The sequence below is a fragment of the Flavobacterium macrobrachii genome (assembly GCF_014486675.1).
Lineage (GTDB): Bacteria > Bacteroidota > Bacteroidia > Flavobacteriales > Flavobacteriaceae > Flavobacterium > Flavobacterium macrobrachii.
Window position 1 is genome coordinate 1 of sequence record NZ_JACTAC010000007.1, and the last position, 57,671, is coordinate 57,671.

50 protein-coding genes and 1 tRNA gene are annotated in these 57,671 nt (G+C 32.7%); 36 read left to right on the forward strand and 15 right to left on the reverse strand.

Features of this window, described 5'->3' with window-relative positions; genetic code table 11:
• Positions 1–36 precede the first annotated feature (36 nt).
• The 11 genes from IAI56_RS03005 to IAI56_RS03055 all read left to right on the forward strand — a co-directional run bounded on the left by IAI56_RS03005 (position 37) and on the right by IAI56_RS03055 (position 11,887).
• Positions 37–492, forward strand: coding sequence for a hypothetical protein (locus IAI56_RS03005; protein ID WP_187656462.1), 456 nt, complete (start codon positions 37–39; stop codon positions 490–492).
• A 266-nt stretch (positions 493–758) separates the two neighbouring features.
• Entirely contained in the window at positions 759–2,480 is a 1,722-nt protein-coding gene (locus IAI56_RS03010; RefSeq protein WP_187656463.1) for a SprT family zinc-dependent metalloprotease, read from the forward strand.
• Positions 2,458–2,931, forward strand: coding sequence for a hypothetical protein (locus IAI56_RS03015; RefSeq protein WP_187656464.1), 474 nt, complete (start codon positions 2,458–2,460; stop codon positions 2,929–2,931). Before IAI56_RS03010 ends, IAI56_RS03015 begins: the two co-directional genes overlap by 23 nt.
• 88 nt (positions 2,932–3,019) lie before the next feature.
• Positions 3,020–3,877, forward strand: a complete 858-nt coding sequence (locus tag IAI56_RS03020) for a hypothetical protein (protein WP_187656465.1) — start codon at positions 3,020–3,022, stop codon at positions 3,875–3,877.
• 217 nt (positions 3,878–4,094) lie between these two features.
• Positions 4,095–4,814 carry a hypothetical protein gene (locus IAI56_RS03025; protein WP_187656466.1) on the forward strand — a complete coding sequence of 240 codons (720 nt, stop codon included), beginning with the start codon at positions 4,095–4,097 and terminating at the stop codon, positions 4,812–4,814.
• A gap of 179 nt (positions 4,815–4,993) precedes the next feature.
• A complete protein-coding gene (locus IAI56_RS03030) occupies positions 4,994–5,305 on the forward strand; it encodes a hypothetical protein (RefSeq protein WP_187656467.1) in 312 nt (103 codons plus the stop codon).
• A 27-nt stretch (positions 5,306–5,332) separates the two neighbouring features.
• A complete protein-coding gene (locus tag IAI56_RS03035) occupies positions 5,333–6,874 on the forward strand; it encodes a glycine--tRNA ligase (RefSeq protein WP_187656468.1) in 1,542 nt (513 codons plus the stop codon).
• A 238-nt stretch (positions 6,875–7,112) separates the two neighbouring features.
• Positions 7,113–8,318, forward strand: a complete 1,206-nt coding sequence (locus IAI56_RS03040; protein ID WP_239106993.1) for a LytR/AlgR family response regulator transcription factor — start codon at positions 7,113–7,115, stop codon at positions 8,316–8,318.
• 521 nt (positions 8,319–8,839) lie between these two features.
• Positions 8,840–9,094, forward strand: a complete 255-nt coding sequence (locus IAI56_RS03045) for a hypothetical protein (RefSeq protein WP_187656469.1) — start codon at positions 8,840–8,842, stop codon at positions 9,092–9,094.
• Positions 9,095–9,187: 93 nt separating this feature from the next.
• Entirely contained in the window at positions 9,188–11,209 is a 2,022-nt protein-coding gene (locus tag IAI56_RS03050) for a tetratricopeptide repeat-containing sensor histidine kinase (protein ID WP_187656470.1), read from the forward strand.
• Positions 11,210–11,215: 6 nt separating this feature from the next.
• Positions 11,216–11,887 (forward strand): response regulator, encoded by a 672-nt coding sequence (locus IAI56_RS03055; RefSeq protein ID WP_187656471.1) that lies wholly within the window; start codon positions 11,216–11,218, stop codon positions 11,885–11,887.
• A gap of 12 nt (positions 11,888–11,899) precedes the next feature.
• Here IAI56_RS03055 and thiL read toward each other — a convergent pair whose 3' ends face one another.
• A complete protein-coding gene (thiL, locus tag IAI56_RS03060; protein WP_187656472.1) occupies positions 11,900–12,946 on the reverse strand; it encodes a thiamine-phosphate kinase in 1,047 nt (348 codons plus the stop codon).
• 159 nt (positions 12,947–13,105) lie between these two features.
• On the opposite strand from thiL, the gene IAI56_RS03065 reads away from it, so the two are divergent.
• Together IAI56_RS03065 and IAI56_RS03070 are read left to right on the forward strand one after the other, a co-directional pair.
• On the forward strand, positions 13,106–13,981 hold the full coding sequence (locus tag IAI56_RS03065) for an ABC transporter ATP-binding protein (protein WP_187656473.1): 876 nt from the start codon (positions 13,106–13,108) through the stop codon (positions 13,979–13,981).
• A 2-nt stretch (positions 13,982–13,983) separates the two neighbouring features.
• Complete coding sequence (locus IAI56_RS03070) at positions 13,984–17,634, forward strand: ABC transporter permease/M1 family aminopeptidase (RefSeq protein ID WP_187656474.1); 3,651 nt, start codon at positions 13,984–13,986, stop codon at positions 17,632–17,634.
• A gap of 109 nt (positions 17,635–17,743) precedes the next feature.
• Here IAI56_RS03070 and lepA read toward each other — a convergent pair whose 3' ends face one another.
• Positions 17,744–19,540, reverse strand: coding sequence for a translation elongation factor 4 (gene lepA / locus IAI56_RS03075; RefSeq protein WP_187656475.1), 1,797 nt, complete (start codon positions 19,538–19,540; stop codon positions 17,744–17,746).
• Positions 19,541–19,739: 199 nt separating this feature from the next.
• Here lepA and dusB point away from each other — a divergent pair, with 199 nt between their 5' ends.
• Positions 19,740–20,732, forward strand: coding sequence for a tRNA dihydrouridine synthase DusB (gene dusB, locus IAI56_RS03080; protein WP_187656476.1), 993 nt, complete (start codon positions 19,740–19,742; stop codon positions 20,730–20,732).
• On the opposite strand, the gene IAI56_RS03085 is transcribed toward dusB, so the two are convergent.
• Entirely contained in the window at positions 20,729–21,928 is a 1,200-nt protein-coding gene (locus tag IAI56_RS03085) for an ABC transporter permease (protein WP_187656477.1), read from the reverse strand. The two genes, dusB and IAI56_RS03085, sit on opposite strands and share 4 nt — an antisense overlap.
• 1 nt (position 21,929) lies before the next feature.
• Positions 21,930–22,322, reverse strand: a complete 393-nt coding sequence (gene rbfA, locus IAI56_RS03090) for a 30S ribosome-binding factor RbfA (RefSeq protein ID WP_169524600.1) — start codon at positions 22,320–22,322, stop codon at positions 21,930–21,932.
• A gap of 216 nt (positions 22,323–22,538) precedes the next feature.
• On the opposite strand from rbfA, the gene mce reads away from it, so the two are divergent.
• Together mce and IAI56_RS03100 are read left to right on the forward strand one after the other, a co-directional pair.
• Positions 22,539–22,940 carry a methylmalonyl-CoA epimerase gene (gene mce, locus IAI56_RS03095; RefSeq protein ID WP_187656478.1) on the forward strand — a complete coding sequence of 134 codons (402 nt, stop codon included), beginning with the start codon at positions 22,539–22,541 and terminating at the stop codon, positions 22,938–22,940.
• Positions 22,941–22,990: 50 nt separating this feature from the next.
• Positions 22,991–23,064, forward strand: a tRNA-Ile gene (locus IAI56_RS03100).
• Between the two features lie 450 nt (positions 23,065–23,514).
• Here the strand turns inward: IAI56_RS03100 and IAI56_RS03105 are convergent.
• Positions 23,515–24,105 (reverse strand): riboflavin synthase, encoded by a 591-nt coding sequence (locus IAI56_RS03105; protein WP_187656479.1) that lies wholly within the window; start codon positions 24,103–24,105, stop codon positions 23,515–23,517.
• A gap of 59 nt (positions 24,106–24,164) precedes the next feature.
• Between IAI56_RS03105 and pdxA the strand changes: the two genes are divergently transcribed.
• The 6 genes from pdxA (at position 24,165) to accC (ending at position 29,142) form a co-directional block, all read left to right on the forward strand.
• Positions 24,165–25,211, forward strand: coding sequence for a 4-hydroxythreonine-4-phosphate dehydrogenase PdxA (gene pdxA, locus IAI56_RS03110; protein WP_187656480.1), 1,047 nt, complete (start codon positions 24,165–24,167; stop codon positions 25,209–25,211).
• An 85-nt stretch (positions 25,212–25,296) separates the two neighbouring features.
• On the forward strand, positions 25,297–25,839 hold the full coding sequence (locus IAI56_RS03115; protein WP_187656481.1) for a YceD family protein: 543 nt from the start codon (positions 25,297–25,299) through the stop codon (positions 25,837–25,839).
• Positions 25,840–25,848: 9 nt separating this feature from the next.
• Complete coding sequence (rpmF, locus tag IAI56_RS03120) at positions 25,849–26,043, forward strand: 50S ribosomal protein L32 (protein WP_073308476.1); 195 nt, start codon at positions 25,849–25,851, stop codon at positions 26,041–26,043.
• Between the two features lie 157 nt (positions 26,044–26,200).
• The gene (locus tag IAI56_RS03125; RefSeq protein ID WP_187656482.1) at positions 26,201–27,199 is read left to right on the forward strand and encodes a beta-ketoacyl-ACP synthase III; all 999 of its coding nucleotides are present in this window, start codon (positions 26,201–26,203) and stop codon (positions 27,197–27,199) included.
• 22 nt (positions 27,200–27,221) lie between these two features.
• Entirely contained in the window at positions 27,222–27,704 is a 483-nt protein-coding gene (accB, locus tag IAI56_RS03130; RefSeq protein ID WP_187656483.1) for an acetyl-CoA carboxylase biotin carboxyl carrier protein, read from the forward strand.
• 91 nt (positions 27,705–27,795) lie between these two features.
• The gene (gene accC / locus IAI56_RS03135) at positions 27,796–29,142 is read left to right on the forward strand and encodes an acetyl-CoA carboxylase biotin carboxylase subunit (RefSeq protein ID WP_187656484.1); all 1,347 of its coding nucleotides are present in this window, start codon (positions 27,796–27,798) and stop codon (positions 29,140–29,142) included.
• A gap of 117 nt (positions 29,143–29,259) precedes the next feature.
• Here accC and IAI56_RS03140 read toward each other — a convergent pair whose 3' ends face one another.
• From IAI56_RS03140 to IAI56_RS03160, 5 genes are all read right to left on the reverse strand, one after another.
• Entirely contained in the window at positions 29,260–29,616 is a 357-nt protein-coding gene (locus IAI56_RS03140; protein WP_187656485.1) for a helix-turn-helix domain-containing protein, read from the reverse strand.
• Between the two features lie 399 nt (positions 29,617–30,015).
• Positions 30,016–31,917, reverse strand: coding sequence for a S9 family peptidase (locus IAI56_RS03145; RefSeq protein ID WP_187656486.1), 1,902 nt, complete (start codon positions 31,915–31,917; stop codon positions 30,016–30,018).
• An 80-nt stretch (positions 31,918–31,997) separates the two neighbouring features.
• Positions 31,998–32,441 carry a lipocalin family protein gene (locus IAI56_RS03150; protein WP_187656487.1) on the reverse strand — a complete coding sequence of 148 codons (444 nt, stop codon included), beginning with the start codon at positions 32,439–32,441 and terminating at the stop codon, positions 31,998–32,000.
• Between the two features lies 1 nt (position 32,442).
• Positions 32,443–33,822, reverse strand: coding sequence for a DUF5689 domain-containing protein (locus tag IAI56_RS03155; RefSeq protein ID WP_187656488.1), 1,380 nt, complete (start codon positions 33,820–33,822; stop codon positions 32,443–32,445).
• 19 nt (positions 33,823–33,841) lie between these two features.
• The gene (locus tag IAI56_RS03160; RefSeq protein ID WP_187656489.1) at positions 33,842–36,712 is read right to left on the reverse strand and encodes a carboxypeptidase-like regulatory domain-containing protein; all 2,871 of its coding nucleotides are present in this window, start codon (positions 36,710–36,712) and stop codon (positions 33,842–33,844) included.
• A 139-nt stretch (positions 36,713–36,851) separates the two neighbouring features.
• Between IAI56_RS03160 and IAI56_RS03165 the strand changes: the two genes are divergently transcribed.
• From IAI56_RS03165 to IAI56_RS03180, 4 genes are all read left to right on the forward strand, one after another.
• A complete protein-coding gene (locus IAI56_RS03165; RefSeq protein ID WP_187656490.1) occupies positions 36,852–37,955 on the forward strand; it encodes an endonuclease/exonuclease/phosphatase family protein in 1,104 nt (367 codons plus the stop codon).
• Between the two features lie 61 nt (positions 37,956–38,016).
• Positions 38,017–38,553 (forward strand): 3-hydroxyanthranilate 3,4-dioxygenase, encoded by a 537-nt coding sequence (locus tag IAI56_RS03170; RefSeq protein ID WP_187656491.1) that lies wholly within the window; start codon positions 38,017–38,019, stop codon positions 38,551–38,553.
• A 195-nt stretch (positions 38,554–38,748) separates the two neighbouring features.
• Complete coding sequence (gene amaB, locus IAI56_RS03175) at positions 38,749–40,302, forward strand: L-piperidine-6-carboxylate dehydrogenase (RefSeq protein WP_187656492.1); 1,554 nt, start codon at positions 38,749–38,751, stop codon at positions 40,300–40,302.
• Between the two features lie 133 nt (positions 40,303–40,435).
• Complete coding sequence (locus IAI56_RS03180; RefSeq protein WP_187656493.1) at positions 40,436–40,810, forward strand: hypothetical protein; 375 nt, start codon at positions 40,436–40,438, stop codon at positions 40,808–40,810.
• A 541-nt stretch (positions 40,811–41,351) separates the two neighbouring features.
• Here the strand turns inward: IAI56_RS03180 and IAI56_RS03185 are convergent.
• Genes IAI56_RS03185 through IAI56_RS03195 form a run of 3 tightly spaced genes read right to left on the reverse strand, consistent with a single transcriptional unit; the run spans position 41,352 to position 43,210 of the window.
• Positions 41,352–41,927, reverse strand: a complete 576-nt coding sequence (locus IAI56_RS03185; RefSeq protein ID WP_187656494.1) for a PhnA domain-containing protein — start codon at positions 41,925–41,927, stop codon at positions 41,352–41,354.
• A 15-nt stretch (positions 41,928–41,942) separates the two neighbouring features.
• Positions 41,943–42,437 carry a DUF6646 family protein gene (locus IAI56_RS03190; RefSeq protein WP_187656495.1) on the reverse strand — a complete coding sequence of 165 codons (495 nt, stop codon included), beginning with the start codon at positions 42,435–42,437 and terminating at the stop codon, positions 41,943–41,945.
• Between the two features lie 44 nt (positions 42,438–42,481).
• A complete protein-coding gene (locus IAI56_RS03195; protein ID WP_187656496.1) occupies positions 42,482–43,210 on the reverse strand; it encodes a metallophosphoesterase family protein in 729 nt (242 codons plus the stop codon).
• A gap of 289 nt (positions 43,211–43,499) precedes the next feature.
• Here IAI56_RS03195 and IAI56_RS03200 point away from each other — a divergent pair, with 289 nt between their 5' ends.
• On the forward strand, positions 43,500–45,119 hold the full coding sequence (locus IAI56_RS03200) for an SPOR domain-containing protein (protein ID WP_187656497.1): 1,620 nt from the start codon (positions 43,500–43,502) through the stop codon (positions 45,117–45,119).
• A gap of 7 nt (positions 45,120–45,126) precedes the next feature.
• Here the strand turns inward: IAI56_RS03200 and IAI56_RS03205 are convergent, their stop codons facing one another.
• Together IAI56_RS03205 and IAI56_RS03210 are read right to left on the reverse strand one after the other, a co-directional pair.
• Positions 45,127–46,269, reverse strand: a complete 1,143-nt coding sequence (locus IAI56_RS03205; RefSeq protein ID WP_187656498.1) for an ATP-binding protein — start codon at positions 46,267–46,269, stop codon at positions 45,127–45,129.
• Between the two features lie 75 nt (positions 46,270–46,344).
• The gene (locus IAI56_RS03210; protein WP_187656499.1) at positions 46,345–47,211 is read right to left on the reverse strand and encodes an aldo/keto reductase; all 867 of its coding nucleotides are present in this window, start codon (positions 47,209–47,211) and stop codon (positions 46,345–46,347) included.
• A gap of 248 nt (positions 47,212–47,459) precedes the next feature.
• Between IAI56_RS03210 and IAI56_RS03215 the strand changes: the two genes are divergently transcribed.
• The 9 genes from IAI56_RS03215 to IAI56_RS03255 all read left to right on the forward strand — a co-directional run bounded on the left by IAI56_RS03215 (position 47,460) and on the right by IAI56_RS03255 (position 57,276).
• Complete coding sequence (locus IAI56_RS03215; protein ID WP_187656500.1) at positions 47,460–48,464, forward strand: AAA family ATPase; 1,005 nt, start codon at positions 47,460–47,462, stop codon at positions 48,462–48,464.
• 85 nt (positions 48,465–48,549) lie between these two features.
• A complete protein-coding gene (locus IAI56_RS03220; protein ID WP_187656501.1) occupies positions 48,550–49,416 on the forward strand; it encodes a DUF58 domain-containing protein in 867 nt (288 codons plus the stop codon).
• 194 nt (positions 49,417–49,610) lie between these two features.
• Complete coding sequence (locus tag IAI56_RS03225) at positions 49,611–49,994, forward strand: four helix bundle protein (RefSeq protein ID WP_187656502.1); 384 nt, start codon at positions 49,611–49,613, stop codon at positions 49,992–49,994.
• 105 nt (positions 49,995–50,099) lie between these two features.
• On the forward strand, positions 50,100–51,731 hold the full coding sequence (locus tag IAI56_RS03230) for a hypothetical protein (RefSeq protein ID WP_187656503.1): 1,632 nt from the start codon (positions 50,100–50,102) through the stop codon (positions 51,729–51,731).
• Positions 51,731–52,729: a vWA domain-containing protein gene (locus tag IAI56_RS03235; protein WP_169524732.1), complete on the forward strand. Its 999-nt coding sequence runs from the start codon at positions 51,731–51,733 to the stop codon at positions 52,727–52,729. The genes IAI56_RS03230 and IAI56_RS03235 overlap by 1 nt, the downstream gene beginning before the upstream one ends.
• Positions 52,730–52,842: 113 nt before the next feature.
• Positions 52,843–53,880, forward strand: a complete 1,038-nt coding sequence (locus IAI56_RS03240) for a VWA domain-containing protein (RefSeq protein WP_187656504.1) — start codon at positions 52,843–52,845, stop codon at positions 53,878–53,880.
• 39 nt (positions 53,881–53,919) lie between these two features.
• Positions 53,920–54,684, forward strand: a complete 765-nt coding sequence (locus IAI56_RS03245; protein WP_187656505.1) for a tetratricopeptide repeat protein — start codon at positions 53,920–53,922, stop codon at positions 54,682–54,684.
• 80 nt (positions 54,685–54,764) lie between these two features.
• Positions 54,765–56,531 (forward strand): BatD family protein, encoded by a 1,767-nt coding sequence (locus IAI56_RS03250; RefSeq protein WP_187656506.1) that lies wholly within the window; start codon positions 54,765–54,767, stop codon positions 56,529–56,531.
• A gap of 1 nt (position 56,532) precedes the next feature.
• Positions 56,533–57,276: a tetratricopeptide repeat protein gene (locus tag IAI56_RS03255; RefSeq protein WP_187656507.1), complete on the forward strand. Its 744-nt coding sequence runs from the start codon at positions 56,533–56,535 to the stop codon at positions 57,274–57,276.
• The last annotated feature ends 395 nt before the right edge of the window (positions 57,277–57,671 follow it).

Below are 57,671 nucleotides of genomic sequence, written 5' to 3' on the forward strand. Positions count from 1 at the left end.
AATCTAATTCAAACAATTAGAACTTTCCATTACTAAATGGAGCAATTAAAAATACAACAGGAGGAACAGCTCCATCAAATAATTCAAATTGATATGAAGATAATATATTTAAAAATAGCTATGTTAATTATTTTTTTAGCAATTATGGTTCCTATTGGTAAAATAACTGCACCAAACGGAGGTATCTTATTAGTTATGATATTACAAATTTTCGAATATTTTCCTAAAGATGGACTAAAATTAAATATAGACTATAATACCATAATAGCTGTATTTGTTATAGTTAGTTTTGTGTTTGTGTTTATAGAAAAAAAAATGCAAATTCTCATTTGCATCATAATTCAGTATTTATATTTACTTTACATCTTTAAAATAATATTTTTAAGTTATTGGTATTTTACAATTCCCACAACAATTTACTTAATCTTAAGTTTAGTTTTGATATATTTCCTATTCTTTAAGAAAGAACTTAAAGATAAAACAGCTAAATAATTAATACTTTTATTTATATCAACCAAAGTTTTATAAAACTTTGGTTGATATCTTAAAATACAATGTTAGTGATGCTGACGAAGGAAGCATCTCATTTGGATTATTAGTATCTGTAGTGAAAACAAAACACAAGAAAAATATCGCTATTAAATTTTAATTTTTTAGCTTTGGATAACTTAGAAAATACTTATTTATACGCAGATACAATCAAATTGTTCTTATTACTTTTAAAAAAGTTTAGTGCCAACCAAAAACCAATTTATTTTATGAAGCAACACATTAAAAAAATCCAATTTCTAGTAATTGCCCTTTTCACAATTATGCTGAGTAGTTGTAGTGATGATTTGTATCATCAAGGTTCAAAACCAGTAACAAAAAACAAAACAGTTTCCATTGAAGAATTCAAAAGAAATACCGGATTACACAATTTTAGTAAAACCTTTAAAATTCCAAAAGATAATACTATTGCATATCGAAATGCAGATGGAAGTTATGAGTTGAGTGATTTTGACATCAATTTTGACTACATAAAACAAGTTGTAGTAGAAAACAAAATAAGTTATACTTTCAATATTGTACCTAAAATTGTAACCAGTAAAAGTATCTTCAACCTCGTTGTTTATAACCATGATGGCAATTGGGAAACATCGATTATTGAATTAATTCCCACTGATGAAAACTTTGACAAACTTCTAGCAGGTATTGATAATGAATTTGAAGGCAGTATTAGACAAGTTTATGCGTCAAGAGTGCAACAAGACTGCAATATTATTGCCTACAACGTAGTTAGATGTATCGATCCTAACTCAGTGAAATGTAGAATTGAGTGCGACAAATGCGCAGATTGCTTAAAATTAATTTTTTTTGCAGTCTGTAATGGAAATGATATTGTTCAACCACTTTACGTACTTCCCGGAAGTAGTGGCGGAGGTAGTATTGGCTCAGGAAGCGGATTAAGTGATCCTAGTGGTTACATTTTTGACCCAAATATGTATGAACTAGGAAGTAAAAAATACCAACAAGCAAAAAACGCAGCTGAATTTTGGCATGGATTGTCTGTAAGCCAGCAACAATGGGCAACTGAAAATGAGTCGAATAAAGAAACTTATAGAGATATTATTGCTTATATCAATAGACCTGAAAATATAAATAATACTGTTGTAAGGAATTTTGGTAGAGAAATACTAGTTCAAATGCTTTTAAACCCTGAATTAAAACTAGATATAAATGCTTCTGCAAAATCTCCAGCATTTGTTGATATGAGTTCAATAGATGCTTCTACGCCAGAAGGCGCAAAGTTTAATTTAGTATATGAAGAATTAATGAAATCACCTAAATTTAAAGAACTATTCATAGATTTATTTCAAAATAATGATAGATTTAACGTTAAATTTAAAATTGGAGCTGTGCCCAACGGTGCAAATGGAAATACAGATACTGACCTTGAAAACCCAACACTTAACCTAATAACTATTTCACCACAATATTTATTAAGCAAAAATAAAATGGAAATAGCAAAAACCATTATTCATGAATGTATTCATGCTTATTTGAATGTAAAGCTATGCGATGCAGGACAAGGAATGAGCATTTCTAATCTAAACAATATGGATTTTTACAATGTCGTAAACCAGCAATACAACGGATTTAATGGTGGACAAAACCAGCACAACTTTATTTATAACTACATGATACCAACTATGGTTACGATACTTTCAGAAGTTAAGGATTCGTTGGTTACGCCAGCAGATAATGCAACAATGTTAGGGTTGTCCATGCATATACCACATAATAATTCTCCGGCAACACCATTTGTTTGGAATGATTATTATCATAATCTGTCATTGAATGGTTTACAAAATTGTAATTTCTTTCAAAATGAAATAGGTATTTTTGACAATCAAGGAAATGTAATATCAATTATTAATCAAACTTTGATGCAAAGTTATAATCAATACAATTATTATGGACATTTATACTTACATTAAAAAAATCTTATTATCAATTATAATCATTGCTCCATCATTTTGTAATGCACAACAAGAAGAATTAAAAATATTAAATAAGAGTGATACAATATATATAGTAATTAACAAAAAAGATAAAATCACCAGAGCTTCTAATAATTTAATCAATAAAGATAATTTTAATTATATTTTATGGTTTGAATTAGAAACATTACCTGAACAAAGTATTTTTCTATCGAATCATTATTCATTTGCATCTAACAAAAAAGTTTGTAAAAGTTTTTTAGAAGAAAACAAAGAAAATATTGTTGAGTTCAAATTTTTAAATACACTTGGATACGAAGCTTCTTATAAACTACTAATAAGCAAAAAACAACTATATATTATAGATAAAGAAGAAACAGGGTGGTTTAAAATTAAATTAAGAGAAGTAAAAATAGCAGACAAAAAAACACTAATTAGTGTAGAATAATTAGATAAATCTATTATGGCAAAAATAAGAAGATTTTTTTCGTTATTATTATATATCAGTTTATAATACAATATTTAACCAATAAAATATGAAAATTATAACATCATTCTTTCTAGTCTTTTTTTGTACTTCCGTTTTGGCTCAATATGATGTCAATAGTTTTGTGATTTCTAAGTTTGAAAAAGAAAATGATAATGCGAAAGTTACCAATGAGCTCTTTGATTTAAATCAATCGGATACATTATTGAGTTTAAACAACTATAAATTCATCAAATTAAATAACAAAAGTGTAACATTATATAAAACAAAACAAAATCAAATAATCTTAAAAAAGGAGTACAACCGAAAAGAATTAAATAAAAAATTAAATTTTAATTTTTTATTTAATTTGAATCCAGTTGAATTAACTATCAACGAAGTAGATGGAAAAAAAATTGAAGTTAATGATGGTTCAGAATATAGCATAAAAGTTTTTAAAAAAAATAAATATTTAGAATTTCTAAATTATGCTCCAGATGTTTATATTGAAAATAAATATCCATTCTTTGAAAAAAGAAAGTTTTTTTTGGATTGCTATATTTCATTGGATTCTTTGTTTTTTGATGATTTATTTTTAAAAGTCCAAAATGCAGAAGAGGTTTTTATAAAATTTGAAGATACTGAGTATACTTCAAAAAAAGTCTTAAAAAATAAAAATATTCTTGACGGAAAAGAAATTTATTATATTAATGAAATGGTTTTTTCAACCATCAATGAAACTACTGAAAAAATCAATTCAAAAATGATTAATCAAAAGATAGTTATTGATTATGATTTTTTAAACCAATATTTTCCACAAGAATTAAAAAAATTACTTAAAGAAAATGGAAAAAAAATATTCATGATTGAAAAATGCAAAAAGTCAAAAAAGAGAGTCATTATTAGTCAAGTTAAACTCAATTATTAGTACCAACTAGTGCGAGCGTCACGCTCGTACCCACAAACAAATTAAACTTACTACAAAACAACTCCGCAAAATCGCTATTGACTTTGCGGAGTTTTTTTATAATAAAATAGTCGTCTTATAAAACCTATAAAAAATTAACATTTTTTTAGCTATTAAACCTACAATAAGCTAAATCTTTTTACGTTTTAAATACAATAACTTTAAAAAATAAAAAATTATGGAAACCGTAAAAAGAAATTACAACACCAAAGATGTTGACATGCTAGTAACCATCGAAACAATCATCGACTCTGCCATTGCAAACAAAGAATTCCTTCAATCAAAACGTTCCACTTGGGTAGATCCATTCTTCCAAGACCTAAAACAACAAATAAATCAAGTCGGACAAGATTACCTTGGACAAGACAACGCTAAACAACTTCGCCTTGCTACACAAACTGTTCTAGAAATAATGCAACCAGCACTCAAAGACCTAACCGAAGTAAAAATCCAAATCGAACAAGATTTCAAAAACACACCATCGCGTCGCAGCGAAATACTAAACCAACTTGGCTATACAAACCATTTCAAACAAGCACAGAAAAAAGACCAAGAAGCACTAATAAACCTACTCTATCAATTCAAAACCAACCTAACAGCAGAATTAAAAGAAGAAATCGCAGACAAAGGAACAAACCTAGAAACACTAGAAACCATAAAATCATATGCCGAAACACTCAAAAACGCCGATGTCTCTCAAGAAGGTTTCAAAAGCACAAGACCAGAACTAACCGCCGAAGCAATAACAGCACTTAATGAAGTCTATGACAAAGCAATAAGCATTTCAAAAATTGCCTCAAACTTTCTAAAAGACAACAAAGCAAAAAAAGAACAATTCAGTTTCAATAAAGTATCAAAAAAATTAAACCTAATAAAAAACACAAACCAAAATCCATAATCAAAACTGTGTTAATCTCTAGCTAAAAACAATTTGTGACCCGAGACCATAGGTCGAATTAACGAAGTAAAATTTGTGTAATTTGTGGCTATAAAAAACTTCGCGAAACTCTGTGAAACAAAACAGCAAAACTGCTATCTCAACCATCAGATAGCAGTTTTTTTATAGCAATTCATTTCATGCCTTTAGCAGAACATTTTGTGCCTTTAGCAACTCATTTATATCTTTTAGCAGAAGGTTTTCACGTTTTAGTAATGCATTTCCACCTTTTAGCAACTCATTTTGTGCCTTTAGCAGCTCATTTTATAACTTTAGCAAGACCTTTTATGCCTTTAGTAATTCATTTGTATCCTTTAGCAGAAGGTTTTCACGCTTTAGCAATTCATTTATATCTTTTAGCAGTTTATTTTGTGCCTCTAGCAACTCATTTTACACCTTTAGAAATTTTAAACACCTCATCCTCAAAAAAAACATACAAAACCTTTTTTTAACCCTACTTTTTATATTTTTGCACCATTATGGCAAAACAAGAAGATTTATTTAAGAATGTAGTTTCGCACGCAAAAGAATACGGATTTATTTTTCCGTCAAGCGAAATCTATGATGGTTTAAGCGCAGTTTACGACTACGCACAAAACGGTGTCGAACTAAAGAAAAACATCCGCGAATACTGGTGGAAAGCGATGGTGCAAATGCACGAAAACATAGTTGGGCTAGATGCTGCAATCTTGATGCATCCAACCACTTGGAAAGCTTCTGGTCACGTAGATGCGTTCAACGATCCGTTAATTGACAACAAAGACAGTAAAAAAAGATACAGAGCTGACGTTCTTGTTGAAGAACATCGCGAAAAAATCAATGTTAAAATCAACGCCGAAATAGAAAAAGCCCAAAAAAGATTTGGTGATGCTTTTGACGAAAAACAATTTAGAGAGACAAATCCTAATGTTGTTAGACGCCAAAATCAAATAGATGAGATATCAACTCGTTTAGCTCAAGTACAAGCCGATGGTGATTTGGAAGGATTTAGACAATTGATTGTTGACTTAGGAATTGTATGTCCTGTTTCTGGCACGACCAATTGGACAGAAGTAAAACAATTCAACCTAATGTTTGGTACAAAACTCGGAGCTTCTGCCGAAAATGCGATGGATTTATACCTTCGTCCAGAAACCGCACAAGGAATTTTTGTTAATTTCTTAAACGTACAAAAAACGGGTAGAATGAAAATTCCGTTTGGAATTGCACAAACCGGTAAAGCATTCCGTAACGAAATCGTAGCAAGACAATTCATTTTCCGTATGCGTGAATTTGAACAAATGGAAATGCAATTCTTTGTAAAACCAGGCGAAGAAATGAAATGGTACGAATACTGGAAAACAACTCGTTTAAACTGGCATTTGTCATTAGGTTTAGGCAAGCAAAACTATCGTTTCCACGACCACGAAAAATTAGCACATTATGCTAACGCAGCAGCTGATATTGAGTTTAATTTCCCTTTTGGTTTCAAAGAATTAGAAGGAATTCACTCAAGAACCGATTTCGATTTAAAAGCACACGAACAATATTCAGGCAAAAAACTACAGTATTTCGACAACGAAACCAATTCGAATTATGTTCCTTACGTAGTGGAAACTTCGGTTGGATTGGACAGAATGTTCTTGGCGGTTTTTGCGACATCATTAAAAGAAGAAACACTAGAAGATGGTTCAACAAGAACAGTTCTAGCTTTGCCATCGGTTTTAGCACCAACCAAAGCAGCCGTTTTACCATTAGTTAAAAAAGACGGTTTGCCAGAAGTGGCTCAAAGCATCATCGACGATTTAAAATGGGATTTCAATGTAGCTTATGATGAAAAAGATGCTGTTGGAAGACGTTACCGTCGTCAAGATGCATTAGGAACACCTTTCTGCATCACGGTTGATCACCAAACACTTGAAGATAAAACAGTAACTATTCGTCATAGAGATTCTATGAAGCAAGATAGAGTTGCTATTTCAGAATTAAGAAATATCATTAACAACGAAGTTTCGGTTAGAAACTGGTTAATGAAAATGTAATTCATGTATTAATTTCTTACGAAAAGGCTTCTCAATTTGGGAAGCTTTTTTTGTTATAACACGATTTAAAAAATGTTTTTTTTAACGTTTTTTAACAGTTAAATAACTTAAACGACAATTTAAGTTAATCATCGTTTTTATTTTTAACAAAGATATTTATAATTCATCTTTACATCCCGTTTGGAAATAAACTTCCAAACTTTGGTCCCCAAAACCTATCCAAAACCTAATACTATTAATGTTTTCTAAAATAAAGTTTGGAAAAACATTAATGAAGCATAAATACATAATTGTTGACGACAACCACGAAAGCATCTTGAAAACGCAAGCAAACGCTATGCGATTTGAGAATTTGACTTTTGTTGGCTATGCAAATAATTATGACGATGCGCTAAACTTAATTTTAGAACAACAACCAAGTTTAGTTTTCCTAGAAATCAATCCTGAGAAAAAAGAAAGCAATCTTTCCTTAGCATTAATCAACGAATTGTATCGCTATTTAACCGTAGTTCCAAAAATTATTGTGATAACCAGTTCACAAGAAATGATTTTTAAAGCAATGGAATTTGGCGTTGCCGATTATTTGATAAAACCACTAAACATCAATGATTTTAGAAAATCAATACTAAAATTTGAAAAGTCAATAACTGCTAATAGTGTAGTTATTCCAACTCAAAATGTAGTTTCAGTAGCACAAAATGTAGTAGAAACTGTTTTAACAAATGAAACTCAAATCGAAATTCCTTCAGAAGAAAAACCAGTAGAAGAATTAGAAACAACTATTGAAGAAGAAGAAGAAGAAATTGCAGAACATTTTGTATCCGATGATGAAAGTGTTTTTGAAGAAAATCTTGTAATTGATGAAGAAGAAATTCAAACGGAAACCGAAGAAACTTTAGAAGAAATCACAACCAATATTACTGAAGAAGTTCTGGAAGAAAATGCTGAAACTACTGAAATTGAAGAAAACAATCAAGAAACTGAAACTGTAGAAGAAGAGCAAGACGAAGAAGTTACAACAGAAGAACAAGAGCAACAAGACAAAGAAGTTCAGATTTTAGAAGCTAAAAAAATAATCGTTCAACATGAACAACCTTTAATTATTTGCGTTAAATCTTATGGTGATTATCGTTACATCGATTCGAGAGATGTTCTTTACCTTGAAGCTGATAATAATTCAACCGACATTCATTTAAAAGATGGTGAAATGGTTACGGCATTTAAAACGTTGAAACATTTTGAAAACGTTTTACCAACCAATCAATTTTTGAGAATTCACAACAGTTATATTATTAGTATAAATCACGTTTCTAGAATTCACACTGGTAATTCAGTTTGTTTTATAAAAAACTCTACTATCAAACTTCCTTTCTCTAAATCTTATAGAGATAATGTAGAATTAATAATTCACAATATTGCTTCTGGAAACTACTTAGAAATATAATTCTCCTGAAAAACATTTTGTTATTCAACAACATTTTTCAAAACCTTATTTAAAACTCTACCCAAAATAAATCAAAACTTAAACTTGATTTATTCTAATCATTCTATTCAACTATTTTCAACAACTTTATTTAGCAAGTTTCAATAGTAAAAAGGGCTTAAAATTTTAGTAAGCATTCTCAAACGATTCTCAAAAACCACTTTAGATTCGATTTAAGACCACTTTATTTTTTAAACTCCCGATACTCGACAACAAAAAAATCGAGTCAGAAACACACGAAAAAACACCTATACGAGTCAAATTTTGATACAAAAAAGAAAAAACTCAAAAACCATTCACTCGTATTTGGATATCATTCACTATCAAACGAGTGTATTCTACCATAAACACCTGATTTCATAAGGCTTAAGAAGCATATCCTTTTTAGTTTTACATCGTGAAAGTGTCCTACTTGCCTCAAATCGATTAACAAGGAACACACTGAAACAGAAAGTTAAACACAAACTATAAAGTCTCAAATTATGAAAAAATTAGTATCAACATTCGGATTATTAGCATTATTGTTAGTAGTTACGTCATTCACAACTCCAATTGAATCAGGTGGAAAAAAACCAGTTGTTCCTGAATTCGCTTCTGGTGGAAAAAAACCAGTTGTTCCTGAATTTACATCTGGTGGAAAAAAACCAGTTGTTCCTGAATTTACTTCTGGTGGAAAGAAACCAGTTGTTCCAGAATATACATCTGGCGGAAAGAAACCAGTTGTTCCTGAGTGGTAAAATACTATTCTATTTAACATATATATTCAAAGCCATCTTTTTAAGGTGGCTTTTTTAATTGTCTTTTACTATATTTGAGAAATATTTTTTGCTTTGAAAAACTATTTCTATTTTTTATTCTTTTTTCTTATACCTTTTGGTTGTGATAACACCAAAGGAAACAAACTAGTTGAAAAAAGTACAAATGATAGCTCGTCTATTTATTTAGACAAAGCACAAAAGAAAAACATAAAGCAATCTGAAAAATTAAAATACTACAAAAAATCTTTCTCTATTCTAAAAAACCAAACAAACGATTCTATCACTAGAAGTAAATTGTTTGAATTGACCAAAGAATTATATAAAAATAATTTTTCTGAAGATTTTTTGGAATCTGCTAATTTATTAACCACACTATCTACAAAAGCAAAAGACAGTTTTTATTTAGCACAGATACACAGAAGCAAAGGAAATTATTATAAAAATCTTCCAAATTATGACAGTTCGTTTATTCATTATACGGAAGCTGAAAAAATCTTAAAAAAAATAAAAAACAACGATGGCCTGTCGTTAGTCTTAATAAATAGAAGTTTAATACAATTTGACACTGGTGATTATACTGGCGCTGATAAAGCATTAAACAGTGCTTATTTAATTTCAAAAAAGAATAATGAAATTGCTAGCCTATATGCTATTTCTGTGATGATGGGTTTAACATCAATGGAAACCAAAGATTTTGACAAAGCAATAAAATACTTCAACAACGGATTAGAAATTATTAAAAACAACAACAATTTATTAGGTGAATTCAATAAAGAAACCTGTCTAAACAACATTGGTTTGTCTTATCAAAAAAAAGAAGATTATAAAAAATCAATAGATTTTTTTAAAACCGCATTAAAAAACAAATCTATTAAAAGTGAAGATCCTGAACTCTACAGTTTACTAATCGACAATCTAGGCTATTCGTATTTAAAAACAGGGAATTTAGATGAAGCGTTAAAGCTTTTCTTAGAATCCTTAAAAATTAGAGAAGAATTAAAATATTACAACTTAATTGTACTAAGTAAAGTACATCTTTCTGAATATTATCGACAAATAAAAGATACATCGAACGCAAAAAAAGAAATAACAGAAGCTTTATTTATAGCCAAAAAGAAAAAAACGCATAGAGATTATATCGCCGCACTTAAACAAGCATCAATTATTGACGTTCAAAACGCTTCCACTTATTCTAAAGAATATATTCGATTAAGCGATAGCATTCGAAATGTTGAAATTTTATCCCAGGAAAAATTTGCACGTATCCAGCTTGAAACCGACGAAATTATTAAAGAAAAAGATATTTTAGAAGACAAAAACAGAAGTCTTTTATATACTTTTATTGGCGTAGTTTTTTTATTATCGATGCTATTTGTTGTTAGAGCACAACGCGCGAGAACCAAAGAATTAATGTTCAAGCAAGCACAACAAAGAGCTAACGAAGAAATATACAATCTATTAATGGCGCAACAAGATGTCATTGATCAAAGTAGAGAAATTGAAAAAAAGAAAATTGCCCGCGATCTTCACGATGGAATTTTAAGCCGAATGTTTGGCGCAAGACTAAATCTAGATAGTATCAATCATTTGGACGATCCAGAATCTGTGAAGAAAAGATTAGAATATTTGAATGAGTTAAAAGAAATCGAACAAGACATTCGTGAAATTTCGCATGACCTTAGCCGTGAAAAACAAGATTTAATTAATAACTTTGTTTCCATTACAACCAATTTATTTGAAGAACAAACTGCAACTCACTCGGCAAAGCTGACTTATTTTATGGACAGTTCAATCAAATGGGATTTAGTTAAAAATAATATTAAAATAAACGTTTTCAGAATTTTACAAGAAGGTTTACAAAACATCAACAAGTATGCAAAAGCCAATACCATTACTGTAAACTTTAGAAAAGAAAACAACGAATTACACATTTCTATCGAAGATGATGGAATTGGATTTGACGTATCTAAGAAAAGTAAAGGAATTGGAATGCAAAATATGATTTCACGTGCCATTGATTGCAACGGAAAGCTAGACATCAATTCAAGTAAAGAAAACGGCACAAAAATCACTCTTAATATACCTTTAGAATAAAAAAATATGGACAGCAAAAATCCCGTTAACGTATTAATCGTAGATGATCATCCGTTTATTATTCAAGCATATAAAAACGCATTGAATAAATACAGCGAACAAGGTATAGAATTCATTGTAACCCAAGCAAATGATTGTAAAACAGGTTATGAGTTAATTACTGACGAAAACAACGACTTTCATTTAGCAATGTTCGATGTCAGTATGCCCGAATATGCCGAAAAAAACATTCATTCTGGTGAAGATTTAGCAAAGCTAATGACCGAAAGAATGCCTGAATGCCGAATTATTCTGCTAACGATGCACGTTGAATTTGACAAAATAAATTCCATCATCAAAAACGTAAATCCAAACGGATTGGTTATTAAAAACGACATTACTTTCAACGAATTGATTTTTGCTTTAGACAAAATTCTAAAAAACGAGAAATATTACAGCCAAACTGTTGTAACGATGTTTGGACAATCAGATTTTAATATTTTAGAACTTGATTCGCTCGACAAACAAATTTTAGTTCATCTTTCTAACGGATTTGAATCACAACAAATCACGCGACACGTTCCGCTAAAAGTTGACATTATCGAGTTTAGAATTGAGCGTTTAAAAGAACTTTTCAATATAAAAGGCGCGACTCACATCGAATTAGTAAAATTAGCCCGATTAAGAGGAATTATTTAGATTGCTGAAAATCTATTCTTCCAAAGCATTCCAACCACGAGCTTTCAGTGGAATTTTGGTATTTGCTCTCGTAATTAAATGCGAACTTTCCTCTTCTTTTACAATATGACCAACAACCGTAAAATTTGGATTGGCTTTTATTTTATCAAAATCATCCAAAGCAATGGTAAACAATAATTCGTAATCTTCGCCGCCATTAATTGCAATCGTAGTAGAATCGATATTAAATTCTTCGCAAACATTGATAAACTGCGGATCAACTGGAATTTTTTCTTCGTATAGATTACACCCAACTTTACTTTGCTTACAAATATGAAGTATTTCAGATGACAATCCGTCCGAAACATCAATCATCGACGTTGGTTTTACATTTAATTGCTCCAAAAGTTCTCTGATATCTGTTCGAGCTTCGGGTTTTAACTGACGTTCAATCAAATAAGTATACGCATCTAAATCAGGTTGATTATTTGGATTTACTTGAAAAACTTGCTTTTCACGTTCCAAAACCTGCAAACCCATATAAGCCGAACCTAAATCTCCAGTTACAATCAACAAATCGCCTTCTTTTGCACCATTTCTGTACACAATTTCATCTTCATTAGCTTCGCCAATTGCTGTAATCGAAATAATCAAACCTTTTTGAGACGAAGTTGTATCGCCACCAATAACATCGATATTATATACTTTTGCCGCCAAAGTTATTCCGTCAAAAAGTTCCTCTAAAGCTTCCAACGGAAAACGATTAGAAACCGCAACAGAAACGGTTATCTGAGTTGGTTTAGCATTCATTGCACAAATATCAGAAAGATTGACTACTACTGCTTTGTAACCCAAATGTCGCAACGGCATATACGCCAAATCAAAATGAACTCCTTCAATTAATAAATCCGTAGAAACGACTGCTTTTTTTGTTCCAAAATCCAAAACAGCAGCATCATCACCAATACTTTTTAGTGTTGAGGCGTTTTTTACATCAAAATTTTTAGTTAAATGATCAATCAATCCAAATTCGCCTAATTGTGACAATTGCGTTCGTTGCGGGGTTTTATCTTCTAGCATATTGTTTAATTTAAAAACAACAAAGGTACAAAGGATTTTTGGTACTAAAAATTTAATTAAAATTGGTCAATACTTGTTATATTTGGAAATAATGTAACTTTTTACACAAAACTGTAACCAATAGTGATAAATAATCTTTAAAAACATAAATACCAAAATATGAAACTTCAAATAGCCAACTTAACAAAAACGTATTCCAATGGCGTTAAAGCATTAGACAATCTCAATCTTGAAATAGGAACTGGAATGTTCGGACTCCTTGGTCCAAATGGTGCCGGAAAATCATCTTTAATGCGAACGATTGCTACCATACAAAAACCCGACTCAGGAAGTATTTCTTTTGATGAAATCAATGTTCTGGAAGATCAAAATGCATTGCGAAAAGTTCTAGGTTATTTGCCTCAAGAATTTGGTGTTTATCCTAATATGTCTGCGGAACGATTGTTGGACTATTTTGCGCAGTTAAAAGGAATTTCTTCTTCAAATGATAGAAAAGCTATTGTAAAACAAGTCCTTGAAGTAACCAATCTTTGGGAGGTTCGCAAAAAAAGCGTTAGCGGTTATTCTGGTGGAATGAAACAACGTTTTGGAATTGCACAATTGCTTTTAAACAATCCAAAACTGATTATTGTTGACGAACCAACCGCTGGTTTGGATCCAGCAGAAAGACACCGATTTTTGAATGTTTTACGTGAAATTGGTACCAATCACACTGTAATTTTTTCTACTCACATTGTGGATGACGTAAAAGAACTTTGTAATGATTTGGCAATTCTTAACGGTGGAAAAATATTGTATCGTGGAACTCCAACCGAAGCTACAAAAGAATTGGAAGGAAAAATTTGGATGCGAATTGTAGAACGCGACGAATTGGAAAAATTTGAGAAAGAATTCAATATTATTTCTTCAAATTACAACCAAGACAACACACTAAACATCAGAGTTTTTAGTGAAACTAAACCCGATGAAACTTTTGTTCAAGCAACGCCACATTTGGAAGATGTTTATTTTGTAACCTTAAAAAAAGATAACTAATTATGTTTTCTACCATATTTTCATTTGAATTTAAAAGATGGTTTAGAAACCTTTCTTTTTACATCTATTTTGCGGTTCTTTTCCTGTTTTCGTTTTTTATAATGGCCGGAGCTGTTGGTTATTTTGATAGTTTTACGGTTACAACCTCATCAAATACCATCGCAAATTCGCCATTAGCCATCAACGGAATGATTGCCGGAATGTCGCAATTGGTCTACTTTATTGTGCCAACAATCATTGGTGCAACGGTTTATCGGGATTTTAAATACAATATGCATACCGTATTATTTTCTTATCCGTTTAATAAGTTAAGCTATTTATTGAGCAAGTTTTTAAGCGGATTAACAATCACGATTATCATTACGTTTTCGGTAGGATTAGGATTTTTGTTTGCAACCGTTTTACCATTTGCCAATCAGGACATTTTAGGTCCAATCAATCTTTGGTCCTATTTTCAGGCTTATATCATTTTTGTTGTTCCGAACATCATTTTTGCTGGAGTAATCATTTTTGCATTGGTTACACTTACTCGAAATGTCTATATCGGATTTATATTTGTAATTGTTCTTTTTCTTATACAAGCGTTGATAAGCAATCTTACCAACAATATGGAAAATTTATATGCTGCAGCATTAATTGAACCTTTTGGTGGCGATGCTTTGAATTATGTTACCAAATATTGGACAAATGAAGAACAAAACACGCTCGATCTTCCTTTTGCGGATGTAATTGTTTACAACCGATTGATTTGGCTTGGTGTTTCGGCATTGATTTTTGTTGGCTTGTATTTTGCATTTTCATTTTCACATTCGCCAATAACTTTGGGAAAAAAGAAAAAAGCAGAACGCGTTGTAAAAAACAACTTTGGAAGTATTGTAAAAATCGATTTGCCAAAAGTAAAATACGATTATTCATTTTTACAAAACCTAAAAACTTCTTGGAATTTATCCGATTTTGAGTTTAAATCAATTACCAAAAACTGGGTTTTTATCTCGGTAATGGCAATTTTGATGCTTTTCATCATTATTTCTGGATTTACGCTAGGTCAAGAACTTTTTGGAACACTAACTTATCCTGTAACGTGGAAAGTAATTCAAGCGATTGGCGGAAATATTGACTTTTTTAGCAAAATATTGATTTATCTTTTTGCTGGAGTTTTATTGCAACAATCGGCAACCAGTAGAATGAATTTATTGGTAGATTCTACGCCAATTCCAAACTGGTCATTGCTTTTATCTAAGTTTTTAGCTTTGGTAAAAATGACGTTGTTGATTATGGTAATCGGAATAATTTCGTGTGTTTTGGTCCAAATTTATCATGGCTTTTATGATTTTGATTTCGCGCAATACATCAAAGAATTCTTTGGTTTTAGATTGATAATTTCTATTATATTAATCTTTTTTGCACTTTTTATTCAATCATTATTCAAAAATTACCTTGCTGGATTTTTTACCATATTAGTCATTCTAATTGCATGGAATTCTTTAGGTTTTATAGGAATTGAACAACCTTATTTCTTCTTTAACTCAGGTTCAGATTACAGTTATTCTGACATGAATGGCTTTGGAAACATCAACAATTTTATAGCGTATAAAATCTATTGGATGTTATTTGGATTTGTACTTTTTGGATTAACACTTTTGTTCTGGCGAAGAGGAATTTTATCAGGAATAAAAGAAAGAATGCGCAACGTATCTGCTCGATTTAAAGCACCAATCGCTATTCCAGTAATTGCATCTTTATTAGGATTTTTATTTTTAGGTTATAGCTTTTACAGAGAAAACACTAAGAAAGAAGTTTACTATTCTAGCCAAGAAAGAGAAGTTCAAAGTGCTGATTTTGAGAAAAAATATAAAAAATTCGAACATTATCCGCAACCTAGAATTGTTGACGTAAATGTAGCAATGGAAATTTTCCCAAAAGAACGAAACTACAAAGCAACGGTGAAATACATCATGGTCAACAAAACCAACAAACCGATTGATTCGTTGTTTATAAATTATGGCAAAAACCTAAAAGAAATCAAATTTGAAGCATCAAATAAATTGGTTTCCAATGATACTGTGATGGATTTTGACATTTATAAATTGGACAAACCATTGCAACCCAAAGACACTTTGAAAGTTTCGTTTATTGTTCAAAATGAAGAAAACTCATTCCTAAAAGATCGTTCACCGGTTATTGAAAATGGAACATTCTTGAACAATGGCATTTTCCCAAGTTTTGGTTATCCAGAATCGGTGGAACTTTTTGACAATGATGTACGAAAAAAATACAATCTGAAACCTAAAGAGCGAATGCCTTTACCAACAGACAGCATTGCAAGACAGAACACCTATATTTCCAACGAAGCCGATTGGATTACGTTTGAAACCATCGTTAGTACTTCGGATGATCAAACGGCAATTGCACCAGGATATTTACAAAAACAATGGAAAAAAGACGGTAGAAACTATTTTCATTACAAAATGGATCGACCAATGTTGAATTTCTATGCATTCAATTCAGGAAGATATGAAGTGAAAAGAGACAAATGGAACGATGTAAATCTTGAAATTTACTATCATAAAAACCATACATATAATTTAGACAGAATGATGGATGCGATGAAAAAATCGTTGGCTTATTATTCTGAAAATTTTAGTCCATATCAACACAAACAAGCTAGAATTATTGAGTTTCCAAACATGATGGGAACGTTTGCACAATCGTTTGCCAATACTATTCCTTTCTCTGAAGCCATTGGTTTTATTGCCAAAGTTGACGAAGAAAATCCTGATGCTGTAGATTATCCATTCTCGGTAGTTTCTCATGAAATTGCGCATCAATGGTGGGCACATCAAGTAATTGGTGCTAATGTTCAAGGTGCAACATTGCTTTCTGAAAGTTTATCCGAATACAGTTCGCTAAAAGTTTTAGAACATCAATATGGAAAACCTCAAATGAGACGATTCTTAAAAGATGCTTTGGATAACTATTTACAAGGTCGAACTTTTGAATGGAAAGAAGAAAAACCGCTGATGTATAACGAAAATCAACAATACATTCATTACAACAAAGGTTCGCTGGTTTTATATGCTTTAAGCGATTATATTGGCGAAAAAAACATGAACAATGCCTTGAAAAAATATGTTCAAAAAGTAGCGTTTCAAGAAGCACCATATACCAATTCTATCGAATTAGTAAACGAATTAAGAGCAGCAACGCCAGATAGCTTAAAATACATCATCAATGATATGTTTGAAACCATTACTTTATATGACAACAAAGTAACCAAAGCAACTTCTAAAAAATTACCTAACGGGAAATATGAAGTTACTATCGAATTTGATGTTAGCAAATACAAAGCCAATAAAGACGGAAAACGAATCTTTGCTGACCGAAACGGAAAAACATTGAAAGCAACCAAAAAAGGAAAAAAATATGCTACTGAATCATATCCGTTGAACGATTATATCGAAATTGGTGTCTTTACTGAAGAAACTATAAAAGGCAAAAAACGTGACAAAGAATTGCATTTGAAAAAAGTAAAAATCACCGGAATTGAAAATAAAGTCAAAGTTATTGTCAACGAAAAACCGCTCGAAGCCGGCGTTGATCCATATAATAAATTGATTGACACACAATCGGATGACAACCGAATGAAGATGTAAAAAACTAAAACAGCCGAGAAAATTCTCGGCTGTTTTTTTTTGCAAAAAACCCAACAACTTTCGTCATCGGGTTTTGTCTATATTCTTTTCTCTTTATTCTATTTTCCTCTTAATCATTCAACTTCAAAACAGCCATAAATGCTTCTTGCGGAATTTCTACGTTTCCAACTTGGCGCATTCTTTTTTTACCTTTTTTCTGTTTTTCAAGAAGCTTACGTTTACGAGAAATATCTCCACCATAACATTTTGCAGTAACGTCTTTACGCAATGCTTTGATGGTTTCACGTGCAATAATTTTAGCACCAATTGCCGCTTGAATAGGAATATCAAATTGCTGTCTTGGGATTAATTCACGTAGTTTTTCACACATTTTTTTACCAATGTTATACGCATTGTCTTCGTGTATCAAAGCCGAAAGCGCATCAACCGATTGTGCATTCAGTAAAACGTCTAATTTCACCAATTTGGAAGCTCTCATTCCAATTGGCGAGTAATCAAACGAGGCGTAACCTTTGGAAACCGTTTTTAATCGGTCGTAAAAATCGAATACAATTTCCGCCAAAGGCATATCAAAATTCAATTCTACTCTTTCGGTAGTCAAATAGGTTTGATTGGTTATGATTCCACGTTTTTCAATACACAAACTCATTACGTTACCCACAAAATCCGATTTGGTAATAATCGTTGCTTTGATATAAGGTTCTTCAACTCTATCTAATTTTGAAGGTTCAGGCAAATCCGATGGATTATTTACCACAATTGCGGTTTCTGGTTCTTTTTTAGTATAAGCCAAATAGGAAACGTTAGGAACAGTCGTGATAACGGTCATGTCAAATTCACGCTCCAATCGCTCTTGAATAATTTCCAAATGTAACATTCCAAGGAAACCACAACGGAAACCAAATCCAAGTGCGGCAGAACTTTCGGCCGCAAATACTAACGAAGCATCGTTCAACTGCAATTTTTCCATCGACGCACGCAAATCCTCAAAATCTTCGGTGTCAACCGGATAAATTCCGGCAAAAACCATTGGTTTTACGTTTTCAAAACCGGTAATCATATTGGTTGTTGGTGTTTTGGCATCAGTAATCGTATCACCTACTTTTACTTCTTTTGCTTCTTTAATTCCCGAAATCAAATAGCCAACATCACCTGTAGAAATTACATTTTTTGGTACTTGATTTAATTTTAAAGTTCCCACTTCATCGGCAAAATATTCGTTTCCGGTTGCCATGAATTTAATCTTTTGACCTTTTTTAATTTCACCGTTTTTCACACGGAAAATAACTTCAATGCCACGAAATGGATTATAATGCGAGTCAAAAATCAAAGCTTGTAAAGGTTCGTCAACATTTCCTTTTGGAGCCGGAACTTTTTCAATAATGGCTTCCAAAATTTTATCCACGCCAAAACCGGTTTTCCCCGAAGCGTGAATAATATCTTCCAATTTACATCCTAATAAATCAATGATATCATCGCTTACTTCTTCGGGATTCGCACTTGGTAAATCTACTTTGTTCAAAACCGGAATAATTTCCAAATCATTTTCTAAAGCCAAATACAAATTGGAAATCGTTTGAGCCTGAATACTTTGTGCGGCATCTACAATCAAAAGCGCACCTTCACAAGCCGCAATCGATCGTGAAACTTCATAACTAAAATCCACGTGTCCAGGTGTATCGATCAAATTCAGAATATATTTTTCACCTTTATAGGTATATTCCATTTGAATAGCATGACTTTTTATGGTAATTCCACGTTCACGTTCCAAATCCATGTTGTCAAGCAATTGTGCTTTTTCTTCACGAGCTGTAACGGTTTGTGTTGCACCAAGCAATCTATCGGCAAGCGTACTTTTTCCGTGATCAATATGTGCAATAATGCAAAAATTTCTAATGTGTTTCATGCTTCAAGTTCAATATCAAGTTCAATCCCGAAACTTCGGGGCAATAGCAATTAATTTGCAAATATAAGGTAAAAGTTTTGAAATTATTTTTTAAACCATTATGGAGTTAAGAAAAGTTAAGTCTTAATGCTTCTTAATCTCTTAATAGTTAAAAATTGTAAAATCAATTTTTTCTATCTTTGCAGAAAATTTCATCAAAATGCCCAAAATAGGCAACATAGAATTACCTGATTTTCCGCTATTACTTGCACCAATGGAAGACGTAAGCGATCCGCCATTTCGCAGGTTGTGTAAACTTCACGGTGCCGATTTAATGTACTCTGAATTTATTTCTTCAGAAGGATTGATTCGTGATGCAGTAAAAAGCAAACAAAAGTTAGATATTTTTGATTATGAACGACCAGTTGGCATCCAAATTTTTGGCGGCGATGAAGAAGCTATGGAAATGTCGTCTCGAATTGTAGATGCCGTTCAGCCCGATTTGGTAGATATTAATTTTGGTTGTCCTGTAAAAAAAGTGGTGTGCAAAGGCGCAGGCGCAGGCGTTTTGAAAGATGTAGATTTAATGGTTCGATTGACAAAAGCAGTTATTAAAGGAACAAATCTTCCTGTTACAGTAAAAACTCGTTTGGGTTGGGATGAAAATTCGATTAATATTGATGAGGTTGCCGAGCGTTTGCAAGATATTGGTGTGCAAGCCTTAACGGTTCATGCCCGAACACGAGCGCAAATGTATAAAGGTCATTCCGATTGGACACATATTGAACGCGTAAAAAACAATCCTAGAATTACGATGCCAATTTTTGGAAACGGCGATATCGATTCTCCAGAAAAAGCATTAGAATATAAAAATAAATTCGGTCTCGACGGAATGATGATTGGTCGTGCTGCGATTGGTTATCCATGGATTTTTAACGAAATCAAACATTATTTTGCCACAGGCGAACATCTTGCAAAACCAACGATTTCTGATAGAGTTGAAGCCGCAAGAAATCATTTAACTTGGTCTATGGATTGGAAAGGTGAACGCGTTGGAATTGTTGAAATGCGTCGTCATTACACCAATTATTTCAAAGGAATTTCTAACTTTAAAGAACATCGTTTAAAATTGGTAACACTTGAAAACCCTGAAGAGTTGTTTAAAGCTTTGGACGAAATTCAAGAAGTTTACGCTAATTATCAGGTATTTTAATCCAATAACTTCTTGGAAACACGACTACTTGCAATTAAACTTGCCAAAAATCCGAGGATAACTATTGTTAAAAAAACAATTACTACATTTTTAAATCCAAAAACTACTGGATAAGGTAAGGTTTGGGTAATCATAATCAGTTGGAATTTCTGTTGGATTAACACAATTATAATACCTAAAACCAATCCAAAAATTCCACCAAAAACGCTAAGCAACGTTCCTTGGAGCAGAAATATTTTCTTCAAATCTTGTATCTCAGAACCCAAATTGAACAACGTTTTCAAATTGGATTTTTTATCCAAAATCATCATAATCAAAGCGCCAATTAAATTGAAAAGCGCAATGATAATTACTAATGTAAAGATTAAATAGACCGCAATATTTTCGGTATTCAACATTTTATACAAAGTAGCATTCTGTTGTGCTCGGTTTCTTACTTCGGTTTTTCCTTCAAAAATGGTGTTTATTTGTTCAATAATTTTGCTTTCGTTACCATCAGGTTTTGTTTTGATTTCAATCCCCGAAACTTGGTTTGGTTTATATTCCAACAATTCTTGCGTTAAAGACAAATCACAAAAAACATATTTATTGTTTAAATCATCGCTAATATCATAAATCCCAACTGGAATCAACGCCGATTTATTAAAAGCTTCGGCTTCGCTTTCAATAACGCCTTTTCCTTTTTTGGGAACATAAACCTCAAACGGATTATTAAAGTCAAAAAGTCCAAGCGATAGTTTCTCGGAAATTCCATAACCAACAACTACTTGGTACGTATCTTTTAGCAACCATTGACCGTTAAAAAGATTATCGGCAACAAGATTGGTTTTGGTAAAATTTTCGTCAACACCTTTCAGGTAAGTTACTTGTTCTTTTCCATCAAAATAAAAAAGCACTCGTTCCTCAATCACTTTACTGTAAGAAACAACACCGTCAATTTTTTTAATTTCGTTCTCTTGATTTGCCGAAACATAAAACCATTTACCCGAAACAGGATTTACCTTTAAATCCGGATCAAAATCATTAGAAAAAGACAAACTAAAATCTCGCAAACCGCTAAAAACAGACAAAACCACAAACAAAGCCATCGTACCCACAATAATTCCTACCGAAGCAATTCCGGTAATTATATTGATAGCATTATTTTTACTCTTACTAAAAAGGTAGCGTTTGGCTATGTAAAGCGGAAAATTCAACTTAAAATTTCTTGCGTTTTTCTAAAAGTTCTCTATTTTCAATAGGATTTTCTTTGCCCGACAAAGCATTATCAATCTTTTCAATATAATCCAATGAATCATCAATATAAAAAGCCAAATTTGGAACTTTTCTCAACTGAAGTTTCACGCGCTGCGCCAAATCATGTTTAATCAACGGCGCATTGGTTTTCACCGCTTCCAGCAAATCCTTAGCTTTATCCTGTGGAAAAACACTCAAATATACCTTCGCAATAGATAAATCAGTCGTCACACTCACTTTTGAAACCGAAATTACCAAATTCGTAATTCCATTTTTACGCACTTCACCTTGCAGAATATCTACCAAATCCTTTTGAAGCACACTGCCAATTTTTTTCTGTCTATTCGTTTCCATCGTGCAAAAATACAATTTTAAAGTTTCATAATCTTTAGGAGCAAAACTTTTGGTAAATTTACAAACCATTTTCCCGCTTTCCGTTACAATAACTTTGTCAAAGTTTTCAACTTAAACAAAGTTGATTTCCACTACAATCGGGGCTAAATAAAAAACCATAGCCAATTTGTGAACTTTGTAAAAAACTTTGCGAACTTTGCGGTTAAAGAAAAAATCATGAGAAAAATAGAACATGTAGGAATAGCCGTAAAAAATTTGAAAACATCCAATTTGCTATTTGAAAAACTATTCGGAAATCCACCTTACAAGGAAGAAGAAGTTGCCAGCGAAGGTGTAAAAACTTCATTTTTCATGAACGGTCCAAACAAAATCGAACTCCTCGAAGCTACAAACGAAAACAGCCCAATAGCCAAGTTCATAGAAAAAAAGGGTGAAGGCATTCACCACATCGCTTTTGACGTAGAAGATATCATTTTAGAAATCGAACGATTAAAAAAAGAAGGTTTCACCATTTTAAACGAAATTCCAAAAAAAGGCGCAGACAATAAATTGGTTGCTTTCTTGCATCCTAAAGGCACAAATGGCGTTTTAATTGAACTTTGCCAAGAAATACAATAAAAATAGTTGCATCGAATAAAAAATAGTAGTAATATTGCAAACTCAAAACAGGTCCTATAGCTCAGTTGGTTAGAGCACCTGACTCATAATCAGGTGGTCCTTGGTTCGAGCCCAAGTGGGACCACAATCAAAAAACCTCAAAATTTGAGGTTTTTTGATTTAAAAAAAACCAGAATGCAAAAAAAAACGTTTATTGAAATTAAATAATGTTTTATTTTTTGATAAAATTTTAATTTCTTAACAAAAACAAATGTAATTGTAAATTAAATTTTCATCAATTTATTTTATAAAACTAATAATTTATTTTGACGATTAGATTTTTTTTATACTTTTACGGCCTATGAGAATTGTCCCTAAGAAATCAATATTTTGCTTTGTAGTATTTTTGCTACCTTGTTTCTGCGTTTTTGCAGCACCAAATCCACCTGCTCCTGGATTACCTCCGCCACCGCCAGGTACGCCAATAGACGGTTCAATATGGATTTTAACAATATCATCTTTAATATTTGGTTATTATAAATTAAGAAAAAATATAAGTTTAAGAAAAAAAGCTTCAAAATAATTTGAAGCTTTTTTATTTGTACAAAGAAGTTAACCTAGAGATGTACTTACCTATTACATCAAATTCTAAATTAATTTTAGTTCCAATTGTAAAATTTTTAAAATTTGTATGCTCAAAAGTATATGGAATTATTGCCACGCTAAATTCATCGTCTTTTGAATTCAAAACGGTTAAACTAACTCCATTTATCGTTATCGAACCTTTTTCTATTGTTATATTACTATTTTTTTTATCATATTTAAAAGTAAAATACCAACTTCCATTGGCTTCTTCAATAAAAATGCATTCACCGGTTTGATCTATATGACCTTGAACAATATGTCCGTCAAGTCTATCGCCTAATTTCATTGCTCGTTCAAGATTTACAATATCTCCAACTTTCCAATCGGATAAATTGGTTTTTATAATCGTTTCTTTAATTGCTGTAACTGTATATTCATCGTCTAAAATTGCTACAACTGTCAAACAAACACCATTGTGGGAAACACTTTGGTCAATTTTTAATTCATTGGTTATTGAAGAAGTTATTGTGATGTTGAGATTATCGCCTTCTTTTTGAATATCTTTTATAATTCCGAGTGTTTCAATAATTCCTGTAAACATTGTCTTTTATTTTACTAAATTTGCACCTCAAAATTAGCGATAAATAATTTGCCTTTCATATGAAAAAAGCAGAAAATATAATTGTAGGGATTTCAGTTGGAGATTTAAATGGTATTGGAAGTGAAATCATTCTGAAAACATTCGAAGATACAAGAATGTTGGAATTGTGTACGCCTGTAATTTTTGCTAATGTAAAAATCCTTTCATTTATAAAAAAAAATCTAGAATTAACAGCGCAATTACACGGTATTGACAAACTTGACCAAATTGTAATTGGAAAAATAAATGTTCTAAACGTTTGGCGAGAAGGCGTTGATTTGAATTTTGGTAAAAACGATGACAATGTTGGAAAATATGCCATAAAATCATTTGTTGCTGCTACAAAAGCTTTGAAAGAAAATCAGATTGACGTTTTAGTTACAGCTCCAATTAATAAATACAATATTCAATCGGATGACTTTAAATTTCCTGGACATACCGATTATCTTGACAAAGAACTTGAAGGTGATGCTCTAATGCTTATGGTTCAAGACAATTTAAGAGTAGGTTTAATGACCGATCATATTCCAGTAAACGAAGTTGCAAAAAAATTAACCGAAGAATTAATCATCAAAAAAATAAATGTTATTCACCAAACGTTGGTTCAAGATTTCAGCATCAATAAACCAAAAATAGCAGTTTTGGCTTTAAATCCTCACGCAGGTGATAACGGAGTTATTGGAAATGAAGATGACAAAGTTTTAAAACCAACCATTAAAAAACTATTTGATAAAGGAAAAATGGTTTTTGGACCTTTTCCTGCCGATGGATTTTTTGGAAGTGGACAATATGAAAAATATGATGCGGTTATTGCAACCTATCATGATCAAGGATTAATTCCTTTTAAAACATTGTCTTTTGGAAACGGAGTAAATTATACTGCCGGATTAAATAAAATTAGAACTTCTCCCGATCATGGAACCGCTTTTGACATTGCCGGAAAGGGAATTGCCGACCATAATTCGTTTAGAGAAGCAGTTTATTTAGCAATTGACATCTATAATTCGAGATTATCACACGCCGAAATCAGTAAAAACCCCTTAAAAACAAAGGAAAAGCAATTATAAACAAAAAAATGTTGATAAGATTATTGGAATTGCAATAATTTTATATCTTTGCACTCCTGAATATTTGAGGAAAATTGTTGTTGAGATGAAAAGTACCCATGAGTATTTAATACCTTTTATAGGATTAAAAATAGGAAAGCATCAATTTGATTTTCAAATTAGTAAGAAGTTCTTTGATGAATTTGGTTTTGATGAATTTGAGCACTGCGATATAAAAGTAGATGTTGTTTTAGAAAAAAAGACAACCATGCTCGAAGTAAGCTTTAAACACAAAGGAACAGTAAACGTGCCTTGTGATTTAACTGGAGAAAATTTTGATTTACCAATAAGAGGAAAATTAAAATTAGTAGTTCAATTTGGAGATGAATTTAATAATGACAATGAAGAGTTATTAATTCTACCACATGGAGAACATCAAATAGACTTATCTCAATACATTTATGAAATGATTGCGTTATCTATTCCTCACAAAAGAGTTCATCCAGGCGTAAAAGATGGAACATTAAAATCGGATGCGTTAGAAAAACTAAATGCAATTCAAGTTGAAGAAAATAAAAAAGTAGAAAATAAATACGAAAATATTGACCCACGTTGGGACAAATTAAAAAACCTGTTAACGGATAAATAATATAGTAAAATGGCACATCCTAAAAGAAAAACCTCGAAAACTAGAAGAGACAAAAGAAGAACTCACTATAAAGCAACTGTTGCTCAAATTGCAACATGTCCAGTAACTGGAGAAGCACATTTATACCACAGAGCTTACTGGCATGAAGGTAAAATGTATTACAGAGGACAAGTAGTTATTGATAAATCAGTAGCTGTTGCTTAATTAAAGTTTTTTACAAAACAAACTCTCACTATTGGTGGGAGTTTTTTGTTTTTATAAATTTTAAAAATATCCAAATCTAACAACGTTAGGTGAAAAAAATTTTGTAATTTCCACAACTTTTCAAACATAAAAATTTGAAGAGAAAAACACCCATTTTATGACTACAATAACAGCCGCAATTACCGCAGTTGGAGCATATGTTCCAGAATTTGTACTCTCAAACCAAGTACTGGAAACTATGGTTGATACCAATGACGAATGGATTACATCTCGTACAGGAATCAAAGAAAGAAGACTTTTAAAAGAAAAAGGAAAAGGCACTTCTTATATGGCAATTAAAGCCGCTCAAAATCTAATTTCTAAAGCAAACATCAATCCCGAAGAAATTGATTTAATAATCATGGCTACCGCAACACCCGATATGCCGGTAGCTTCAACAGGCGTTTATGTAGCAACACAAATTGGTGCAACCAATGCCTTTGCATATGATTTACAAGCAGCATGTTCAAGCTTTTTATATGGAATGTCTACTGCAGCAGCTTATATTCAATCTGGAAGATATAAAAAAGTACTTTTAATTGGTGCTGACAAAATGTCTTCCATCATAGATTACACAGATAGAGCAACTTGTATTATTTTTGGTGATGGTGCTGGAGCCGTTTTATTTGAACCAAATCACGAAGGACTTGGACTTCAAGACGAATTTTTAAAAAGCGACGGAATTGGAAGAGAATATTTGAAAATTGACGCTGGTGGATCAATTCTTCCTCCATCAATTGAAACGGTTGAAAACGGACAACATTTTGTATTTCAAGATGGTAAAACAGTTTTCAAATATGCTGTTTCAGGAATGGCAGATGTAAGCGAAAAAATCATGGAACGTAATAATTTAACCAAAGATGATGTAAACTGGTTATTAGCGCATCAAGCTAACAAAAGAATTATTGACGCAACAGCAAATAGAATGGGATTAGACGAAGAAAAAGTATTAGTTAACATCCACCGATACGGCAATACAACTTCAGCTACGTTACCATTGCTTCTTCACGATTTTGAAGACAAACTAAAAAAAGGAGATAATTTAATTTTTGCCGCATTTGGTGGTGGTTTCACATGGGGATCAATCTACCTAAAATGGGCTTATAACAAACAATAAAACTAATTTAAACTACCTAATTATGGATTTAAAAGAAATTCAAAACCTGATCAAATTTGTATCCAATTCTGGCGTAGCCGAAGTAAAATTGGAAACAGGCGATGTTAAAATCACTATTAGAACTACGTTAGAAGGAAATACTCCTGATATTACTTATGTACAACAAGCACCAATGCAACAAGCCATTGCTGCTCCAGTTGCCTCAGCTCCAGTTGCTCCAGCAACACCAGCTGCTCCAGCTGCTCCAGCCGAAGACAACTCAAAATTCATTACTATAAAATCACCAATGATTGGAACTTTTTATAGAAAACCATCTCCAGACAAAGCTCCATTTGTAGAAGTTGGAACTTCTATCGGAAAAGGAGATGTACTATGTGTAGTAGAAGCCATGAAATTATTCAACGAAATTGAAGCAGAAGTTACAGGTAAAATCGTAAAAATATTGGTTGATGATATGTCGCCAGTAGAATTTGACCAACCATTATTCCTAGTTGATCCATCTTAAAAAGTTAGAAGTTAGAAGTTGGAAGTTAGAAGTTTTCTTTCTTCATAAATTGTCTAATTGACACATTGTCTAATTATCTAATTAAAAAATTATGTTTAAAAAAATACTTATAGCCAATAGAGGAGAAATTGCACTTCGTGTAATTCGTACTTGTCGTGAAATGGGAATTAAAACAGTAGCTGTTTACTCTACTGTTGATGCTGAAAGTTTACACGTAAAATTTGCTGATGAAGCCGTTTGCATTGGTCCAGCACCAAGTAAAGACTCATATTTGAAAATGTCAAATATCATTGCAGCTGCTGAAATCACCAATGCAGATGCAATCCATCCAGGATATGGTTTTCTTTCTGAAAATGCTAAATTTTCAAAAATTTGTCAAGAACATGGCATCAAATTTATCGGTGCTTCACCAGAAATGATTGACAAAATGGGAGACAAAGCTACCGCAAAAGCAACTATGAAAGAAGCTGGCGTTCCATGTGTTCCAGGTTCTGAAGGAATTTTAGAAGATTTTGAACAAGCCAAAAAAGTAGCCAAAGAAATTGGTTATCCAGTAATGATGAAAGCTACTGCTGGTGGTGGTGGAAAAGGAATGCGTGCTATTTGGAAAGAAGAAGAACTTTTAAAAGCATGGGAAAGTGCTCGTCAAGAAGCTGCTGCAGCTTTTGGAAATGACGGAATGTACATGGAAAAACTTATCGAAGAACCAAGACATATTGAAATTCAAGTGGTTGGTGATTCTTATGGAAAAGCGTGTCACTTATCTGAAAGAGATTGTTCTGTGCAGCGTCGTCATCAAAAATTGACTGAAGAAACTCCTTCTCCATTCATGACGGATGAATTGCGTACTAAAATGGGTGAAGCCGCTGTAAAAGCTGCCGAATATATTAAATATGAAGGTGCTGGAACGGTTGAATTTTTGGTTGACAAACACCGTAATTTCTACTTTATGGAAATGAATACTCGTATCCAGGTAGAACATCCTATTACTGAACAAGTTATTGATTATGATTTAATTCGTGAGCAGATATTAGTTGCTGCTGGAGTGCCAATTTCGGGTAAAAACTATTTACCACAATTACACTCAATCGAATGTCGTATCAATGCCGAAGATCCATATAATGATTTTCGTCCTTCACCAGGAAAAATCACCGTACTACATGCGCCAGGTGGACACGGCGTTCGTCTTGACACTCACGTTTATGCTGGTTATACTATCCCGCCAAATTATGATTCTATGATTGCAAAATTGATTACTACTGCTCAAACTAGAGAAGAAGCAATTAGCAAAATGAAACGTGCTTTGGATGAGTTTTATATTGAAGGAATTAAAACGACTATTCCATTCCACAGACAATTGATGGATGAACCGGATTATGTTGCCGGAAATTATACTACTAAGTTTATGGAAACGTTTAAAATGAACGATCCAGAATAGATAGAAAACCTCACTACTTAGTGAGGTTTTTGTTTTTATAAATTATTATTTACCCTTCTCCCGAAACTTTGGGATGCGCTCAGGGTGTCAAGTAGGATCTACAAACATTTATTTGATTTATTGGTCTTCTTGTTTTGCATCGTTAATGAACTTGGCAACTTCCTTGAGTTTAGAAACGGGAAGTGTTTTTAGTGTTTCCTGCCAATTGAAATCTTCTTGTTTTGGGATAAACTTATTTAATGGATGATTGTTGTTTAAAACCGTGTTTTTGTCAGGTTTAAAGGCTAATAAATCATTTGGTTCACAATGGAGATGCAGACAAATTAACTCGATGTGGTTTAGACGTAAAACGTGCATGTCGTTGCGAATGATTTTTGAAGCTGTATGTGGCGCAATACCTATTTTGACCAGAAATGAATAGGGTTTTTCTATTTGACGTGCCTTAAAAATGGGTGCAAGATTGAGATATAGCATAATGATTACTGTTTAACTATTATAAATTTAAGTAAAAAGTAAAAATAGTATTGCATTACTTACAATAATATTAACAAAAAATAAAACAAGAATTCAACAACTAACAATACTACTTCTAAAAATAAAAACAAGAATTGTAATAACTACAAGTGGTATTGTATTATATAAAAGTAGTATTGCAATACTTAAAAACAGTATTGTATAATATAAAAGTTATATTACAATAGTTAAAAGTATCTAGTTAGTTCTATAAAAAACCCAACTTTCTCGAGTTGGGTTTTTTGTTGCTATTTAATTTAATGTATTGGAGTAATTGGTTCTCGATACTTTTTTTGTTCCGTTTCTCTACACAAAAAAAACTCGAACTGACGGTTTTGATTAAACAGAATGTTATTTGATTTATAACGTTTCATTCAACCATTTATAAAATTCTCGTTGCCAAACTAACGCATTTTGTGGTTTTAGTACCCAATGGTTTTCTTCAGGGAAATATAGAAAACGGCTTTTTACTCCGCGAAGTTGTGCTGCTTGAAAGGCTTCTTGTCCTTGACCAATTGGTACACGGTAGTCTTTTCCACCGTGGATAACCAAGATTGGTGTGTTCCATTTGTCAACTAATTTTATTGGGTTGAATTTGGCATAGGTTTTTTGTGCAATTGCATTGTCTTTTTCCCAATAAGCTCCGCCATTTTCCCAATCGGTGAAGAACATTTCTTCGGTTGTTCCATACATACTTTCCATATTGAAAACACCACAATGCGAAATAAAGGTTTTAAAACGATTGTTATGAATTCCGGCAAGATAATATACCGAATAACCACCATAACTTGCTCCAACTGCTCCTAAACGTGATTTATCGACATAACTTTCTTTTGCTACATCATCAATGGCAGAGAGATAATCGTCCATTACTTGTCCACCCCAATCTTTTGAGATTTGTTCGTTCCATTCTTGTCCGTGACCATACATTCCGCGACGGTTTGGTGCTACAACTACATAACCTTGTGAAGCCATAAGGGAGAAATTCCAACGGAACGAATAGCTTTGTGTTAACGGTGATTGCGGTCCACCTTGACAATATAATAAAGCTGGATATTTTTTGTTTTTATCAAAATTTGGAGGAAGAATTACCCAAACGAGCATTTTTTTGCCATCGGTTGTGGTTACGTATCGTCTTTCGTATTTTGGTAAAGCTAATTTAGCGTAAGTATCGTCATTGGTTTTTGTGATTTGTAGCCACGTTTTTTTCTTTAGATTATACGAATAGATTTCTGGAGCATGGTTCATATCGGTTCTAGTAACGATGATGTTATCGCCTGAAAAACCAATTAAATCATTGACATCAAAATCACCTGAAGTAACTTGTTTAACCGTAACAGCTATTCTTGTTAATCCTGGGAAGTTCACTTCGAATAATTGTTTTGTTCCTTCAACTGCTGCTGTGAAATAGACTTTTTTTCCGTCGTTACTCCACAGCATATTATCTACAGAACCATCCCAATTGGCGGTTAAATTGATGTCCATTCCTTTGAAACGAACGATGATGTCGTTTTTATCGGCTTCGTATCCATCGCGTTTCATTTGAAGCCAAGTTAGATTTCCTGTTGGAGAAAAAACCGGATTCATGTCGTAACCTTTATTACTTTCGGTTAAATTGGTCGTAGTTTTAGTTTCGATGTTGTATTCGTATAAATCGGCGTTGGTTGATAAAGCATAATCGGTACCAAATTTCTTTTTGCTTACGTAAATAATACTTTTTCCGTCAGGTGACCAAATGTAGTCTTCGTCGCCACCAAAAGGTTTTTGCGGACTGTCATACGGTTCATTTGGCATAATATCAATTGCTTTAGCTTTTTCTTTGTTTTCGGCATAGAAAACGTGGTTGTGAGTTCCGTTGTTCCACGTATCCCAATGACGATAGTCTAATCCGTTATATACATAAGCATCGGCTTTTTTCAGTTCAGGATAAATGTCTTTTCCGAGTATATTTTCGGTTTTAACTTCTTGGGAAGAAAGAATGTATTTTCCATCGGGAGAAACGTTTTTGTCTTTGACTAAATCTTTGGTTTCTTTTACCTCAACAGCATTTCCGCCAGTAACTGGAATAGTGTAAAACTTAGCATTGGATTTGTTTTCTTCCACAGAAGGAATTGCCACTTTATAAACGATATTTTTTCCGTCGACAGAAATTCCGAGTGGTGTTACTCTGCCTAATTTCCAGAGTGTTTCGGGAGAAAGTACTTCTTGTGCAAATGAATTTGTACTCATTATGATTGTAGCAATTAGAACTAATTTTTTCATTTTTTTTTATTTTTTGCTAAAATACAAAAAGCGCTGCTTGTTGGCAACGCTTTTTGATTTGGTATTCTTATAAAATCGAATTACACTTTCTGTAATTTCAAATATACAATTTGATTTAAGTCATTTGTATATGCAATGACAACATCTGAAAATGTCAACGAAATTATACTAAAAGATCTAGAAACTGGCTGAGGATTACCATTTACTGTAGTTGTATAGTTTAAAGTAACATTTGTTGATAATCTATCATATGTACCTTCAATAGAAGTGTTAGCACAAGTTACATCTGTTGTGTAATCATTACTTTCAAAAGTAAAATCTTCATTGAAAATATAATTGTCTTTACATTCTGAATTATTTACGTAATCTTGGTATAAAATAACACCTTGTGGATTTGTAGTTCCTATTTCTGAAATCTCCCATTTACCTACTAAATAATTTTGTTCCACAAAATCGTCTTCATCTTCACCACATGACACAAAAGCTAGTGGTAAAAGAAGTAATAATTTAAAAATATTTTTCATATTATTGAGCATAAACTTCAACGTTATCAATTTGGTAAGTAGATGTAATTCCATTAGTTCCACCAACATAACGGAATGAAATGTAAACATTTCCTGAATATGAAGATAAATCTACGTTCCCTGAACTAGTGAAATTTGCTGGAAATGAACTAGTTTGACCAGCAAAAGTAGCGTTCAACTGTGTCCAAGTAGCGGCGTTAACAGCTGCAGCAGTTCCACTTCCGTCATAATTGGTTGAAATCCAAACCGTAACAGCTTCACCGTTAGCAAATCCAACTTTTGAACCAAATCTTAAAAATTCACCTGAAGTTGCATCTAAGTTGATGGCTGGAGTAATTAATCTAGTATCAACATTATTTTCCGCTGGCGTAATTCCAAATGGAGAAAATTGAGCGAATTTGTTACCTGTATTAAGAGGAAACTGTCTAACTTCCCATTTTTCACTACCGCCATTCATAGAAACATTAGACCAACCAGGCAAGGCAACATTTTGTCCATTTCCTGCACCTGAAATACTTTCGAAATTTTCAGAAAAAATTGGCGCTAATCTTGGACCATTTAATTGAATATCATCTTCAGTTCTAGCTAAGAGTTGATAATCTGAATTAAACTTTGTTAATATTCCTCTGACTTTACCTCTACCTTGAGCAACAGGTTTAGCAGCAAAATTAGCAAAACTACTTGTTCTAAAGATTACTGTGTTTCCATCAGCATCTGTCAATAGGTGATTAGTTGCGCCACCTAAATCATTTGCGGAGTCATAATATGTAGTTGTTATAGCTTGATTAGAAAACTGAACATTTTCTAATTCTACAAGTGTGTTAATATTAGCATCGTTCAACAACTGAGGTATTGTTAAAGTTCTTTTTAATTGGTCTTCTGAAACAATTTGACAAGACTTATTTAAAGCTGTTCTGTATAATTCACGTGGTAATCTACCTACAGCAGCAGTACCACTTGTACTAACAAAAATTCCACCTATTCTTTTTCCACCATTACTTACATCGGTATATAAATCATTTAGTTTAATCAAAACTTTTCTTCCTGGTTCGAAAGATACAAAAGTAGAAGTTACATCAACAGGCACACTGAATGATAAAGGTATGGGTTGTGTAGAAGTTGGTAATGTTTGAAAAGAAATTGTTTTGAAGAAGTTACCACCTTTATCTGATGAAACCACATATGCTTCAATCACATCGTCTTGTTGATATTGTGTAACTGTAGAACCGAAACTTAATTCAGAAACTTCTTTAGTTTTTTGTAAAGTGGTTTCAATACAGTTAACTTGTGGTGTGTCATAATTGTCATCATTAACACAACTTGATGTAAAACTTGCAACTGAAGTTAATACAAGTATTGATTTAAAAAATGTTGTTTTCATATAATAAATTTTTTTTTTTTTAGAAATTGATATAAAAATTAAAGAAATAAGTTCTTCCAAACCCATAAAAATAACGAGGTGCAAATGATGGAGTCCCGCTAGAAACATCTTGATTTAACTCTCTATAATTAGCATTTCTAGCTTGTTCAAATCCTCCTGTTTTGTATTGAATATCAAATACGTTGTTCAAAGTAGCAAATAAACCTAAAGTAACAGGATTTTTACCAGAAACTCTCCATGACTTTCCACCTGTAAGGTTTACTAATGTATAAGGATCAAATTTTTCTTGTTTTAGCAATTTATCTACTCTACTTTGTTCTGCCTCAGGAAATTGAAATCCATTTGCATCTAATGGGTTTCTTAAAAAACTATTCGTTCTTAAAACAGGAGATACATCTAGATAAGTATCTGCAAGATAATTTACATTAGCTCCAACCCACCAAAACTTTGGATCTCTGTATTCTAAACCAACTGCATAAGCTTGTTGTGGCATTCCTGGTTGTCTATAATTTTTAAGTTTTGCTTCGCCAAGATTAACTAAAGTTGAAAGTCCTACTGAAGCTCTTGTATCATCATTCAAAGTAACTGTTGGATTGTTAGTGTATGTATATTGTCCATAAGAAGCAGCAGCAGTTGCTTTAAGAGTTGAAGTTATTTGATATTCCAAGCCAAGTTCAGCACCAATATTTAATTTATCTAAACCAGTTACTATTTCTGCCACAAAAGCATCGCCACCATCTCCAACTTCTACTTCTTCAAATGCTCCTTCAGCAAAGAAAAATGCTGTTTCTGTAGCATCCTTAATATTAGCATAGAAACCAGTTAGTCTTGCTTTAAAGGTTGGAGTTTTAATTACATAACTTGCATCTAAGTTTGAAACTGTTTCACTTCTTAAATTTCTAACAGGAGTATTACTTAACCTTGCATTGAAGAAAACATTTCTCATTGATGGTGCTTTTGACATGTAAACACTGTTAAAACTTAAAAACTGCTTACCTGTTATTTTATAAGTTAAGCCACCTTTGAAACCAAAGTTATCAAAATCAACTTTTTCACTTTTTCCAAATGAAGAATTAGGATAAATACCATTTCTATATAAACCTTCTCTTTGATAATCTTTTCTGCTGAAAGATTGAGCTAGATAAAAATCTATTTTTTCATAAGTAAATTTGAATTGAGTAAAAGCATCAATATGGTTTGCAAATAAATTATAGTTATACCCATATTTATCACCTTCTCTAATAATTCTATCAGGGTTGTTTAAATCTGGTTGTTGTGCGCTTCCTTCTTGAAATGGATCAACATCTAGAAATGAATGTCCTCCTAATAAATCTGTTAACATTTGAAAATTACTAGATTTTAATTTACTGTAACTCGCTCCTGCATTCATTACAATATTATCAGAAAGTTGAGAACTTAAAATAGAATTTGCAACAAAAAGCTTATCATCTGTTCTATCTTCATACAGAACGTAAGAACTTCTTGCTGGTGCTCGACCGATTTCATTACCATTTCCATCTACAATTGCAGTAGTATTGGCTCTATACATTGCATTCCAATCGATTTGTCTTTGCGTCAAAAATGGCGCATCCATAGCTCCAATAAGATTTGGTGTATAAACACCTCCCAAACCACCTGGTTGATATGCAGAATTTGGAACTGTTTCAGGATTGTTATCATACAAAGAAGTAAAATAACTTGGTAAATTTTGATAATAAGTTGGGTCAGGATTAGCTGCATTAACAAAATCTATCCTTGAATTTCCAATTTTACCAAATTGATACATCACATTAGATGTTAATGAGGTTTTATCATTAAATCTCCAATAGTGAGTTAACATATTAATTGGTTCTTCAACTTCTCTATCACGAGAGTTTCTTTTTTTACCATCTTGCCATCCCCAAAAAGAGTTATACTTGATACCTGCAATACTGACAATCTCATCTGTATTTGAAGAATTTCTACCTCTTCTATTTTGAGCATATATAGATGTAAAATTCAAACTATGCTTTTCATTGAATTTCTTTTCGATACTTGCAAATAATGAATTTGCTGAATAATCAGTTCCTTCAAAATAAGCTTCTTCTGCCCATCTTCTTGAAGCAGATACAACGAATGCCCATCCATCGCTATTCATTCCAGACGCATGAGTTGCCATAGCTCTCCAATTGTAATTCGTTTGAGTTCCTGCATAAGACACGCGAGTTCCCTTTCTATATATAGAAGCTCTTGTATTTATTTCTTGTGTACCAAGAATACCTCCAAATGTATAATCTGATGGAGCAGAACCCATTGTAAACTCCTGATTTCTGGTAGCATCATTTAAACCACCCCAATTTCCCCACTGTGGTCTATTATCTAATAGTTTATTCATTGATACACCATTTATCATAGTGGTAGAATATTCATTATCAAGTCCTCTAATTCTAAAACGTGCTTGACCCCAGTTGAAAGCAGCTGCTTGTTGATATGTATCTCTAGAAGCCTGTAATAGTCCAGCGGTATTTTCTGAACCGCTATTATCATCACCTAAATCATTCTCAAGAATTGATATCAAGTTAATTTGTTGTTCAATAGAAACATCTTCTTCTAAGACAACCACACCTAAATCAAGCATTTTACCATCTACAACTTCTACAACGAGAAGTTGCTCTTTATATCCTGCACTTTTTATCTGCAAAAGCTGACTTCCTGAGGATAATTTGTCAAATGTAAAAACACCTGCTGCATCTGTTAAAGAGGTAAAACTAGTGTTTTGAATAGAAGCTACAACACTTGGTAATGGCTTTTGAGTTTTTGAATCGATTACCTTTCCGGTAAAACCAGTAGATTGTCCGAATACAAAAACTACTTGCAATACAAAGAGTGTACTAATAACAAGTTTTTTCATAAATAAAATAATATTAATTTTTCTTTTCTGCTCTGCTTAACACAAACATAACAGCCGACAAATGTACATCTTTTAATAATATTATTTACTTTTGGCTCGAAGTTTGTAATAAACTTGATATTAAATTAATATACGATTTATGAGAATTAAAGGATTTATGGCACTTTTCATTGCTTTTTTCGCAATTTTTAGTGCTAATGCGCAGGCAAAAAAGTATAATATTCATACTGTTGCTTTCTACAATTTAGAAAACCTATTTGATACTATCAATGGACCAAACAATGATGAAGAATGGCTTCCAAATGGTGCAATGAACTGGACTAGTAAAAAATACAAACAAAAACTCCACAATCTTTCAAGAGTTTTGTCAGAAATTGGCACTTCAGAAAACCCATCCAATTCTCCAACAATTATTGGTGTTTGTGAAATTGAAAACAGAGGTGTTCTTGAAGATTTAGTAAAAGAACCATTACTTATTAATAAAGATTATGGTGTTGTTCATTTTGATTCTCCCGATAAACGCGGAATAGACGTTGGACTTTTATACCAAAAGAAACACTTCAAGCCTACAAGTTTCAAAAACATTCCATTATTGGTTTACAAAAGCATGGAAGGAAAATCGGATAAAAAAGATAAAGACGAATCAGAAGATGATGTTGTTACCGATACTAAATCAAATGATAGAATTTATACTCGTGACCAATTATTAGTTACAGGATTTCTTGATGGCGAAGAAGTTAACATTATTGTAAACCACTGGCCATCGCGATCTGGTGGTGAAAAGAAAAGTTCTCCTTTAAGAGAAGCAGCTGGACGACTAAACAGAAAAATCATGGACTCAATTTTTGCTATTAATCCAAACGCAAAAATTTTAACTATGGGCGATTTAAACGACGGTACTTACAATAAAAGCGTCAAAGAAGGAATAGGTGCTAAAAGAAAAAAAGAAGAAGTAAAAGAAAAAGGAATCTATAATCCATTTGAAGAAATGTTTTACAAAGGACATTCAACACTTTTTTATAGAGATGCAGGAGATATTTTTGACCAAATCATGGTGTCTGAAGCTTTAGTTAGAAAAGATTATTCTTCTTTTCGCTATTGGAAAGCAGGAATTTACAACAAACCCTACATGATACAAACAACCGGTCAGTACAAAGGTTATCCACTTAGAAACTCATCTGTTGCTCCAGGATTTAGCGATCACTTTCCAGTGTTTCTCTATCTTATTAAAGAAATTAAATAAATTTAAAGTCCCGATTTTATCGGGATTTTTTATTTTGTAACTTTACTTAAATTTTAAAAAAATGGCAATCCAAAAACCTTTCAACCTTAATAAATGGATAGACGAAAACCGTCATTTACTAAAGCCACCTGTTGGTAATAAAAATTTATACATCGACTCAGGTGATTATATCGTCATGATAGTTGCTGGACCAAACGCTCGAAAAGACTATCATTATAACGAAACCGAAGAACTTTTCTACCAACTCGAAGGCGAAATAACCGTTTACGTTCAGGAAAATGGTGAAAAGAAAGCCATGAAACTTTCGGCTGGCGACATGTTTTTACTTCCTGCAAAAGTGCCACATTCACCATCACGAACAGAAAATTCAATAGGATTAGTTGTAGAACGAAAAAGACAAGGAAAAGACATTCCCGACGGTTTGCTTTGGTTTTGCGACAACTGTAACCACAAATTGTATGAAGTCTATTTTGAACTCAATGACATCGAAAAAGACTTCCTGAAACATTTCAACCATTTTTACAACTCCGAAGCACTAAGAACTTGTGATAAATGTGGAACCATCATGGAAACTGACAAAAGATTTGTAACCAAATAATTTTTTTTTCAGGAGCTGAATCCTGCTGTCCGCTGTATCTTTTTTTATTGTTTTTGTCACGCTGAGCGCAGTCTAAGTCCGTTTCTACAAAAACAATAAAAAAGGATGCCGCTTCCATCAGGGCTAATTAACAAAAATTCAAAATAAACCACTATTTTTGCATAAACTTTAAAAAACAATACTAAAAAACACATAATGTCAACAATTGCACAACAATTCGGCATGACCGAAGCATTAGAAATCTTGGGTGTAAAAGCCATCAACGAAGGAACATCAACAGGAAATAATCATTTTTCAAACGGAGACATCATTGAAAGTTATTCTCCAGTAGATGGACAATTAATCGGAAAAGTAAAAACTACAACCGCCGAAGATTACGAAAAAGTAATGCAAACAGCAACCGAAGCTTTTAAAACATTCAAAATGATGCCAGCGCCACAAAGAGGTGAAATTGTGCGTCAATTTGGAGAAAAACTTAGAAAATATAAAGAACCACTTGGGAAATTAGTTTCCTATGAAATGGGGAAATCGTTGCAAGAAGGTTTCGGAGAAGTTCAAGAAATGATAGACATTTGCGACTTTGCCGTTGGTCTTTCTCGTCAACTTCACGGATTAACCATGCATTCTGAACGTCCTGGACACAGAATGTACGAGCAATATCATCCGCTTGGCGTTGTTGGAATTATTTCGGCATTCAACTTTCCGGTAGCTGTTTGGTCTTGGAATACTGCTTTGGCTTGGATTTGTGGAGACGTTTGCGTTTGGAAACCATCCGAAAAAACACCTTTGTGTGGAATCGCCTGTCAAAACATCATCGCCGAAGTATTGAAAGAAAACAACCTTCCAGAAGGAATTTCATGTTTAATCAATGGTGATTATAAAGTGGGTGAAATGATGACACACGATAAACGTGTTCCTTTAGTTTCAGCAACTGGTTCAACCAGAATGGGTAAAATCGTTGCGCAAGCTTGTGCAGCACGTTTAGGAAATTCACTTTTAGAATTGGGTGGAAACAACGCTATTATCGTTACTCCTGATGCTGACATTAAAATGACGGTTATTGGAGCTGTTTTTGGAGCAGTTGGAACCGCTGGACAACGTTGTACTTCAACTCGAAGATTAATCATCCACGAAAGCATTTATGACAAAGTAAAAGACGCTTTGGTTTCGGCTTATGGACAATTGCGCATCGGAAATCCATTGGATCAAAACAATCACGTTGGTCCACTTATCGATACGCATGCGGTAGAATTATACAACAAAGCTTTAGAAAAAGTAGTTGCCGAAGGCGGAAATATCATCGTTCAAGGTGGTGTTCTTTCAGGCGAAGGTTATGAAAGTGGTTGTTATGTAAAACCAGCGATTGCCGAAGCTCAAAATCATTTTGAAATCGTTCAACACGAAACTTTTGCTCCAGTTTTATACTTATTAAAATATTCTGGTGATGTTCATGATGCGATTGCTATTCAAAATGGCGTGGCTCAAGGATTATCATCAGCAATTATGACCAACAATCTTCGTGAAGCCGAAGCTTTCTTATCACATGCAGGTTCAGACTGTGGAATTGCCAACGTAAACATTGGAACTTCTGGAGCTGAAATTGGTGGCGCTTTTGGTGGTGAAAAAGAAACTGGCGGCGGAAGAGAATCAGGTTCGGACGCTTGGAAAGTTTACATGAGAAGACAAACCAATACCATCAACTATACTACTAGTTTGCCATTGGCACAAGGAATTAAATTTGATTTGTAGTTTTTGAAGAGAAAAGAACAAAGAAAATAGAATAAAGAAAAGCGTTCCGAAAATAATTTTTGGGACGCTTTTTGTTTTGCTACGCAACTATTTTATTTATTTCACATCTTGAGTTAAACAAATCTTAATTCCTATGAAAAAAATTATTTTATTATTATGCTTTGCGCCTTTGCTTCTAGCATCAACTTGTAACGATGATGACGAAACAATCTTTTGCACCACAGAAGCTGTTGCGGCTTTAAATGTAACTGTACGTTTAGGCAATTCGACAACTCCAACTAGCGATGGTGTAACTGTTGTAGCAACCGATGGAAATTATTCAGAAACATTACAAGTTATAAACACAACCAATCCAATATTTATTGGTGCGTTTGAACGACAAGGAAATTATACCATAACCGTTTCCAAAGAAGGTTATCAAACTTTTACTTCTGGAGTTATTTCAATAACGAGAGATGAATGTCACGTTATTCCAAAGCTGATTGATGTGGCTTTGGTTGCTAATTAAACTTTCTTTTTAAAGAATATAAAAGCGCTTCAATCGAAGCGTTTTTTTATGCGTAAAAAACTCATTTTCAATATATAAATCTAAAAAAAACACTTTTACTGTTAAATAACTACATGTTTGATTCTTAATAATTTTACTTAAAGATTTAACTAAGTAAACAAAAAAAGACCAATATAGTTGGTTTTAAAGGCAAACTTAGTTAGCCATAAAAACCAATACAGTTCGTTAAAAACACCAACTTAGTTAGTTATAAAAACCAATACAGTTGGTTAAAAACACCAATTTAATTATCCATAAAACCAATATAGTTGGTTAAAAACACCAACTTAATTAGCCATAAAAACCAACTAAATTAGTCTTTATAACCATATATAAGCTTTTACATCAATTCATGGAAATGTTGTAGTAGATTCAAGTTTGCGTTCCTCAAGAAATTTATTTTTTTGGTGAAAAATAGTTTGCAACTGATACAAAACCACAGAACATAAAAGCAAAAACCCTGAAAATTTCAGGGTTTTGTTTTTATATTACAAAAAAAGTATTACTTCGTTTTCTTCACATATTGCGTTAAGATAACTATGTGTTGGTTTTCAACTCTGCCTTCAATTTGCTCAGCGTTGTCCCATACCAATTTGATATTATGAACCGCAGCGCCGCGTTTTGCAGTAAAGGTTGCACCTTTTACATCTAAATCTTTAATTAAAACTACCGAATCGCCATCTTTCAGGATATTTCCGTTAGAATCTTTGTGGATAATTTTTCCTTCGTCATCATCGGCTTCGCCTGTTGCTTTTGCCCATTCTAATGCATCTTCATCAAGATACATCATGTCTAATAAATCGTAATTTTTCAATCGCGCCAGCATTCGCCAAGAAACAATTTGCACCGGAAGGTTTTCATTCCACATGCTATCTGACAAACCACGCCAATCGTTAGGATTCATGGTTTCGGGATTCTCGATTTGATTTTTTAAGTTTTTGGTAATTAAAATGCAGTTTTCGGGTGTTTCTTCGGTTTTTGGTTCCACTAAGTAAACCACTAAATTTTCATCACTTCCACTAATTTCACATACTGAACCACTTCTGTCTTTTACTCTTTTTTCGGTAACGATACTCATTTTTTATTTTGGCAATTATAAATTAAATGATGCGCCAATCGTGAATACAAATTGGTTATTATAATGTTCAAATCCGTTTACATCGGTATCATAACGTGCTAAAGGCGCATTGGCTTCGGCAAACATTCCAAAACCATCGGTAAAGAAGTATCTAAAACCAAGATGTCCACCAAAATTGCGCAAACCTAAATTCAAACCTGGATAAATATCCATGTGTTCATCTAATTTTAATACGTTTCCAATATTAGCACTGAAACGCACTTTCAAATCGGCTCTGTCTTCAAATCGTGCTTTTACGCCACCAATTTCATCGGCATTCAACATATAACCAGCAACAATTCCAAAAGACATGTTTTCACCCATTCCAAAATCGGTCAAAACTCCAATTCCAGTTCCGCCATCTTGAAGTGTTAATCCTACTTGTCCTTTTAAATCACCTTTTCCTTTGAACGCTTGTGCATTGGCAAATGACACACAAAATACTGCAATAATTATGAATACTTTTCTCATTTTTATGTCTGTTTTTATTATTCTACAAAAGTAGTTATTTATACTTAATTTCTTCCTTTTTCGTTGAAATACAACTCATTTAACGGTTCACTTTGCCAAAATTCCTTAGTATCAATATCCATAATGGTCAACGAACCTTTAAAAGCCGCGCCTGTATCAACGTTCCAAACACAGGCTTTTTGTATCGGAATAGTTTCGCCAATTCGAGTTACTGGCGTATGGCCAATGTATATTTCGTCGTATAATTGAAATCGTCTTGGATACAATTCGCTTTCTTTTGGAATGTTTTTATCCAATGCCAATGCCATTTCCCAAAGTGTTCTATCCCAATAAAATAACTTCGGAAAATATTCAAAATTTATGCCATTCATATTCGTAAAACCAGCATGAATGAACAATCGGTTTTGGTCATCGTGATGGTAATTTTGCAAATTTTTCAGAAATTTAATGTGCTTTTGTTTGGTTTCAAAATCTACTTTTAGATAGGCCAAAACTGTTGCTTCGCCGCCGTGTTTGTACCATTCTCTATTATCCGTGCTTTTCTCTAACCATTCCAACAACAATTCGTCGTGATTTCCGCGGATGAAAATGCAGTTTTGTTTTTCGGCTAAAGCAATTAAAAAATCTAAGGTTTGTGGCGATTCACTCCAACCGTCAACATAATCTCCAAGAAAAATTAAAGTATCTTCTTTTGTAACGTTTGCTCTTTCAAATATTTGGTGCAAAGCTCTTAATCCGCCATGAATGTCACCAATTACTAATGTTCTGCTCATATAAAGGTATATAAAACCAAATTTAACTAATAAAGACAGATATGCAATACAAAAATGAGATAGTTTTACCGTAACAATATCTTAATTCTGTGAGTTTTATTTTTTTTATTTACTTTTGGACTACATTTTAAATGTATTTTTCATTTCACTTTATCATAATAATATGTCCTTTTTGTCTAAAATACGTCTAGTTCTTTTTTTATTTTTCATCTTTCTCTCACCTATTTTTGCTCAACAATCAAAACCTTTCAATGTACGTCACCAAAAATTCATAAAAGGTGACATAGCAATGATTTCGAACAACATAGTAAACACTGATGCAATTAAAAAAAGTCCAAATAATTCCTATAACCAAAGAGATGTTGAAAGCAAATTAAACGATGAATCAAACATGCGATACATCGATATTGATGATGATTATTCCACATTTTCTTCCAGTAGCGCCGATTTAAAATTAGACAACGAAAAAAATAAAAAAATCATCTATGCTGGTTTATATTGGTCGGCAACCTATCCGTTTAAAGAAGGAAAACTTTCTAAAAAACAAAAATTTGAAGTTGTAGATTCCGCTCGAACATCATTTGACACTGTAAAAATCAAATTACCTAATCAAAATTCATATACCAATGTTGTTGGCGAATTGATTTTTGATGGTTTTAATGTTCCAAAATTCCAAACAAGCGCACCTTATGTAATGTTTGCCGACATTACAACATTGGTTATGAATTCTAGCAATCCATTTGGAACTTATACAATTGGAAATATAAAATCAACCGTTGGAAAAATTAGCGGTGGCGCAGCTGCTGGTTGGTCTATTTTCTTCATTTATGAAGATTCTACAATGACCGAAAAATTTATTACTTTTTATGATGGTTTTGCCGGAATTACCAAAAATTTATTGGATATAAATTTCACTGGATTTCAAACCATGCCACAAGGAAATATCAATGCAAAAATTGCTTGTGCAGCTTTGGAAGGCGATTTTAACTTAAAAGGTGACCAACTTTTGTTCAAATCTTCTAATAGCAATGAATTTGTTCAATTATCAAATGGTTTAAGAGAAAAATCGAACGTTTTTAATAGTTCTATTTCTATAGAAAACTCCATGTTTTACAATCGAAAACCGAACAGTAGTAATACCTTAGGATACGATTCGTTTATCATGTCGATTAATAATCCAAATAATTCCATCATTGGAAATAACACCAAAGAAGCTACGCTACAATTAAAAACTTATGGCGATCGGTTTTTTATGTTTTTTACCGCTTTTTGTGTAGAAGTTGTAAAACCTGAGAAAACAAATACTGAAATTATCTCAGTTGCAACAACTACTAACAACGCAACTCCAACGACTACGAATGAAATTAATAAAATTGCAATAACCGAAAGCAAAGAAAACAGTGCAAAAATAACTGAAAGAAATGTAGAAAAATCACAACCGATTATTAAAAACAATAATCAAAATCAGGTTTTAAAAACAACACCAAAAATTACTGAAACCAACAAAAAAGTACGAATTACAGCTATCGAAAGTCCTTCGGTTTCTATTGCGTCATTACATCAAGGTTATTACATTATTGCTAATGTTTTCGCCGTTCCGTCAAATGCAACTCGATTTATAGAAAAGCTTAAAAAGAAAGGAATATCGGCTAATTATTTTATTAATCCAAAAAACAATTACCGTTACGTTTATGTAAGCAATCATTCTGATTTTAATGCAGCTTCAAGTTACTACAACTCAAATTTAGAAGGAAAATATTATGGAGATTTGTGGATTATGACGGTAAATGCTTCGCCAAAATCGGATGTTGTTTTTACGAAAAAACAAACTAAGAATTCTGCAAAAACAGCATTTAATTACAAACCAAAAAACAGTGTAAATAACTGTAAAAAAGAACGATACAGTTAAAAAAATCTTATTCGTTATATTTCATTTTTCTTAAAATTCGCATCGCTTCTTTAAAATTCAAATATACCAATGGATTTGAATTGGCTTTCAAAAAAGGTTTGGCATCAATCAGTTTTTGTTTGGCATCTTGAAAACCATTCAAATAGCAAATCATCAACGTATAAGAAAAATTCTCCAAGTCTTTCTCTTCGCGTTCCGAAATGGTAACTCCTTTTTGAAATTTAGTCAAAACCGCCAAATTTGCATTGTAAATATGATGCAGCATTTTGGTATTATATTTTGGTGGTTCAAAAAGCATTTCGGTTTCCATTTTGTAATAACCGTTATCAAAAAAACGAATCGTTAATTGTTCCAACGGATAATAACTCGTTTTATCATTCAATCCAAGCGGAACGTGTTCAATTATGGTAAAACTTTCGTCATCAAATGAAATCGTAACCACATCAAGTGCCGAATAAAACAGCTTAATTTGTTCGTTTATCAACTCAATATCAACCCGTGACAAATAAGTTGTATCTCTAATTTTTTTCGGATTTCCAGCCCAACAAATCACAAACAACTCCCTAAAAACCTTGTATTGCGAAAGCATATCGGCATGTCTGTCGACCATAAAATTCATCACGCCATCGAGCGTATGTGCAATACTGTTTCTCGAATTATTCTCAATACTGATAATGGTTTCAATATTTTGCTTGGAATAAGGAATTTTTTCTTCCGTAGGAATGGAATTGCTTCCGCGACGAACAAATACGGTATTCGCCAAAATGGTATGAATATTTTTTTTAAAAAAAGACGTTTTGTGCTTCGGTTTTATAGTTACTAATCCAACAACTCTGTCTTTGGGCAAGTTTGGAAATGGAACATTTTCGTATTGAATTTTCGGCGGATTTTCGAGAAAAGCATTTACCAGATTTTGAATTCGGCTATCGTCAAAAAAATCATCGCCTACAATTTCGTTATTTTCATCTTCCACGCCAACAACGATATACGAATTATTGGAAGGATTAGAATTAGACAAGGCACAAATGTGTTTCAAAAACTTGGCTTTTCCTTCTTTGGTATGCAAATTCAACTGACGTTTTTTATCATAAAAAGTACTCTCATCATTGTGAGCAAGCAGGTTTTTGATAAGAAGACGTTTGTTTATCACTTTTTTTTAGTTTGCAGTCTCAGTCTCAGTTTACAGCACAAAACTGCGACTGTAAACTGCGACTATAAACTAAATTTAAGGTACTTCATTTCCCATACTTTCTGCCCAAATGGTAAACCAATCTTGTTTATCCATTTTCAATTCTACGGCTTTCATCAATTGTTGAATTCGGGCAATATTAACCGTTCCGGCAACTGGAATAACTTTCGCTGGATGTTGTAAAATCCAAGCCAACAAAATCGTATCTGAACCAACACCATATTTTTCAACCAATTCTGCCAAAACTTTTTTCAGTCGGCGAGTTTGCTCTGTATCTTCTCGAAAAACGGTTCCAAGCGGATTCCAACTCATTGGTCGAATGCCGTGAACCTGCATATAATCAAAACTTCCGTCCAACATTGCTTCATGATGCGTTGCCGAAAATTGAACTTGGTTATAATTAATTTCCGTTTTTTGACGAATCAACTCTGTTTGCGAAGAAGTAAAATTTGACAATCCAAAATCGATAATTTTTCCATCTTTTTTCAATTTTTCAATCGCTTCGGCTATTTCATCAGCAACCATTAAAGGACTTGGACGATGCAAAAGAAAAACATCCAAATAATCAGTTTGAAGATTTTTCAGTGAATTTTCAGCACTCCAAATGATATATTCTTTAGAATAATCGTAATGTTTAATTTCATTCTTTCGACTTCCTTCAAGTTGAATTCCACATTTTGAAATCAACTGAATTTTTTCTCTAGCCATTTTACTTTCGGCAAATGCTTTTCCAAATTCAGCTTCAGTAGTATAACTTCCATAAATATCGGCATGATCAAAAGTTGAAATTTTATTTTCGATACAAATATTGATTAAATGTATCATCTCTGAAGTAGAAAGTTTTTTATCCCAAATTCCCCAATTCATGGTTCCGGCAACAATGGGTGAAAGTTGTGTTTTCATTTGTTTATTTTAAATGTTCCTAAATTAAATAAAGTATTGCTTGATTTTTGAAAATTTTATTATTTTGGCAACAAAACTTTAAAAAACCTTTTCGGTCTTAAAATTATGAAAAGAAAATCATAAATCGTCCTTAAAAAGACTATGTTTTGCAAAGTTTTAACGCATTATTAACATCCAACTTGTGATTTAATTGTCACTTTTGAAATGTTAAAATTTTTTGGCTAATTGAATGTTTTAAAAATATAATTATGGAAGAAAATGTTGCTGCTTTAGACATTAGAGCAATCAATGAAAAAATAGAAAGAGAAAGTGCATTTATTGACTTATTGACGATGGAAATGAACAAAGTTATCGTAGGTCAAAAACACATGGTGGAAAGATTGTTAATCGGACTTTTAGGTCAAGGTCATATTTTATTGGAAGGTGTTCCAGGATTGGCAAAAACACTTGCAATCAACACACTTTCGCAAGCCGTTCAAGGAAGTTTCAGCCGAATCCAGTTTACTCCCGATTTATTGCCTGCCGACGTTGTTGGAACCATGATTTATAACATCAAAGCCAATGAATTTTCCATAAAAAAAGGTCCAATTTTTGCTAATTTCGTTCTTGCTGATGAGATAAATCGTGCTCCAGCAAAAGTACAGTCGGCTTTGCTTGAAGCGATGCAGGAAAAGCAAGTTACTATTGGCGATACTACTTTTAAATTGGAAAAACCATTTTTAGTATTGGCTACACAAAACCCGATTGAACAAGAAGGAACATATCCGTTACCCGAAGCGCAAGTCGATCGTTTTATGCTAAAAACGGTTATCGATTATCCAAAAATTGATGAAGAACGATTCGTTATTCGTCAAAATTTGAAAGGTTCTTATGAAAAAGTAAACGCAGTGGTTTCGGTAGAACAAATTCTTCGTGCACAAGAAGCCGTTCGTGAAGTTTATATGGACGAAAAAATCGAAAAATATATCTTAGACATTATTTTTGCAACGCGTTTTCCTGAAAAATATAAACTTGAATCCTTAAAACCATTAATCGGTTTTGGTGCTTCACCGCGTGGAAGTATCAACTTAGCAACTGCTGCCAAATGTTATGCATTTATCAAACGTCGCGGTTATGTAATTCCAGAAGATGTTCGCGCGGTTGTTCACGATGTTTTACGTCACAGAATTGGCGTTACTTATGAAGCTGAAGCCGAAAACATCACTTCGGTTGACATCATCAATAAAATCGTGAACGAAATTGAAGTACCTTAATTTTAGTTGACAGTTCTCAGTTCTCAGTTAGCAGTAATTCTGCTAAACTGACAACCAACAACCGACAACCGACAACTGAATAAAAATGGAAACAAAAGACTTACTCAAAAAAGTTCGTAAAATAGAAATCAAAACCCGAAGATTGAGCGATCATATCTTTTCGGGCGAGTATCACACGTCGTTCAAAGGACGAGGAATGACCTTTTCTGAAGTGCGTCAATATCAGTTTGGCGACGATATTCGTGCGATTGATTGGAATGTTACCGCGCGATACAACGAACCTTACGTAAAAGTTTTTGAAGAAGAACGCGAATTGACCATGATGTTGATGGTTGACATTTCGGGTTCAGAAAATTTTGGGACAAAAAACCAATTAAAAAGCGAAATCGTAACCGAAATTGCTGCAACAATGGCTTTTTCGGCAACGCAGAATAACGATAAAATTGGATTAATTCTATTTTCTGATGACATCGAATTATACATTCCACCCAAAAAAGGAAAGTCACATGTTTTGAGAATTATTCGAGAACTGATTGAATTTCAACCCAAAAGTAAAAAAACTGATTTGTCGCAAGCTTTGAAATTTTTATCGGCTACGCAAAAGAAAAAAGCGATTGTTTTCTTGATTTCCGATTTTATGGTGGATGACGATTATGAAAAAACACTGAAAATTGCCGGAAAAAAACACGACGTTACCGGAATTCGAGTGTATGATCAGAGAGAAGAAAAAATGCCAAACGTCGGTGTAATTGAAGTTGAAGATGCCGAATCAGGGAAAATCATCACGATTGACACAACTTCCAAAAAAGCCCGAATAGAATATGAAAAAAACTATCACGAAAAAGTAAATTATTTCAAAGATATTTTTTCAAAATGTGGTTCGGGAACAGTCAGCACAAGAGTTGACGAAAGTTATGTGACGAAATTATTAGGTTATTTTAAATCGAGATAATGATTTAAGATTGAAGATTAACGATTTTTGATTTAAGATTGAATACCAACAAGAGAAAATAGAATTTTTGTAAACAAATAGATTTAAAAAGTAAAAAAAAAAGAACGATGCAATTCCAGAAGAAAACACTAATCACTATCGATAGCAACACTTCCGAAATCAAAAATCGTTAATCTTCAATCAACAATATAGTTATGAACAAACAAGACTTAGAGGAACGATTGATTGATTTTGCAGCAAATATCATTTTGTTCACAGATTATGTTCAAAAATCGTTTGCAGGAAATCATCTTTCTGGGCAAATAATTCGTTCATCAACTTCACCTGCTTTAAATTATGGCGAAGCCCAAAGTGCAGAAAGTAAAAGGGATTTTATTCATAAAATGGGAATTTGCCTGAAAGAATTAAGAGAAACTTTGAACTGTTTAAAAATAATTGAGAGAGCTAAATTGAGTTCAAGTGAAGAAGTAAAAGATAAATTAAAAAAAGAAGCCAACGAATTAATTTCAATTTTTGTAGCAAGTATTAAAACTGCAAAAAATAATAATGACAATAAAAAATTAAAAGAAGAAGAATGATACAATTCCAGAAGAAAACACTAATCACTATCGATAGCAACACTTCTGAAATCAAAAATCGTTAATCGACAATCGTAAATAAATGTCGTCAATCTTCAATCAACAATGAAAAAAATATTATACATATTATTACTATTCACAACATCGCTTTTTGCTCAAAAAGTAACGACTTCTATTGATTCAACAAAAAAGAAAATAGGTGCCGAGTTTAAACTGACTATAAAAACTGATGTTGACACTTTTTCCAAGGTAAAATTCCCAAACGGAAAGTTTTTTGGCAATTTGGAAGTATTAGAAAGTTATAAAATTGATACCATTCGCACCGGAAATCGATATGAATTAATCAAAAAATATGGTTTAACTCAGTTTGACAGCGGAAAATATTTAGTACCGAAATTACCCGTAATCATCAACGGAAAGAAAGTATTCAGCGACAGCATAAAAATTGAAATCAGCGATGTAAAAGTCGATACATTAAAACAAAAAATGTATGACATCAAAAACATCATTCCAGTAAAAAGTGATTTTGGAAATTGGTGGATTTATTTGTTGATTTTACTCGGCTTAGCGGTAATTGGTTATTTCGTTTATCGATTTATTAAAAAGAAAAAAACCGAAGAAAAACCAGTCGTTATTGAGTTTAAATCGCCTATCGAAAAAGCAACATCTTTACTCCAACAATTAGAAAAAAAAGAACTTTGGCAAAAAGGTGAAATCAAAAATTATTATTCAGAACTAACCGATATTGCCCGAAATTATATCGAAGAAGAAATTCAAATTCCAGCAATGGAAAGCACAACTTCTGAATTGATTTTAGGCTTGCGAAACGCCGCCAAACAAAAGAAATTAAAACTTTCTGCCGAAACGGTTGAAAATCTGGAAAAGGTTTTAAAACAAGCTGATTTGGTAAAATTTGCCAAAGTAAAACCGCTTGATTTTGAAATTGAAGAAGATAAAAAACGTATTTCAAATAGTATAGTAACCATTCATAATTCTATTCCAGAAATTGTTGAGGAAAATGACGAATTAGAACTTTGGAACGAGCAACAAAAAGAAAAAGCGCGACTGGAAAAACTCAAAAAAGAGAAAAGAAAGCGCATCATTATTGGTGTTAGCGTTAGTGTTTTCTTGATTGTCACAACTTTAGGAGTTTTAATCGCTATCAAAGGTTTTGACTATGTAAAAGACAATTTTATTGGTCATCCAACAAAAGATTTGGTCGAAGGCGAATGGATTTTCAGCGAATACGGAAATCCAACTGTAAAAATCGAGACACCAAAAGTCTTGAAACGAATGGATGCCGAAAAAGTTTTGCCAAAAAATGCTATGGCATTAATCAAAGAAATGCAAATTTTCATGTATGGAAGTTTAACTGATGATTTCTACATTGGCGTTTCTACAGCAACATTTAAACAACAAGTACAACTCGACTTAGAACAAGCTGCCGAAGGAAGTTTAAAAGTTTTTGAAGCTCAAGGCGCAACCAATATTTTTGTAAAAACCGAAGAGTTTGATACGCAACAAGGTATCAAAGGTAGAAAAGCCTATGGAACAATGGTTATGGTGGACAAAATCAGTGGAAAATCGGTAAAAATGTACTATGAAATTCTAGTTTTCGGGCAAAATAATGGTTTACAACAAATCACAATTATGCATCGAGAAGATGATAAATATGGAAAACAAATGTTGGAACGTATTCTAAATTCGGTCGAACTTCAAAATATTAGCCAGCCATGATGAAAGACGTTTCTTTTTTAAATCCCGAATTTTTCTGGCTGTTTTTATTGCTTCCAATTGCTATTTTTTGGCAATTTTGGAAACGAAAAGAAGTTTCAGCTTCGCTAAAGTTAAGCGGAACAAAAGGTTTTTCTTCAACATGGAAAACCAAAATCAAACCGTTCCTTTTTGTATTGAGAATCTTGGCTTTGAGTTCGTTAATCATCGCTATGGCAAGACCAAGAAAAGTTGACATTAGTAATCAAACTAAAACCACCAAAGGAATTGATATTGTAATGGCAATCGACGTTTCGGGAAGTATGTTGGCAAAAGATTTAAAGCCAAACCGAATGGAAGCGTTGAAAAAAGTAGCTTCTAATTTCGTTCAAGGAAGACCAAATGATAGAATTGGAATTGTAGTTTATGCCGCCGAAAGTTACACCAAAACTCCTGTTACCAGCGACAAAGGAATTGTTCAAGATGCTATTTTAAGCATTAAATATGATAATGTTTTACAAGATGGAACCGGAATTGGAATGGGATTAACCACTGCCATCAATCGATTAAAAGATAGCAAAGCCAAAAGCAAAGTCATCATCCTGTTAACCGATGGTGTAAACAATGCTGGATTTATCGAACCCGAAACCGCTTCGCAAATTGCCAAAGAATATGGAATTAAAGTATATACAATTGGAATTGGAACCAATGGAATGGCTGAGTTTCCTTATGCGTATGCTCCAAACGGAAACGGATTTTTATTCAAAATGATGCCAGTAGAAATCGATCAAGAATTGATGAAAACCATTGCCAAGAATACAGGCGGAAAATATTTCCGTGCTTCGAGCAACAGCAAATTAGAAGAAATTTATAACGAAATAAACAAACTAGAAACCACCGAAATCGAAGAACTAAAATTCTATGATTATGACGAAAAATACCGACCATTCGTTTGGATTGCTGGAATATTAGTTTTAATCGAATTTGGATTGCGAAATACGGTTTTTAGAAGTTTTATTTAAATAATTTAAACACAAAGAACACAAAGAAAGCACAAAGCTCACTATGTTCTTTTTAAAATAATTTTGTGCACTTTGTGTAAAAACATTGTGTACTTAGTGGTTAAGAAAAAATTATGTACGAGTTAGAAGAAAAAGGATATTTTTATTTATTGCTAGTCATTCCGGCATTGACAGTACTTTTCTTGTACATTCAATATTGGAAAAAGAAAAAGCAGCGCGAATTTGGTGATTTGGATTTAATCAAGAAATTAAGTCCGGAAAAATCAGTTTTTAAATCAGTTTTCAAATTAGTTTTAGTTTTACTTGGATTGACATTTTTAATCATCGGATTGATTAATCCAAAAATTGGAACGAAACTTGAAACGGTAAAACGCGAAGGAATTGACATTGTTTTTGCGGTTGACGTTTCCAAAAGTATGTTGGCAGAAGACGTCGCGCCCAATCGTTTGGAGAAAAGCAAACAATTGGTTTCCCAAATCATCAATCAATTAGGAAGCGACAGAATTGGAATTATTGCTTATTCAGGAAGTGCTTTCCCAGTTTTGCCCATCACGACTGATTATGGCGTTGCGAAAATGTTTTTGCAAAGCATGAACCCAGGAATTGTTTCTTCGCAAGGAACATCAATTGATGAAGCGATAAACTTGGCAGCAACATTTGTAGATAAAAAAGACAAAACCAATAAATTGCTGATTATCATTTCCGATGGTGAAGATCATTCGGATAATGCTGAAAATGCAGCCGAAGAAGCCAAAAAATTAGGAATAAAAATCATCACAATTGGTGTTGGAACCGAAAAAGGCGGACCAATTCCTTTGAAAAAAAACGGTATTGTTGAAAGTTTTCAACGCGACCAGAATGATGAAGTCGTTATTACCAAACGAAATGCCGAAGTTTTGACCAAAATTGCCAAAAGCACCAAAGGAGGTTATGTCGATGGAAATTCGACCAAAACGGTTATCGATTATATCAAAAATGCTCTGGAAAACATAGAAAAAACCGAATTTGAAAGTACGCAAATGGCAAATTTCCAATCACAGTTTCAATGGTTTTTGGCGTTTGGATTTTTAGTACTTTTCATCGATTTGTTTTTATTCGAAAAGAAAACCAAATGGGTGAAAAAAATGAATTTATTTAATGAAAAAGAATAAATACTGCAAGGTTTTCAAAACCTTGTAGGTTTAAATACTATGAAAAAAATACTAACATATTTTCTAATCTTATTTTCGTTTTTGGCAACAGCCCAAAAAAAGGAAAAGGACAAATCGTTGCCAAAAGGGAACGATGCTTTTGCAGAAAAAAAATATGCCGATGCCGAAGCCGATTATCGTATTTCGCAATCCAAATTTCCTAAAAAAGCAGTTGCCTCTTATAATTTAGGAAATTCTATTTATCGTCAAAAACAAGTTGCCGAAGCCAAAAATCAATTTGCAAAAGCGATAAAAGAAGCTAAAACCAAAACCGAAAAACATCGTGCGTTTCATAATCTTGGCAATTGTCTTTTTACCGAAAAAGAATATGGCGGTGCCGTTGAAGCTTATAAAAATGCGTTACGAAGTAATCCAAACGATGAAGAAACCCGTTACAATTTTGCTTTAGCCAAAGAATATCTGAAAAATAATCCGCCAAAATCGGAAGACGACAAGAATAAAAATAAGGATAAAAACAAAGACGAAAAAGAGAAAGAAAAGAAAGACCAAAACAAGGATAACAAAGACAACAAAGATAAAGACAAGGACAAAAACGAAGATAAAAAAGACGGCAAAAACGACAAAGACAACAAGGATAACAAAGAAAATAATCAAGGAAAACCAAAACCTCAACCAGGCGGAATTTCAAAAGAACGATTACAAAACTTGTTAGATGCCGTTCAAAATGAAGAGAAAAAAGTTCAGGATAAAGTCAACAAAGAAAAAGTTAGAGCCAATCCAAGCAAACCTGAAAAAGATTGGTAAATTATAGATGTTAGAGAAAATATAATTAAGAATTGAGGAAAAACAAATCTGTGTAAATTTGTGCAATCTGTGTTTTTAAAATGAAAAAAGTAATAGTTTTAATTCTGGTATTCTTTACCCAATCGCTTTTGGCTCAAGTAGAATTTGAAGCCAAGGTGAGCAAAAACTCTTTGGGATTAAACGAAAAGCTTCGCATTGATTTTACCATGAATGCCGATGGTGATAATTTTACGCCACCAAATTTTGAAGCCTCAGGTTTTAAAGTTGTTGGCGGACCAAGTCAATCCATCAGTCAATCGTGGATAAACGGAAAAAGTTCGTTTAACAAATCCTATACTTATATTTTGATGCCAATGCAAAAAGGTTCGTTAACCATTCGTCAAGCATCGATAGAAATCAACAATCAAGTTTATAAAACTACGCCAATAAAAATCAACGTTACTAATGCAGTTGAATTGCCTAAAAATCCTAACGAAATGCCAGCCATTTCTGCCGATGACAATCTGTATTTAGTAGCCGATATTTCCAATTCAAATCCATATGTAAACGAACCAATTACTGTGGTTTACAAGCTATATTTCAGTTATAACATCGGTATTTCAAATTGGCGCGAATTAAGCAAACCAAAATACAACGATTTTTGGAGCCAAAACATTGACATCAAACAACTCGTTGCCGAAGAAGGAATGTTTAAAGGCGAACGTTATCGTTATGTTGTTTTGAGAAAAACGGTTTTATATCCGCAAAAATCTGGAAAATTAGAAATCGAACCGCTTTCGTTAGATATTGATTGTCAAGTTCCAACAAACAAACGAAATTTTTGGGGACAACCTATTTTAACCGAAGACAGCAAACGTGTTTCTGCAGGAAAGAAAGTAATTTCAGTAAAAGCTTTACCCGAAGCCGGAAAACCAATCGATTTTGATGGTGCTGTTGGAAAATTTGATTTCAAGGCTATTCCGTCAAAAACAACTTTAAAAAGTGGCGAATCATTGGATTTAACTTTAAAAGTTGTTGGGACCGGAAACCTGAAATTATTCAATTTACCAAAACCAGTTGTTCCAGCAGCTTTGGAAATGTATGATCCAGAACATACTGAAAATGTTACAACTCCATTATCGGGAATGACCGGAAGTATTACAGACAAATACACCATAATTCCGCAATACAAAGGAAATTATAAAATAAAACCTTTGACATTCAGTTATTTTGATTTGGCAACAAAGCGTTACAAAACTATCAGTTCAGGCGAAATTGTAATTAATGTTCTCGATGGTCCAGGAATTGCTGCTTCGCCTAATGTAGCTCAAAGTGAAGTTGCCAAAAACAAAATTGAAACCGCAAAATCATTTGCTTACATCAAACAAAAAACAACTTTAAAATCAGCCGAAAAAGATGATTTCTTGGGTTCTGGATTGTTTTATTCGTTGTTAATTTTACCGTTTTTAGCCATTCCTTTTGTAGTTGTTGCTAAAAAGAAAAAAGAAGCTTTAGACAATGATGTTGTTGGTAATAAAATCAGAAAATCGAATGCTTTGGCAAAAAAATATTTATCCGAAGCCAACAAACAATTAGCCAATAAAGAAGCATTTTATGTTGCTTTGGAAAAAGCGATGCACAACTTTTTGAAAGCAAAACTGAGTATTGAAACTTCGGAAATGAGTAAAGAAAAAATCACTGAAATTTTGCTTTCGCGAAAAGGAAATCCCGAAACCGTTTCTGAATTTATCAAACTTACTGAAAACTGCGATTTTGCTCGTTATGCGCCATCAACCGAAGCCAGTATTCAACAAGATTATGACAAAGCGGTTAGTATTATTTCAGATTTAGCAAAACAGATTGTCTAACATGAAAAATATATTCTACCTATTGTTTTTGTTTGCTCAATTATCTTGGGCACAAAATCCTTTTGAACTAGGAAATCAATATTATTCCAAAGGAAAGTATGATTTAGCCATTCAAAATTATGAAAGCATCATCGCTTCTGGAAAAGAATCGGCTGAAGTGTATTTCAATCTTGGAAATTGTTATTACAAATTACATAAAGTTGCTCCAGCAGTTTATAATTTAGAAAAAGCATTATTGCTAAATCCAAACGATGACGAAATAAAAACCAATCTTGATTTTGCTCGAAAAATGGCAATTGATGATATAAAAATCATTCCAAAAGTAGGTTTTCACAAACTCATTCAGGATTTTACCTCAACTTATTATTATGACACTTGGGCTTGGATTGCAGTAGCTTTGGCATTGGTTTTCTTTTTGTTCTTTTTAGGCTATTATTTTTCGGGAACAACGCTAAAAAAACGCATTTTTTTTACAGGAATGTTTGTTGTTTTATTAGGAATTACATTGAGTGTTTCCGCTGGAATATTTGAAAGAAACCGTTTGGAAAATGAAAAACCAGCCATCGTTTTTGCCGAAACTGCGCCAGTAAAAAGCGAACCAAAATCGGCAAGTCCAGATTCTTTTATTCTTCACGAAGGAACAAAAGTCTATATTCTAGAAAGCATTGCCAACTGGAAAAAAATCGAACTCACCGACGAAACAACCGGTTGGATTGAAAGTTCCGCGATTAAGGAATTGAAGTAGATTTAATAAATTTTACTTAAAACTTATAGGCATATTTTGATAAGCAATAATTGAAAAAATTAAATGAGTTATTATAATAGATAACGTCACACTCTTAATTTTTTCACAGTTTTTATCAAGAAAATATCCGTAAATTGGATATTGTATTAAAAATAAAAAAATACCGAATAGATTTATTTCATCAAAAATATTCAATAACAAACATGGATATGGAAATGTGATAAAAAGTAATTCAAAATAACCATGTCCACCACCAATTACAAAAAAGTTTATCAATAATAATAACAATCCAATTATTGATAATTTTACAGTCCAACTTAATTTCGTGTTTCCCAAAATCTACTTTTTAGTTTACACCAAAGATAAATAATTGATTACTATCTTTGCGAACTTAA

Coding starts and splice junctions, on each gene's coding strand:
- IAI56_RS03005 (WP_187656462.1), top strand. CDS start 37: ATGGAGCAATTAAAAATACAACAGGAGGAACAGCTCCATCAAATAATT.
- IAI56_RS03010 (WP_187656463.1), top strand. CDS start 759: ATGAAGCAACACATTAAAAAAATCCAATTTCTAGTAATTGCCCTTTTC.
- IAI56_RS03015 (WP_187656464.1), top strand. CDS start 2,458: ATGGACATTTATACTTACATTAAAAAAATCTTATTATCAATTATAATC.
- IAI56_RS03020 (WP_187656465.1), top strand. CDS start 3,020: ATGAAAATTATAACATCATTCTTTCTAGTCTTTTTTTGTACTTCCGTT.
- IAI56_RS03025 (WP_187656466.1), top strand. CDS start 4,095: ATGGAAACCGTAAAAAGAAATTACAACACCAAAGATGTTGACATGCTA.
- IAI56_RS03030 (WP_187656467.1), top strand. CDS start 4,994: ATGCCTTTAGCAGAACATTTTGTGCCTTTAGCAACTCATTTATATCTT.
- IAI56_RS03035 (WP_187656468.1), top strand. CDS start 5,333: ATGGCAAAACAAGAAGATTTATTTAAGAATGTAGTTTCGCACGCAAAA.
- IAI56_RS03040 (WP_239106993.1), top strand. CDS start 7,113: ATGTTTTCTAAAATAAAGTTTGGAAAAACATTAATGAAGCATAAATAC.
- IAI56_RS03045 (WP_187656469.1), top strand. CDS start 8,840: ATGAAAAAATTAGTATCAACATTCGGATTATTAGCATTATTGTTAGTA.
- IAI56_RS03055 (WP_187656471.1), top strand. CDS start 11,216: ATGGACAGCAAAAATCCCGTTAACGTATTAATCGTAGATGATCATCCG.
- thiL (WP_187656472.1), bottom strand. CDS start 12,946: ATGCTAGAAGATAAAACCCCGCAACGAACGCAATTGTCACAATTAGGC.
- IAI56_RS03065 (WP_187656473.1), top strand. CDS start 13,106: ATGAAACTTCAAATAGCCAACTTAACAAAAACGTATTCCAATGGCGTT.
- IAI56_RS03070 (WP_187656474.1), top strand. CDS start 13,984: ATGTTTTCTACCATATTTTCATTTGAATTTAAAAGATGGTTTAGAAAC.
- lepA (WP_187656475.1), bottom strand. CDS start 19,540: ATGAAACACATTAGAAATTTTTGCATTATTGCACATATTGATCACGGA.
- dusB (WP_187656476.1), top strand. CDS start 19,740: ATGCCCAAAATAGGCAACATAGAATTACCTGATTTTCCGCTATTACTT.
- rbfA (WP_169524600.1), bottom strand. CDS start 22,322: ATGGAAACGAATAGACAGAAAAAAATTGGCAGTGTGCTTCAAAAGGAT.
- mce (WP_187656478.1), top strand. CDS start 22,539: ATGAGAAAAATAGAACATGTAGGAATAGCCGTAAAAAATTTGAAAACA.
- IAI56_RS03105 (WP_187656479.1), bottom strand. CDS start 24,105: ATGTTTACAGGAATTATTGAAACACTCGGAATTATAAAAGATATTCAA.
- pdxA (WP_187656480.1), top strand. CDS start 24,165: ATGAAAAAAGCAGAAAATATAATTGTAGGGATTTCAGTTGGAGATTTA.
- IAI56_RS03115 (WP_187656481.1), top strand. CDS start 25,297: ATGAAAAGTACCCATGAGTATTTAATACCTTTTATAGGATTAAAAATA.
- rpmF (WP_073308476.1), top strand. CDS start 25,849: ATGGCACATCCTAAAAGAAAAACCTCGAAAACTAGAAGAGACAAAAGA.
- IAI56_RS03125 (WP_187656482.1), top strand. CDS start 26,201: ATGACTACAATAACAGCCGCAATTACCGCAGTTGGAGCATATGTTCCA.
- accB (WP_187656483.1), top strand. CDS start 27,222: ATGGATTTAAAAGAAATTCAAAACCTGATCAAATTTGTATCCAATTCT.
- accC (WP_187656484.1), top strand. CDS start 27,796: ATGTTTAAAAAAATACTTATAGCCAATAGAGGAGAAATTGCACTTCGT.
- IAI56_RS03140 (WP_187656485.1), bottom strand. CDS start 29,616: ATGCTATATCTCAATCTTGCACCCATTTTTAAGGCACGTCAAATAGAA.
- IAI56_RS03145 (WP_187656486.1), bottom strand. CDS start 31,917: ATGAAAAAATTAGTTCTAATTGCTACAATCATAATGAGTACAAATTCA.
- IAI56_RS03150 (WP_187656487.1), bottom strand. CDS start 32,441: ATGAAAAATATTTTTAAATTATTACTTCTTTTACCACTAGCTTTTGTG.
- IAI56_RS03155 (WP_187656488.1), bottom strand. CDS start 33,822: ATGAAAACAACATTTTTTAAATCAATACTTGTATTAACTTCAGTTGCA.
- IAI56_RS03160 (WP_187656489.1), bottom strand. CDS start 36,712: ATGAAAAAACTTGTTATTAGTACACTCTTTGTATTGCAAGTAGTTTTT.
- IAI56_RS03165 (WP_187656490.1), top strand. CDS start 36,852: ATGAGAATTAAAGGATTTATGGCACTTTTCATTGCTTTTTTCGCAATT.
- IAI56_RS03170 (WP_187656491.1), top strand. CDS start 38,017: ATGGCAATCCAAAAACCTTTCAACCTTAATAAATGGATAGACGAAAAC.
- amaB (WP_187656492.1), top strand. CDS start 38,749: ATGTCAACAATTGCACAACAATTCGGCATGACCGAAGCATTAGAAATC.
- IAI56_RS03180 (WP_187656493.1), top strand. CDS start 40,436: ATGAAAAAAATTATTTTATTATTATGCTTTGCGCCTTTGCTTCTAGCA.
- IAI56_RS03185 (WP_187656494.1), bottom strand. CDS start 41,927: ATGAGTATCGTTACCGAAAAAAGAGTAAAAGACAGAAGTGGTTCAGTA.
- IAI56_RS03190 (WP_187656495.1), bottom strand. CDS start 42,437: ATGAGAAAAGTATTCATAATTATTGCAGTATTTTGTGTGTCATTTGCC.
- IAI56_RS03195 (WP_187656496.1), bottom strand. CDS start 43,210: ATGAGCAGAACATTAGTAATTGGTGACATTCATGGCGGATTAAGAGCT.
- IAI56_RS03200 (WP_187656497.1), top strand. CDS start 43,500: ATGATTTCGAACAACATAGTAAACACTGATGCAATTAAAAAAAGTCCA.
- IAI56_RS03210 (WP_187656499.1), bottom strand. CDS start 47,211: ATGAAAACACAACTTTCACCCATTGTTGCCGGAACCATGAATTGGGGA.
- IAI56_RS03215 (WP_187656500.1), top strand. CDS start 47,460: ATGGAAGAAAATGTTGCTGCTTTAGACATTAGAGCAATCAATGAAAAA.
- IAI56_RS03220 (WP_187656501.1), top strand. CDS start 48,550: ATGGAAACAAAAGACTTACTCAAAAAAGTTCGTAAAATAGAAATCAAA.
- IAI56_RS03225 (WP_187656502.1), top strand. CDS start 49,611: ATGAACAAACAAGACTTAGAGGAACGATTGATTGATTTTGCAGCAAAT.
- IAI56_RS03230 (WP_187656503.1), top strand. CDS start 50,100: ATGAAAAAAATATTATACATATTATTACTATTCACAACATCGCTTTTT.
- IAI56_RS03235 (WP_169524732.1), top strand. CDS start 51,731: ATGAAAGACGTTTCTTTTTTAAATCCCGAATTTTTCTGGCTGTTTTTA.
- IAI56_RS03240 (WP_187656504.1), top strand. CDS start 52,843: ATGTACGAGTTAGAAGAAAAAGGATATTTTTATTTATTGCTAGTCATT.
- IAI56_RS03245 (WP_187656505.1), top strand. CDS start 53,920: ATGAAAAAAATACTAACATATTTTCTAATCTTATTTTCGTTTTTGGCA.
- IAI56_RS03250 (WP_187656506.1), top strand. CDS start 54,765: ATGAAAAAAGTAATAGTTTTAATTCTGGTATTCTTTACCCAATCGCTT.
- IAI56_RS03255 (WP_187656507.1), top strand. CDS start 56,533: ATGAAAAATATATTCTACCTATTGTTTTTGTTTGCTCAATTATCTTGG.